This is a genomic window from Ligilactobacillus sp. MP3 (genome assembly GCF_024436335.1).
Classification (GTDB): Bacteria; Bacillota; Bacilli; order Lactobacillales; family Lactobacillaceae; genus Ligilactobacillus; species Ligilactobacillus salivarius.
The window spans coordinates 57,672-115,342 of sequence record NZ_JANFQI010000006.1; the positions used below are offsets into that span (position 1 = coordinate 57,672).

The window sequence follows — 57,671 nt, forward strand, 5'->3', positions numbered from 1 at the left end:
TGAACATCTATATCAAGTGCACCATAAGTTTGAACTGAATCTGTATGGAACCAAGCATTAGTTGGAGCAACAATTTCACCTATTTCCTTAATAGGAAGATGACTTCCAACTTCGTTATTCCCCATCATAATAGATACTAAAATTGTGTCTGGCCTGATAGCTTGTCTTAGATCATCTAAATTAATTTGACCATACTCATCAACTGGAAGATAAGTAACTTCAAAGCCTTCTTGTTCTAAATATGCCATTGGTTTTAGAACTGCTTCATGTTCAATTGCTGTAGTAATCAAATGACGACCTTCATTTTTTCTAGCCACCGCTGTTTGGATAATAGCAGTATTGTCACTTTCTGTACCGCCACTAGTAAATACAATTTCATTGTCATTTTTAGCGTTAATTGACTCAGCTATTACGTGACGACTATTATCTAAGATAGCACGTGCTTGACGACCATAATAATTTACGGCAGAAGCGTTGCCGAAAGTATTGGTCATAGTTTCAGTCATCTTCTCAATAACTTTTGTAGCCATTGGAGTTGTGCCTGCATTATCTAAGTAAATATACTTCAACTTTCTCACCTTACATTATTTTTCTAAAAAGTTTAAAATCATATTTGCTGACTTTTTACCAGCTTCTATGATAAATTCATCAAAGCTTTGCCCAGCATCTTCATCGCCAACATCAGACATCGCACGAATAATTAAGAATGGTACTGAGAATTGATAAGCAACCTGAGCGATTGCTGCTCCTTCCATTTCACAAGACAAAGCTTCCGGATAAATTTCTTTAATTGCTGCAATTTTTTCGCTAGAAGATACAAATTGATCACCAGTAACAATTAAACCTTCTTTAGCCACCAAATTAGATTCTTTGGCTGCTTTAGATATTGCTTCTAATAAATCTTTATCTGCAGTATAAATTTGAGGTTGTTGTGGTAATTGTCCTGGTTTATAACCAAAAGCAGTTGCATCTGCATCATGATAAGCAGCACCTGTAGAAAGAACTACATCACCAACATGTAATCCTTCGCCAATACCACCAGCAGAACCAGAATTGATAACAGCATCTACTTTATAATTAGCAATTAACAAACCAGTTGTCACACCAGCTTGAACTTTACCAATTCCGGAGCGAGTAAGTACTACTTCTTTTCCGTTGATCGTACCACTATAAAAATCAATTCTACCAATTGTATCTTGTTTTTTATCTTCTAATTGTGCCACTAAAGATTTTATTTCTTCTTCCATTGCACAAATTATTCCATACTTCATTAAAAAAATTCATTCCTTTACTAAAAATTAACGAAAAACATTATCAAGTATACTATAATAATTGCCAAAATTAACCCCGCAATTATCATATTTAGTCTTGCTTTTAATCGGTTTTTCTTATAATTTTCTTCATTTGATTCGCGTAGTTTCCTAGAACCTGTTCGACTTAGACCTTCTAATTCAGAATCTTCCCGAACATCATCTACTTTATTACTACGCCTTAATTGTGGCTTTTCGTCCATTTTCCACCTCTATTGCATTAATTTCCAGTACATAACTGCAATTAATGTTTTACTGTCACAGATTAAGCCTTTCGCAATTGCTTGTTCTACTTCAGGTAGTGATAATTCTACTAATTCAAGAAATTCATCACTATCTTGTGGTAGTTCATCCTTAACTGGTTTTAGATTTACAGCATGATACATGTACATCTTTTCATCTGCAAAACCTGGCGATGTATAGAAAGTATTGATAAATTCTAGTTTATCAGCTTCAAAGCGGGTTTCTTCATTTAATTCTCTAACTGCCGTTACATTTGGATCCTCACCAGGTTCTATTTTACCAGCAGGTACTTCCAGAGTTACCTGGCCTAAAGGTGCTCGCCATTGTTTGATGAATACCATTTTATTTTCGTCAGTAATTGCAATAATAGCAACCGCACCTTGATGACGGATAATTTCTCGTTTGGCTTCTTTACCATTTGGAAGTTCTATCGTTTCAATATCTAAATCAATTATTTTACCATCAAAAACATGTTCTACTTTTTTTACTTTTTCTTCAAATTCCATAATTTTTCCTTCTATCTGTGAAGTTGAGCAATAAATGCTTCATAAGCTGCTTGCTCACCAGTTTCATTCCATGTGAAATTATCAAAGTTACCATTGATTGCATCTGCTTGAGAAATATTAACCTTAGCCACTTCTGTCGCATTACCAATCAATGACATCCAATAGTCACCATTTTCACGTTTGTGAACCATTGTTCTTACCATACCACCAGGATTAATAACTGTAATCAACTTTTCAAAGTCAATTTGGTCAGAATGTAGTAGGACGTACATCAAACTTGAAGCTGACATCGCCGTACCACACGCATTTGTGAAACCTACCCCACGTTCGAATGTACGAACAAAGATCTTGCCTGGTTCTAGAATTTCAACAAAACTTACATTTACGCCATCAGGGAAAATTGGATTATTTCCGTTATTTAAATAACTAGCAATTCTTCCTAATTCTTCACCCATCAATGTTTCATGATCAACAAATGCAATCAAATGTGGATTAGGAACTGCTACTGCAGAAAATTTAATTGTTTCTGATAACTCTGGAATATAATCATCTATTAATTTTTCTTTACCTACATGCATTAGTAAATCTTGTGCATCGAAACTAACTGGGGAAATTTCCGCATCAAATGCTGGAACCTTTTCTGCAAGTTTATCAGCTTTTTTTACTTCAAGATCAGCATGCATCGTTTGAATTTTAAATTCTGCTAAATTTTTCTTTTCGCTTAAGTAGCGAGCAACAGTTCTAATACCATTTCCACACATACTTGCTTCACTACCATCAGCATTTATAACACGCATTCTACCATCTGTGCCTTCATGACCAGCTTGGACATATAAGACACCGTCAGCACCACCATGTAACCCTGTATCGCGATCACAAACCTTTTGTGCTAACTGGATAAGTTCTTCTTCTGTTAAAGGCTCTTCAAGATTATCTTCATCAAGAATGAAAAAATCATTACCAGAACCATGTACTTTAAGCATTTCCATTCTACTTTCCTCCATAAAATGTGCATTTTAAGTTTATCATACCAAACTTTACGTTAATTTGCGAAAGAAAAACCATCTATTATTAGTTTGAAACTAACTATAGACGGCTATCAGAATTATATATTATATAAAATTAATTTTCTTTCTTCATCTTTAAACCAATTCCAGTATATCCACTAATTACTGAAAGAATTGGTGATAGTAATGCAAATAAAGTAAATGGTAAGAATTCTAGTACTGGAACACCTAAGGTTGAGGCTGCAAAAGATCCTGCAACACCCCAAGGAATGAGGTAGTTGATTACACTTCCACCATCTTCCAAGACACGTCCAAGTGCTAATGGAGCTAAACCTACTCTATCAAATGCATCCTTGAAAGCTCTACCTGGAAGAATAACAGATAGGTATTGTTCACCAACAAAAAGATTTATTCCAATTCCTGCAAGGATAGTACTTAGAACTAATTTCCCTGGTCTATTTAATCTTTGAATTAGTGGTTCCATCGCAGTTTGAATAATTCCTAATTCCATTAGTAAACCACCAAGTGCTAATGTTGTTATAATCAAAGAAACAGTTCCCATCATGTTAGAGATTCCACCTCTAGTCAGTAATGCATTTACTGCTTCATTCTTAGTATGAGCTACATATCCTGTTTCCATTAAAGCAGCTAATCCTTTTAGTGAAATATGAGGATCATTTACTAAAATAATTCCGGTTGAAACAGCAATATTTATAAATAAAGTTGGAATTGCTGGGATTTTAAACCATGCACATAAAAACATTAAGATTACAGGAATAGCAGCAACCCATGAAATTGAGAAGTTTTGACTAAGAATTTTCATAGTTGCATCTATTTTAGCAAAGTCAGGTTCTTTTTTCCCTTGACCAATAAATACAAAAACTACTAAAGAAATTAATAAAGCTGGGATCGTAGTCCACATTAAATTTTTGATATGAGCAAATAAATCTGTTCCAGAAATTGCTGAAGCTAAGTTAGTTGAGTCAGATAATGGCGATGTCTTATCACCGAATATCGCACCAGATAAAATTGCTCCTGTAACTAATGCTGGGTTCATGTTCATTGTGATTCCCATTCCAAAAAGAGCAATTCCAATTGTAGAAATCGTTGTAAACCCACTCCCGATTGAAGCACCAACTAAAGCACATACAAGAAAAACAGAAGGCACAAAGAACTTAACGCTTATTAATTTAAAACCAACAACCATTAATGCTGGGATAATTCCTGCTTTAATCCACACAGCTATTAGGATCCCAATTAGTATAAAGATAAAGATTGGGATTAATGCAGTACTGATACCTTCTTTAATTCCTTTGTGAATTTTTTCCCAGTCAGCACCATGTAGTTTAGCGATTAAAATTAAAATTGCAATAACTGTTAATACAGGAGTTTCTGGAGATAGGCCTTGATTTACTCCACCTGCTAAAATAATTAGTAATAATAGTAAAATTCCTACTGACTCTTTTAAACTAAATTTTTTCATTTTACATTCCTCCATTAGTAACTAAATTAAATTATTAATCTAGCTTCCAATATCGGATAATGCCTCCGCAATTTTTGTTGCCCATTTCGATCAATCCTTCCATAAAAAAATCCCAGTCATACAATAATGTATAACTGGGACGATCTAAATAACCGTGGTACCACCCACATTAAACTGTTAAAGTTCCACTCCATGTAGGCAATAACGGTCCTACTAACCGAACTTATATGTATTTCGAACATTTAATCCTGACTAATTCGCATCAACCATTAGCTTTCTGACACCCAGATTAAAGTCTAATTAAATCATTAATAAGATAAAGTTAGTTTAACATAGATAAATTTCTTGTCAAATATTTTTTAAATAAAATCATTCTTTTTCAAGTAGAGATATAATCCACCCATCAATAAAAAGTTAACGAAAACTACTAAAATCCAGTCAAATCCGTTGTTTAAAATTGGTAATTTAACGTTCATTCCAAAGAAACCTGTAATAATGGTTGGAATAGTTAAAATCAAGGACCACACTGTTAAGAACTTCATTGTATCGTTCAAGTTATTATTCAAGATATTATTTGATGTCTTAGAAATTTTTTCTGTCACTTCATTAGAAATCTCAACCGTTCTTGAAGCCTGCTCAGCTTCAATCAAAACATCATCTAGTCTTTCTTGAGCTGACTTAGTAATTTGCCAAGACATCGGTGTGTCCTTCAAATCTTCTAACATCATCAAATTAGTTCTAGCACTACTTGAAACAAAAACTAAACTTCTTTCCATTTGTGCTAATTCCAATAAATCTTTATTTTTAATTTTAGTATTCAATCTTCTATCTAACTCATTTAATTGATGATTTAATTGTGTTAGAGCTCGTTGGAAATATTGAGTTACATGAAGTAAGAATAGCATGATAAATTCCGTAGCATCTTGTGCTTCATGAGCGCGTTCTTCTTTAAACTCTTCAAATATATCCTCAGTAGCATTAGTGTGAAAAGTATATACTGTAGTTCCTTGTAATAGAAAAATTAGAGGACGAGTCGTAAAATGATCAGATTTTTTTTCTGGCCAAACAGGAACATCGTATACTATTAATTCACTATGAGTTAAGCTATCGTGATCATAGTGAGGACGTTCGTTTCTATCGGCAACATATGAAATAATAGTCGGCGTAAAATGAAACCTTTTTTTCAATTTTACAATATCATTATCATCAATATTTTTAATATCGTACCAACTATAATTTAATGGTGACTTTCCATTTATTTCTTGACGCGTTATCATTCTCTCACCTCATCTTTTTATATATCTAAATACCATACTTGATAATATTACCTTACTATTATGTTTACTACAAGTAATTATTGAAAAAAGAGTATGAATCTGAAAATCGTCAAATTCATACTCTTAATTAATTATTCATCTTCTTCAGGAACATCTGTTTTCAAGTATAGTTCATCCAATTGTTTTGGAGCTACAGTACTTGGGGCATGTGTCAATGGTTCAGAAGCCTTGGAATTCTTAGGGAATGCGATAACTTCACGAATATTATCTTTACCTGCAAGTAACATCGCAAATCTATCTAAACCTAAAGCTAAACCACCATGTGGAGGGAAACCAAAGTCTAATGCATCCATGAACCAACCAAATTGTTCTTCTGCTTTTTCTTTTGTGAATCCTAAAGCCTTAAACATCGCTTCTTGAATATCACGTCTGTGGATACGGATTGATCCACCACCCAATTCATAACCATTAAGTACAATATCATAACTTTGAGCATGGCATTTGTGAGGATCAGTTTCTAATAAATCTAAATCTTCTTCATTAGGCATTGTAAATGGATGGTGTGCAGCGATATATCTATCAAACTCTTCACTATATTCAAATAATGGCCAGTCTACAACCCAGATAAATGCAAATTCATCTTTATTAATCATATCCATTTCTTTAGCAATTGCTACACGCAAGTAACCTAAAGAATCTGCTACTACTTTACGGTTAGATGCTACGAATAAAATCAAGTCTCCACTCTTAGCTTCTGCTGCTGCTTTAATGTCTTCAGCTCTTTCAGTAAAGAATTTAGCAATTGGTCCAGTTAATCCATCATCAGTAACTTTTACCCAAGCTAATCCTTTAGCTCCAAAACGCTTAATGTATTCTTGCTTTTCTTCAATTTGTTTACGTGAATACTTGTCAGCACCACCTGGAACAGTGATAGCTTTTACTTGACCACCATTTTCAAGTGTCATATCAAAGACTTTGAAACCAGCATTTTGAACTGCATCAGACATATCTTTTAATTCCATACCAAATCTAATATCTGGCTTGTCAGAACCAAATCTGTCCATTGCTTCATTCCAAGTAATTCTTTGAATTGGTGTCTTGATATCAACATCTAAAGTTTCCTTCATAACACGCTTCAATAATCCTTCTGTCATTTCTTGAATTTCTTCAGCAGACATAAAGGAAGTTTCAATATCAATTTGTGTAAATTCAGGTTGACGGTCACCACGTAAATCTTCATCGCGGAAGCAACGTGCAATTTGGTAATAACGATCATAACCTGCACCCATTAATAATTGCTTGAACAATTGTGGTGATTGTGGTAAAGCATAGAAATGACCTGGATATACACGTGAAGGTACAAGGTAATCACGTGCACCTTCTGGAGTTGAACGTGTCAAATATGGTGTTTCAATATCTAAAAAGTGATTTTCATCCAAGTAGCTATGAACAGTTTGAGTAATACGATTACGTATCATCAAAGCTTTTTGCATTTCTGGACGACGTAAATCAAGATAACGATATTGTAAACGTAAATCATCTGATGCATTAATATCATCTGCAATATCAAACGGAGTTGTCTTAGCCTTGTTTAAAATTTCAATATCTGAAACTTCAACTTCAACTTTACCTGTTCTCATGTTAGGGTTAATAGCTTTTTCTCCTCTAGCCACTACTTTACCCTTAACTTCAATAACATATTCACTACGTAATTGTTCAGCAACCTTTAAAGCTTCAGGATTGAATTCTTGGCTAAATACTAATTGAACAATCCCTTCAATATCACGTAAGTCAATAAAAATTAAGTTACCTAAATTTCTACGCTTTTGTACCCAACCTTTTAGGCAAACTTCTTGATCAAGATATTTTTCATCAACTAATCCTGCATAAGTTGTTCTTCTCATTCTTATTCCCCTTCTACTGCTAATTTTTCTAGACTTGCAAAATCATTTTCTACATCCGCAAGTTTTACAGAAATTTCATTACCATTTTCCATAAATTTGAGATTTGCTTCTTGTTCTTGAAGCTCAGTTTCACCGATAGTTAAAGTGAATCTTGCATTTAAACGATTTGCAGACTTAAATTGTCCTTTAGGTTTTCGATTAAGGTAATCTCTGTCTGCTGTAAATCCTTGATGGCGAAGATTTTGAACTAATTTCAAAGTTACTGCATTAGTTACATCGCCAATTCCTACTACATAAACATCTAGTGGATTTTCAATTGGTAAAGCATCTTCTTCTGCATCTAAGATTAATAGTAATCTTTCAACACCTAATCCAAAACCGACACCTGGTGTTTGTGGACCACCTAATTGTTCTACTAAGCCACTGTAATGACCACCAGCACAAACTGTAGTCCATTTACCATTGAATGCTTTGGAGTCACTCATAATTTCAAAAATAGTATGGTTGTAGTAGTCTAAACCACGTACCATGTTACTATCGATTACGTATTCAATACCTAAATCATTCAATAGACTCTTTACAGTTTCAAAATGTTTTTGTGCATCTTCTGTTAAGTAATCTAAAATAGAAGGTGCATTAGCAACAATTTCTTTATCCTTTTCATCTTTACTATCTAGTACACGTAAAGGATTCTTATGTAATCTTTCCTTAGAATCGTCTGATAATTCAGCTTCAAATGGTTCTAGATAGTCAATTAAAGCTTGACGATAGTTGTTACGAGTTTCAAGATCTCCTAATGTGTTTACAGCTACACGTAAACTATTTAAGCCAAAACTCTTTAGTAAATCTACTGCCATTGCCATAACTTCAACATCTAATGTTGGATTATCAACACCAAATGCTTCTACACCGATTTGATGGAATTCACGTAAACGACCAGATTGTGGACGTTCATAACGGAACATAGGTCCCATATAATAAGTTTTGAATGGTTTTTGAACTTCTGGACCATATAATTTATTTTCTACAAAACTTCTTACAACCCCAGCTGTTCCTTCTGGACGTAGAGTTATATGACGATCACCTTTATCGTAGAAATCATACATTTCTTTAGTAACGATATCTGAAGTTTCACCAGATGTGCGTGAAAAAACTTCGAAGCTTTCGAAAATTGGTGTTCTCATTTCTTCATAGCGATATTTTTTAAACAATTCTCGAGCTTTTTCTTCTACATATTGCCATTTTGCAGATTCACTTGGCAAAATATCAGCTGTTCCTTTAGGACGTTGATACTTCATTAAAATTTCCTCCCTTATTAAACCGAAAAGCACCCCTGTTATCTACCTAGTTTGATAGACAACAAGGGTGCTAGTTGCACGGTACCACCTTGATTTTATGCTCTCTAGCGTTAACGCGGCTAACGATATACATTACATATATACCTAAAAAGTGTCTTTCTCTAAAAATCATAGCTGGAATTTTCACCAATCATCCATTCTCTGTCAACGATTGTTTAGATACTCTTCTTTCATTCGGCTTTAAATCTAAATTAGAGAATACTGACAAAAATTAATTTTGTCAATATCTATAGTCATAATTATTAATTAATACCGGTATATTATAACATAGAAACAATGACTTTTATATCCTAAAATCATAATCGTTAGTACAAAACTTTACCTAATATAACAGTTCATCTTGTAATTCTAACATTTCACTATCATTAGGTTGACTTGCTAGATATTCATCAACGAACATCTTAGCTTTTTGTCTATCGCCAGCATTACGATAAAAAATAGCAGCATCTTTTAAGAATTCTAACGATGAAATTTGTTCAGAAGCCGCATCATAATACTTAATAGCATCATCATAGTTATCTAAATTAGCATATGAACGACCTAAGTTCCAATATAGTTGAGGGTCGATTTCATCTTGATCTAGATAATCTGTTAGTAATTCAATATTTTGTTCGAATTTTCCGTACTCAATGAGCAAATTACTCAACATAATTACGATTGTCAAATTATCAGGTTCTTGATCTAAAGCTATTAGTAAATAACGCTCAGCTTCATCACGTTGACCTAATTTAGCAGCTAACTCACTAGCCTTTTGATACAACTTAATATTGTATTCATCTACTGCAATTCCTTCTTGTAAGGTTGTTAATGCCTTTTGAAATTGTCCTTCTTTTTCATAAGCCACTGCTAAATATGAGTAAGTTGTAGCATAATCTGGAGAAGTATCCCTTAACTTTTCAAAACTACTGATTGCATCTTCAATATGTCCCAATTCATATTGAGTAATTCCTAATTGGAACTGTGTATCATCGTCTCTTTCTTCACTATGAATTTGTTCCAAGTATGCCAAAGCTTTTTCAAATTGTCCTGATAAAGCATATGACATTCCCAATCTTTGTACCAGATTTACTTGCGAAATTGAGAAATTACCTTGTTTGATAAGATCTAGGTAAATAGGAATTGCTTGTTTATATTGTTTGATATTGTAGTACAATTCTGCTAAGGCAAAACGTATAATTTCTTCATCTGGAGCTAGATCTAATGCTTGCAATAATTTTTGTTCACTTACTTCAAACATTCCTTGTGTTTGATATAAATCTGCTGAAACTAATAAAGCTTGAAGATATGCTTCAGAGTCTGGTGTAATACTGCTTAGATATTCTAAAGCTTCATCATCTTCACCTTCACTAATGGCAATGTCTGCCAAAGCTGTTTTCAAACTATCTTCGTCAGGATAACGTTCCAATAAGGTTTGATAGGCACGTTTGGCCATATTAGAAAATCCCAAAGAATATAATTCTTCTGCCAAACTATATATCATATCATCTGAATCTTTTCTTAAAGACCAGCCAAAATGTTTACGTGCTTCTTCATAATTTCCTTTTTCAATTTCATCTAATACCTTTTCAGCATAAGTCATTAATACACGTACCCCTTTCAAAATTGTCGAATAAAATTATAGCATAAATCCTATAAAAAAAGTGTAGATTTACTCTACACTTTAAAATTCATCTTCACGATAATTGATTTTTTCCATATTTCGACGGCCACGTTGCAAAATATAAATCGCAACAATTACCAAGATAATACCTACTATTTCTACCCAGTTCATGTCTAATCCTAAGAAAATCACACTCAATATTGAAGTTGTTACTGGTTGTAAGGCATCCATAATACTAATAACATCAGAAGGAGCAAATCTAGAACTATATAAAAGTAATCCAAATGGAATGATTGTTCCTACTAAAATAACAGTGGAAATAGATAAGACCACAGTTGATGTAATGTGTGGTGTGTTTATCCAAACTGGATGGTATATATTGAATAACACTCCAGCGATGAATGTACCCCAGCCCAATACTACCAATGGTGGATTGTCTTGAGCAATTGGTCTAGGTAAAACAACATAGAAAGCAGCAGTAATGCCTGAACCTAGTCCCCATAAAAATGAATTCATTGGGATAGACATTTGGGTTAAATCACCCTTTGTAATTGCCAGTAAAACACCTAACAGTGAAATAATAAATGCTATCAAGTCTGTTGATAAAGGTCTTTGATGTTTAATAAAAATACCACCTAGAACTATGAAAAGTGGACTTAAATATTGTAAGATTGTTGCTGCAGAAGCATTACCACTTTGAATTGCTAAGTAGAATGTCAATAAGTTTGCCATTAATCCTAAAGTTGCATAAGCAAACAAGTGACCAAAACTTTTCCATGTTGAAAATACATTAAATGTTTTCTTACCATATAAAATAAAACTAATTATTAGAAGAATGGTTCCTGAACCTAATGTACGTGTCGAAAGAAACCAATCTGTCGGAATATGTTGATTCTGTGAGATAAATTGGATTGTGGTCCCTGAAATACCCCATGTTGCTGAAGCGACAGCTGACCAGAAGATACCCTTCATAACTTTTGATGAAGACTTCATAAAATAATCACCTCATAAATTGTTATAACTAATTAATTATATAGTAAGAAACTTATATTTTTCAATTATATTTCTCTAATTGTATTAACTTTTTTATCATTCATTTAAGGTATTTACTAGCTTCTCTAATGCTTAAAGTACTTAATCCTGACTTATGTTTAGTAATGAAATTCTTAACCCAATCCGTATTTGTCTTAGAATAATCTCTTAATGCCCAACCTATTGATTTATTAATAAAAAACTCATTATTATTTAAGTTATTAATTAATATCTTCTCTAGAAGTACAGTATCGGTTTTATCTTTTCTACCTCGTTGATGATTAATTGCAATTCTTCTAAACCAAATATCATCGCTCACAGACCATTTAAGCATTAAGTCATTAACCCTTGAATCATTAATATTGCCGATAACAGTATCTAAACTATCTATCGTGTCCCACCACTGTTTAGTTTCAATAAAAGGTCTAATTTTATCGATATCATCAAAAACTAAAAACTTTTGCAACGCTTTAAGGTAATCACACACAAAATATTGGAATTCTCGATAATCATTATTCCAGCATTCATTTAACAATTGCCAATCTATACTTTCAGCTTTCTTTGCTTCTCTTATAATATCCTTATATATACTCCTACGCTCAGGTGTTTTTATCCCATAAAAATCAAATTGGTTGCGCATGTATTTTGCCATATGTAAAGCATTATCTAGATTTCTATGTTTTTCAAATTCATTTTCAACCCATTGAACACTTGCCATGATTTTTCTCCTTAAAAAAATCTACCAGACCGAAATCTGATAGATTCATACTCAATTATTTTGCTAACAACTTAACGATTTCTAAAATTACATCTGTAGCTTTTTCCATTACTTGTGTAGATACATATTCATAACGTCCATGCATATTTTCGCCACCAGCAAAAAGATTTGGTGTTGGCAATCCCATGAATGAAATCTTGGAACCATCTGTACCACCACGAACTGGATAAATTTCAGGAGTTATTCCTAAATCTTCCATAGCTTCCTTAGCAATGTCAACTGCTGTCATGTCTTTTTCTAATACTTCACGCATATTGTAGTATTGGTCTTGTAAATCAATAACTACACGTTCTTCACCTAGTTCAGTATTCATTCTTTCGGCGATGTCTAACATCAATTGCTTACGTTCTTCAAAATGCTTTCTATCATGATCACGAATGATGTAAGTTGTATGTGCTTCTTCAACAGATCCATCAAATTTAAATAAATGGAAGAATCCTTCTCTACCTTCAGTCTTTTCTGGAACTTCATCTGCTGGAAGTGAGTTTTGGTAATTAATTGCTAATTGAATAGCATTTACCATTACATTCTTAGCAGTACCTGTGTGCACATCTTTTCCTTTGAATGTCAACTTAGCTTGAGCAGCATTGAAAGTTTCATATTCTAATTCACCCAAAGGACCACCGTCTACTGTGTAGGCAATATCAGCACCGAAGTCTTCAACATTGAAATTATCAGCACCTGTACCAATTTCTTCATCAGGACCAAAACCAACTTTAATTTCGCCGTGTTTAATTTCTGGATGTGCTTGCAAATATTCCATTGCAGACATAATTTCGGCTACACCAGATTTATCGTCAGCACCCAATAAAGTTGAACCATCTGTTGTTATCAAATCATGACCTTTATAATTCTTTAGGTTAGGAAATTCTGCTGTTGTTAGCACAAAATTACCTGCTTCATCTAACTTAATATCAGATTCTCCATCGTAATTTTCTACTATTTGAGGTTGAACATTATGTGCATTAAAGTCTGCTGTATCAACGTGAGAAATGAAACCTACTACTTTAGTATTAGCATCATCTTCTAGATTACTTGGTAAAGTAGCAAATACATATCCACTTTCATCAGAAATATGAACATTTTGTAGTCCTAATCCTTTAAGCTCATTAGCAAGTTCCTTAATAAATTCAACTTGTGTTTGAGTTGAAGGGATTGTTGTTGAATCCTCATTTGAACGAGTTTCTGTTTTTACATATTTCAAAAATCTAGTAACTAAATTTTCATATTTTGCCATTTTCGACACACCTTTCGCTTAAATGAACTGAAATGGATCAGTATTTAATTTGGATTGATAAATATCGATTTTCCAATCATTCTCATTATTCCACTTTTTGAATTTATCTGTCAACTTCGGTTTGCAAATAGACTCAATGTGATGTCCTGCATCAACCACTGTTAAGCCTGCAGCAATCATATCATGACCGGTATGGTATGAGATATCACCTGTGACATATGCATCTGCCTTATGTAGTAAAGCAGCGTTAAAGAACCGACCACCACTACCACCAAGGACTGCTACACGTTTAACTGGCTTTTGGTTGTCTGCTGCTATTAAACGTAAGCCACGTAAATTTAATACTTTCTTGCAATATTCTGCAAATTCCATATCTGTTAAACTATCTTTTAACTCTCCTACGCGGCCCATAGAATATTTTTCGTTTGAAACAGGATCTACCTTAGTAGGTAGTAAGAATTCTGTATTTTCTAATCCTAATTGTTCAGCTAACCAATCATTCATTCCACCATTAGCATTATCCAAGTTTGTATGCGCACCATACACTGTAATATCATGTTTGATTAACTTAGCATATATCGCGTTTTGTGGAACATCTAAATCAAACTTCTTAACTGGAACGAACATTGCAGGATGATGTGCAAAAATAAAATCAACATTATTTTCAATAGCTTCATCGACAGTTTCAGGTCTTACATCTAAAGTCACCATCATTTTATGTACATCATTATGTAAAGAACCTAATTGCAAGCCAATTGGATCGCCATCTTCAGCGATTCTTTTAGGTGCAAATTCTTCAAATTTATTTACAATATCTATAACTTTAGTCATTTAATACACCTTCTATTAGTTTTACTTGTTTGTCTAGATATTCTAACTTAGCAACTGGCTTTTCCTTGGCTTTTTCCAGCTGAACTCTAACTGTTTCAATCTTATCCAATTCTTTTTGCCATTTATGCTTAAAGACTTCGTTCTTTTCTTTCATTAAGTAAGGCCCAAATTCTAATTCTTTAGCTGTCAACTCGGCCTTTGCATCAACAAATTCCGCTACGATAATTTCATAGATATGTCTGTCTTCTTCTAAAACATCTTCGGCAATTATTTGATAGTTGTTAGCTATTAACCATTCTCTGACATTTTTCTCACCTACATTAGGTTGTAAAACTAAACGAGGATGATTAACTAACTTAGCCTTTCCTTCTTCTAGAATCTGACAAATTAACGGACCACCCATACCACAGATTGTAACTACGTTAATCTCATCTGAAAGTTCAACTGCAGCTAATCCGTCAGCCAAACGAACATCTACTATCTCTTGTAAGTTTTCTTTTTTAATTTCATTTTGAGCATTTTGAAAAGGTCCCTTAACAACTTCACCAGCAATTCCAAAGTTAATTTTACCTTTTAATGCTAGATATGCTGGTAAATAAGCATGATCAGAACCGATGTCCGCTAATCTACTATCTGCAGGGACATATTCTGCCACTTTTTGTAAACGATATGATAATTTATTTCCGTCCATACGATACCCCTTAATCTAAATTCTATATATTAAGTATACCGGCTTTAAAAAGATATATCTATACTTACTGATATTTTCTTGCTTTTTACAACAAAAAAAGACTTGGCAGTTGAATTGCCAAATCTTCTGAATTTATTCTGTTACTTCATTTTCAAGAATTTCATTCTTTTTCATAAACTTAGGTGATGTTTCTGGTGCCCATACTAAACAAATCATACTTCCTATAAATAGGACTAGAGCACATACTAACATCGCTAATTGAGAGCCACCCATATCAGTTAAAATAGGTAATAAGAATGTACCACATGCAGCTCCAATTCGACTGATAGCTATACAGATACCCATCCCTGTTGCACGAACCTTAACGTCAAATAACTCTGAAGGATATGGGTAATCCAATACCAGTGATGAAGATAAGATCACAGAAAATAGAGAAAAGATACCTAGTTTAGCCCACATTGATATATCTAAGAATACCATTGCAGCTAAAGCAATCGCTGAACTTAAAAAGCTGACAACTAAAAATGAGCGACGACTAATTTTGTTAAAAATCCAAATCCCAATAACTACACCAATTAACATACTTCCGTTATAAAGAATACCTGACATATTGGCATTAGTAACTCCCATATTCTTTAGCAAGATTGGTAAGAAAATACTTATACCAAAAAATGAGAATGCCTGACTAGCATAGAATAATCCACCAACTAATGTTTGACGACGATATTTCTTACTAAAAAGATATAGCCATGAAATGTTTTTAACTTTAATGGATAGAAGTCTTTCTGATAATCCCCATTTACTTCCTAAATTACGTTGAATTACTTTTTGAGCTTTAGCATTTTTACCACGACTTGCTAACCAACTTGGAGAAGCTGGAATCTTTGCAAATGAGCGGAATACAGCAGCTATTAATCCAAAAATAAATGATGAGGCAAAACTATACTTCCAACCTTGAGAAAATCCACCTAAATAAGAACCTATCAAGTACGCTAAAATGAAACCTATTGACCAGTAAATTAATAATCTACTTTGCTTTTTACCACTTTCACCAGTTGGTAACCATTCAATTAACAACGCATTACCCACTGTATAATCAATAGCCATCATTAATCCTAAACCTAATCGCAAAAGAAAAATTAAAAATAAATTTGTTACAAATAGGTGTGCTAACGATAGGATTGTAAAAATGTACATGTTCAACATCAAAAGCCCTTTTCTTCCGACTTTATCAGCTAAACGTCCCATAAAAATACTACCGAATAACCCAATAAGACCACCAGCACCGATCAAACCAGTCCAAAAGTTAGTCAATGGTAAATATGATCCTGCTTGATCTAAAGCAATACCACTTATTCCAAGTGCATATCCACAAGCAATCTGTCCTAACAAGATTGAAATGTAGACACGCCAGTGAACATCTGAAAATGGTGCCTTCTTGTAATCCTTTTTACTTTGTAATTCTTTTTTGATATATTTCATAAATTAAATATAAGACATAGTGTACGAGTATGTCTTTCCGATTCCTCCTTATTTCTTTAGATGTAAATTTAACATCTAAAGTTACAGCTGTTTTCATTTTACTCGAGCAATTCTGTATATCTACCGTATCATGATTTCTAAAACTATTGCAAATTTCTAGCATTATTTTTAATTTTATAAAATAAGTTTCTATATACAATATTGTCTTTACATAAGATAAATTACGTAATTATTAAGAAAATATTAAGATATATAGTTAGGTTTTACTTAAATAAAAATTATTCATATCTAATGTATATTATTGGATAACTTGTAAGCGTGTAATTTATATAAAAAAGAGAAGCACTTTTACATACATATTTCTCTTGAAAAATTATTTAAAGTACTTTTCAAAATATTTTTTAAAGAATCGACTATTACTCATTAAATGGGAGTTTATAGTACATAGTAAAGATAAGATAAAAATCCCTAGCAAATGCTCCCTAATAGTTAATATGACAAAATCTCCACCAAATATCAGTACCATTATCCCACCTATCAGAATAATTGCGATAAAACATGACAATTCATTGAGTAGGATGATCGAAATTATTGAATAAGGAGTCAATCCATTCTCTTCTTTAGATTTTTCTACAAGGTCTTTGTAGCATAAATAAAATGAAAGGCCCAACAATTCAGCTATAAGTAAAGCCACAATACATGCTTTTATTATTATAAAATTCACTACTATCATCCTGACTTTTTTACTCAATCATAGCATACCTTGATAAAAATTTCTCACAATCGTTTTATCCATCTATTTTTTATCAATAAAAAAGGCAAGACTTCATAAAAATCCTGCCTAAATCATTATTTCATTAATCTTCTTTACGCTTACCTAAAGCACCTAAACCTAACAAGGAGCCTAGTCCAACTAAGATAGCACCAACAGTCGTGTTGTTGTTTTGCTTGTCTCCAGTTTGTGGTAAAACCTTAGTATTTTCTTGCTTAACTGTATTTGCCATTCTACGTGTAGTTGGAGTTTGAGCTAACGTTCCAACTAACTTGCTTTGAGCATCAAATACTTGGTTTCCTTTAACGGTGTAGCCAACCATGATATGACCTTTTTCATCAACAACTTTACCGTTTGCTGTTTGAGCAAAGTATGTTTGTTCAGCTTTAGCTTGTGCTTGTGCCTTAGCTTTTTCTTCGGTATCTTTTACAGCTTGTTCTGCTTTCAAGTAGTCGTTGTAAGCTTTCACTGCTTTATCGTATGCACTTTGTGCTTGAGTTTGTTTTTCCTTAATTTGAGCTAATTTCCCTTTACATTTATATCAATATTTTTCCATATTTTAATTATTCTTTGACCAAATAAAAAATCCTCTTAGTTCTCTAACTAACAGGATTATTAACTATTCTTCTTTACTAATTTCATAATAGATTTTCTCTTTTTAGCTATAGCTTTTTCTACTTCATCTGCTGGCAGTTCCATCACCGGTTCAAATTCATATTTAACCACTAAGTTTCTTCCTTCAAAGTGATAGCCTAATATTGCTTTAATTTGAACCCAAATTCCAGTCTCTTGATCGTAGATATATTCACCAACAACTGATATTTTTCTAAATTCTTCTGGTTCATAGGTTATTTCAGCTTGTGTTGTTATATAATCAGCAGACAAATCAGGTGTCCGATATTGCTGCCCTAAACAATCACTCATCGTCATTAGTTCCCCATTTTCACGATTGATCATCACGCGAACAGCCAAAACATTCAAAATAATAAACATTGATCCACGATAGTTAACAACATCCCCAACCTTAACCACTTCGTTTTTCTTTTTTCTTAATCTAATTTTTTCAATCAATTTAACTCCACCTTTGTAAATGAAAAGCTCTGGTGATGTACCAACCAGAGCCTTTACGTAGTTGAGGTATATGGGATGACTTGGTGCACCAATTATCTTCCCAGTTTCTATTATATCACATAAAAAAAGAGCTGAGAACGAACATCTAGCTCTTTTATAAATTATTTTTTAAATTTATTCGAATGATTGATTAGTATAAACCACTAATTTTTCCATTTTCATCAACATCCATGCCATCTGCAGCCGGAACTTTAGGTAAACCTGGCATAGTTAAGATATTTCCTGTTAATGCTACAAGGAATTGTGCACCTAATTTTGGTACAAATTCACGTACATGAATCTTGAATCCTTTTGGAGCACCTAAAACTTTAGCATTGTCAGACAATGAATATTGTGTCTTAGCCATACATACAGGTAGGTGGTTCCAACCTAATTTTTCAAATTGTCTTAATTGACGCTTAGCTTTAGCACTGAATTCAACACCATCGCCACCGTAAATTTCAGTAACAATCTTGTTGATCTTTTCTTCAACAGAATCATCGCTATTGTAAAGTCTTGTAAATTCTTGATCATTATCACAAGATTCAATAACAGCTTTAGCTAATTCTGTAGCACCTTCTCCACCTTTAGCCCAAACATCAGCAACAATTGCTTTAGTATCATTTTGTTCACAAAGTTCAACAATCTTAGCTAATTCAGCATCAGTATCTTGAGTGAATTTATTAATTGCCACTACAACAGGAACATTGTAACGTTTCATACTTTGGATATGTTTCTTCAAGTTTGCAAAACCTTGTTCAACCGCAGCAACATTTTCTTCATCTAAATTATCCTTAGCTACTCCGCCATTCATCTTCAAAGCACGAGCAGTTGCCACAATTACGATTGTATCAGGTGTTTTTCCTAACACTGGAGTTTTAATATCAAGGAATTTTTCAGCACCTAAGTCAGCACCGAATCCTGCTTCTGTAATTGTGTAATCAGCTAAATTCAAAGCTGTTTGAGTAGCAAGAACACTGTTACATCCATGAGCAATATTAGCAAATGGTCCACCATGCACAATTGCAGGAGTATGTGCTAGTGTTTGAACCAAGTTTGGCTTGCAAGCATCCTTTAATAACAATGTAATAGCACCTGTAACTCCGAGTTGATCTACAGTTACTGGTTCTTTATCAAAATTGTATCCTATAACAATTTGACCGATACGTTTCTTTAAATCAGAAATATCTTTAGAAAGACATAGAATAGCCATTAACTCTGAAGCTACAGTGATATCGAATCCATCTTCTCTTGGAATACCTTGAGTAGCTCCACCTAAGCCGATTACTACATGGCGTAATGCACGATCATTAATATCTAATACACGTTTCCAAATAACACGTCTTTGATCGATATTTAATTTATTTCCTTGGTAAATATGATTGTCAATCAAAGCTGCTAAAGTATTATTAGCAGTTGTTAATGCATGCATATCCCCTGTAAAATGAAGGTTTATATCTTCCATTGGAACAACTTGAGAATATCCACCACCAGTAGCTCCGCCTTTCATTCCCATAACAGGTCCTAATGATGGTTCACGTAAAGCAATCATTACCTTTTTGTTTAATAAACTAAATGCATCGCCCAAACCAACTGTTACAGTAGATTTACCTTCACCCGCTGGAGTAGGATTAATTGCAGTAACTAAAACCAACTTTCTTTTTGTTTGTTCACGTGCAGAAAGAGGTAAGCTGATTTTTGCTTTATACTTACCGTATTGTTCTATTTCATCAGCAGTTAATCCCACCTTTTGAGCAACTTCAGTTATTGGTAACATTTCACTTTTTTGTGCTATTTCAATATCTTTCAATTTCTGATTCCTCCTTCAAATAATAATTAAAGTATATACTATAATTAAGATTTTGTCATTGGTTTTTGCTAAAATATATTTTTTAACAAATAAAAATAGGTATATAACGAATTATATACCTATTTAGTTATATTATTATACGCGTTTTCTGCAACCTCCTTTGAAACTATTAATCTGTAATCTCGATACTTGGTTTTGATAAACAAGCCATATTTTCTTATTTCAATCTCTTTAATATCTACTTTCTTTATTTTAAAGTTATTAAAAGGTATCACTGCCCTAAAGCTGAGCTCTGTATCACTTAATTCTACCTTTCGTAAAATCACTTGTATTAACGCTACTAGTACAAATATAATAAAAGTAATAACAGTCCAAATTTGAAAGACTGTAATTTCTAACCATAGTAATAAAGAAAATAACAAAATCATTAATGTAAATGACCAACAAGATATTGATACAGGAATATCTGGTTGATAAAAATATTTCTTATTCATAAAACACACCTCGAGGATTGATAATAATGTTAAAAATATATACAGACGCTGCTACAAACCAAAAGAATCATACTTTCGCTGCAGGAATCTTAATCGTTAAGAACCAGCAACAAACTCAATTAAAATATGAAATTTCTGCCACTGATAACCACGAAGCAGAATTTATTGCCGCTATTCATGGTTTTAACTATCTTATTGAAAATTTTCCAGATGAAGATCTAGTCTTTTTCTATTCTGACAGCAAGATTTTAATTGATAGTCTTGAAAAACAATATAGTAAAAGTTATTCTCAAACTCTAGCAGATCTATTAGTACTTCAAGAAAATTTTCCAATTGTCATAAATAACTGGATTTCTGATAAAGAAAACGCTGGGGCTCATACACTTGCTATTCAAGCTTTACATGAGCATTAATTTCTTATCTTCTTTCCCCAGTATTGGAAGAAATCTGTACGTAAGGAACCATTATATAATTTTCTACGTTTAGTAGCTTTTGTTCCATAAAATTGTTCAAATTGTAAGTCACTTGTCAAAATGTACTTACTCCAAGATGTTAATGGTTGGTATAGCTTACCCATTTGTTGATATAGTTGGTGTACATGTTCTTTATCACTTAAACGCTCACCATATGGCGGATTAGCTACAATAACACCATTGATCTTATCTGTTTTGAAGTCTTTTACTGCCATTTGTTTGAAGTTAACTATATCTTGGACCCCGGCTTGAACTGTATTTTCTTTAGCAATTTCAATCATACTTCCATCAATATCATATCCAGATATATCTAAATCAACATCTTTCTTGATTGCTGCTTGCGCTTGTTCTCTTGCTTGTTTAACAATGTCTTTATCAACCCAATCCCAGTTTTCAAAGGCAAAGTTACGTTTTAAACCAGGAGCAATATTACATCCAATCAAAGCAGCCTCAATTGGAATTGTTCCAGAACCACATACTGGATCTACAAATGGCATTTCAGGATACCAGCGAGCTAATAGAACTAATGCAGCTGCCATATTTTCTTTTAGAGGAGCTCCACCTTTATTTACTCTGTATCCACGTTTGAATAAACTGCTACCTGTAGTATCTAATGTAATTAAAACCTTGTCTTTATTAATAGCAACTTCAATTGGATACAATGCCCCTGTCTCAGGTAACTTAGTTCTTCTATGATAGACAGTACTCATTTTAGTAACAATTGCTTTTTTAGTTATTGCTTGAACACTTGGTACATTATGTAAAGTAGATTTTTGAGATTTACCAGCTACTGGAAATTCAGCATCTAAAGGTAGAAAATCTTCCCAGTTTAAACTTTCAACACCTTGGAATAACTCTTCAAAAGTTTTAGCTGTAAATTCACCAACTACAATCTTTATTCTATCTGCTGTTCTTAACCATAGATTTGTTTTAGCGATATCAGCTACGTCGCCATCAAATCTAACTCGACCATTTTCAACATTCACTTTATAACCTAAATGCTTTAGTTCGTTACCAACGATACTCTCTATACCTGCAGCACATGTTGCAATTAATTTAAAGTTCATAATTTATTCCTTTCAATTTACATTTATCTAAAATAAAAAAGCTAGGATAGAAGTTACCTAATATCCTAGCCACCCTGATATGTAAATCTCTATAAGCCACGTTCTGTACGTCATCTAATTCAGGAAAATTAGAATCGGTGGTAATCATCTATCTCCGAGTTAAAAAACTCGCCCCCATGATTAGTTCATTTCCGTCATGAAGCGCCCCTACCAAAGTTTGGGTTACCTGCTCGCAGGGTTTACCGCGTTCCACTAATACAGTTTCCTATATTACTTCGTCACTGTGGCACTTTTCAAGACTACTCAAGCATAGCCGAAACCTTAGCTCTTTTGTCTGCCGTCACTACTAAAAGCAGTGCCTTGCCTTATTTTTTCAGCAAGTACGATCACTACAGGCATCTCAGCCTGTGCAAGCTTGGACTTTCCTCAGCCTATATACATAGACCGCGATTACCAGAAATTTACATATATAATTTATTAATTAAAATCGATTTCCACGATTTACATCATCGTTAAGCTGTGCACCAAAAACATGTCGTTCCAAATTGGATAGACGTTTAAGAATATCCATATTTGTAGATGCATTAGAAGCAGGTCTAGCAGTTGTTCCTGTTTTACCCACCGCAACTTGCTTAGTTAACTCGTCTACCTTTTTCAATAAACGATCATTTTCCATTTGTAAACGTTGATTTTCTTTTGCATAAGTTTCATAATCTTGAATAACATCATCCAAGAACTCATCAACTTCAATTGAATCGTACCCACGCATTTTTTGTTTAAAATGTTTATTAACAATGTCTTTAGGTGTAAGATTTACATTTTCCATTAAAATGCACCTCATCTACTTATTAAACTCAACTCATAACATTTTTTATCATACCATACATTAATAAAAATGCAACCACTTTTCAGTTGATTGCACTTTATTTTACATAAATTTTAGATTTAATAACCTTTTTCAAATGTTGTATTATTTGCAACTTGGTTAATTGAATCCTTATTACCTTGTTGTTGTGCCTTTTGCATTACATCATTTGCATTAACACTGTCCCAAGGAGTATCACCAAAGCCACCAACTTTCAAGTTGTTTCCATCTGCACTATAAGCAAATAGCAACTGACCGTCAGCACCACTTACAGCGTTATAATTTCCCATATTATGAACAGTTAGTGAGTTAGCATCATTACCCATGTAGTAAGCAGCTAAAGCAGCAATTTGAGCAGGTGTTAGTTGTTGATTTACTTCTTGTACCTTTTGGCTAGATTCTGCTGCTACACTTGGAGCTACTGCATTTTCTGTAACATTATTATTACCTGTAGCAACACTACTGCTCTCTTTTGCTACAGAACTATCTGCACTTGCAACTTGATTAGTAGCAGTTTGAACATTTGAATTTGTACTTACACTATTGTTATTATTGCTATCTACAGAAGAACTTTCTGCTACTACGCTACTTTCATCAACTGCTTTAGCAGTAATCTTCTTTTCTTTTTTGCTAGTAGAACTACTCTTAACTTCTGTCTTTACATTGCTCGAATGACTAGTTGTGTTAGGAGCACTACTTGTATTACTGCATCCCACTAATACCATTGCACTTAACATTGTGATACCTAAATAAATTACTTTTTTCATAGCTCATCCCTCGATTCTGTATATTACGATTGTTAATAATTGGATAAATTCTAATAAATATCTTACAAGTATATTGTAACTCATTTATCTACATAATGAAACCTTTTTGTAATATTTATTTTATAAAAGTAATGTAAACCCTTTAATGTTACAGTAATTAAAAGATCGATTAGCGTTAATTATATTAATTACACTAATCGATCTTTATTTTACAAGTTAAATAGTTTCTGACTAAGTTCTAATTCTTCCTTAGTATTTCTGGAATTTTCAAACTTCACAGAACCCTTTTCTGTCTTATCACTTAGTAAGTTACTCTTTTCCAATAAATGCTTAGTTTCTCTAGCTGCACCTTCTCCACCATCAACAATAAACGTATCATCGCCCATAATCTTTTGAATTACCTTTTTGGCAAATGGAAAATGTGTGCAGCCAAGCACAATGGAATCTGAATCTTTATAAGGACTTAATAATTTTTGTAAATATGTTTCTAATTCAGGAGAATCCACATCACCTGATTCAATAAACTCTACTAAATCTGGTGCAGGAATTTTTCGAATATCTGCCTTTGTAACATATTTATTCATCAAGTCATTAAATTTCTTTTCTTTTAATGTTAGTGGTGTTGCCATAACACCTACTTTAGAATCTTTTTTATGTTCTACTGCTGGCTTTAGAGCTGGCTCTAGCCCAACGATAATTAAATCCGGATATGCTGCTCTCAATTCCTTAATTGCCGCACTCGTAGCAGTATTACATGCCACAACAATTGCTTTACAATTATATGATAGCAAATGCTCTACTTTCTCAAATGATAATTTTTGGACTTCTTCTACCGTCTTAATACCATAAGGTGCATTAGCAGAATCACCAAAGAATATATAATCTTCATTCGGCATTATTTTAACTAATTCACGTAATACCGAAATTCCTCCCATACCAGAGTCAAAAACTCCAATAGGGGCATCTTTTTTATTAGTCATTATTAACTACCTTCCTAGAAAAAAGTTCTAGTTAATTTTAGCACACTCTGGTTAAATTACATAGATGTATTACTTTCTAGCTTGAACGTAATCTTTTATTCTTTTAACGGCTTCTACTAAGTTTTCCATACTTGCAGCATAGCTCATTCTTACATATCCTTCTCCACCTGGTCCAAAAGATACACCTGGAATAAGTGCTACTTTAGCTTCTTTAGCCAAATCTCTAACAAAATCCCATGAGTTTTGAGGACAGTTAGCTGGAATTTTAGCAAAAATATAAAATGCTCCATCTGGGCTTGCAATTTCAAAGCCTACTTCTTGTAATTCTTCTATAATGAAATCTCTACGTTTCAAATATTCTTCCTTCATAGGCACTGCATCATCATAACCATTTGTAACAGCTTCTAATGCTGCATATTGTGCATTAGTAGTAGGTGCTGTTACCATATATTGATGAGATTTTACTACTTGATCAATAAAATCTTGAGGTCCCAAGATGAAACCAATTCTCCAGCCTGTCATCGCATGAGACTTGGATAATCCACTAATTAAAATTACATTATCAGGGATTATTTCAGCTAAAGAAACGTGTTTGCCTGTATATGTTAATTCAGCATAAATTTCATCGCTTAATACCCAAATATCATTTTCTTTAATTACTTCTGCTAGTTCTTCTAATTGTTCTCTATTATATGTAACACCTGTTGGATTAGAAGGATAGTTCAAAACAAGGCATTTAATATTTTTGTCCTTATTATCTGCAATAACCTTGCGTAATTTATCAGCAGTCAAGACGAAATTATCTTCACTTGTATCCATTAAAATATAATTACCATGATTTAAATTACTAATTGGTAAATATAGTGGAAAAATAGGTGTTGGTACTAACACAGTATCATCTGGATTTAAAATAGCTTGTAAACTTGCATTAATAGCTTCAGTTGCGCCAACTGTAGTAACAACTTGTGTCCCACTGTAATTCAAATTATATTTTTTATTAAAATACTTAGCTGTTTCTTCTCTTAATTCCATAAAACCAGCATTAGGAGTATAGTGAGATTTATTATCCTCAATTGCCTTAATTGCAGCTTTTTTTACATGTTCAGGCGTATTAAAATCTGGTTCTCCTAATGTTAACTTAATAATTCCCGGAATTCCACTTACATCTGAGTCAAATTGGCGGATATCTGATACAGCAATTTTCTCAACTTCTCTATTAAAACTTCTTGACAATTAAATCACCTAACTTTATAGAATTATTAGAAAAATTATACCATAATTACAAACTATTTTTAATTAGCAACTATGATTTCTGTTTTATCTGTAAACATTGCTCTTTGTTCTGGAGTAAGAGCCTTATCTGTAATAAACATTGAAATCTTGTCTAGTGGGCAAATTCTGTAATAAGACTTATTTACAAATTTTTGATGTTCAGCAACTAAAATTACTTTTCTAGCTCTACTTACTGCCAAACCAACAATCTCTGCATCGCCTTGATCTAACAAATAAGCACCATTTTCATCAATACCAGATGCTGCAATAAATGCTGTATCAAATGCAATATCATGCAATTCTTGCATTGCAAGATTAGAATAGAAATATCTATTTTCGTGATTTAAAGTACCACTCAAAACCTTAACTGTTACCTTACTGTTCTCAGCCAATGCAATACAATTGTCTAAAGAGTGAGTTACAATGGCTACTGGCATATTAATACTTTGACATGTCCTTAATAAAATAGTAGATGAATCTACAAAGTATACATGATGTGGCTTAAAATATTTTCCTGCTTCCATTGCGATTTTTGTTTTAGATTTAGTAAAACGTGATAATCTACTTTGGTAATTAGGCACACTGCGTCCAAAATCTAGAGGTAAAATTCCCCCATGAGTTCGTTTAACTTCTCCCTTTTTAGTCAGTAACACTATATCTCGTCTAGCTGTATCTTGTGAAACCCCAAATTCGGTCATGATGTCTCTAGTTGAGAGTTCTTGTCTTTCTTCTAAAAGTTGTTTTATCAACTCTATTCTTTTTTCTTGGCTCAACTTCATCGCTCCATTCAATTTATTTCAATATAATTATAACTCTATATTTAAGTAATTTAAACCCTTACAATAAGGATATATCTTTATTTGCAATTAATTTATTCTAATAAAAAATACCTTATAGCTATTAGCTCTCTAACCAATAACTACAAGGTACTTTAAAAAATATATTTTATTTAATTTAATTAAAATGCAGCTTCCAATGGAGGAACAACTTGTTTCTTACGTGAAACTACGCCTGGTAAGTCCATCTTGTCGTCTTCCAACTTCTTATCGAATGCTTTTTCAACTACATCTTTAGGTTCACCTACTACTAATAAACGTGTATTTGAATCTAAAATGTTTGTTACCATTAATAAGAATAAGTCGTAGCCTTCTTCTGCATTTTGCTTTTCAATTGCTGCACGCAAAGCAGCTTCTCTAGCAAATACTTCATCTAAGTCAACTGTATTAACTTGGTCTACACGTACTGTCTTACCACCCATTTCAAATGACTTAGCATCTGCAGAAATTAATTCTTCTTCTGTTTTGCTTGAAAGGTTTGTTCCAGCTTTTAACATTTCCAAACCATATTCTTCATAGTTTACGCCTGCAATTTCAGCTAATTCTTTCACAGCAGCAACATCTTCATCAGTTGTTGTTGGTGATTTTAATAATAATGTATCAGAAATGATAGCTGATAACATTAAACCAGCTAATTTAGCAGGAACTTCTACATTATTTGCTTTGAATTCTTTGTAAATTACAGTACTTGAGCATCCCAATGGTTCTGCATGGTAGTACAATGGTGCAGCTGTTTCAAAGTTTGCAATACGGTGATGATCTACAACATGTGTTACAGTTAATTCCTTAATGTCATCAACACTTTGTTGTGCTTCATTATGATCAACTAACATTACAGCTTCTACTTCATTTTTTGCAGTTGTAATTACACGTGGATATTCTTCCTTGAAGTAATCCAACACAAATTTTGTTTCTTCGTTAGGTGTGCCTAAAGCAACTGCTTCAGTATCAGCACCTAATTTATTTTGTAAATATGAGTATGCTTTAGCTGCTACAATAGCATCTGTATCTGGATTCTTGTGTCCAAAAACTAATTCTTTCATGAATAAAGAACTCCTTGTTACTTAATTATTTTTTGTTAATCTTTGTTAACCTACTAATATAATCTTCTTCTCGTAGATAATTGTCAATCTCTTTTAAGAAATTAGAAATTCTTGGTATTTGATCTTTTCCTTTTCTAAAGACAAATGACAAATCAAAGCTAATGCCTGGTTCCAATAATGCTTGCTTCATAATACCATCTTGATTATGTGCTACTACAAATGACATTGGCAAAGCAGTACATACACCAGTTTGAGCTGCAAAATTAAAAATTTGACCTGGTGTTGCAAAGTAAGAAACACTATTTGGTGCATCTAACATTGCATTTTTATAGGCTTCACTTATGCTTTCATTCAGATAATATTCAGGTGGATATGTAACCCATGGATGTTGTAACGTATCTTTTAGATTAATTTTCTTTTGTTTAATCTTATTATCGTTATGTAAAAAGATTAGATCTTCTTGGCAAATACGTTTAGATTCATAAGGTTTCCAATTTTTAATACTTTCATCAGGTAAATACATAACTGCCAAATCAATTGTATTATTCTCTAATCTTTCCCAAATTTCCTTACGTGTAAGCATATGTGTTGTTAACTTAATACCATTATGTTTACGGTAATAAGCTGTAGCAAACTGGCTAATAACACTATCTTCAATTGAAGCTAAAATACCTATATTAATTTCGCCTTGTGTTGCACTTGTTGACATTTGTATCTCATCAGTAGCCTGATTCAATGTTTCATAAATTTGATGTGTAGCATCCAACATTGTGTAACCCGCATCAGAGAGATGTAATTTCTTACCTACTGAGTAAAATAATGGTGCACCTACTGCTCTTTCTAACTTTTTAATTTGTTGAGTAAGTGCTGGTTGGGTAATCCCTAATATCTGAGCTGCTTGTGTGTAACTCATTGTCTCAGCAAGTTGCAAGAAATAACTCAATGTTTTAGAAGAAAAAATATTCTCTTGTTTTGTTTTCATATCATTATCCTTTCGCAAATCCATACGGGACTTATCAACATATAATTTAATACCTATTCTTATTATACATTAAAATATAAAAAAATATAGTCCTTTATTTGCGAATTTGATAATTATTTTAACCAATTTTCAGGATCTTTTCTCCATGCATGCAAGATTTCTTTTTGTTTCTCTTCAATGTAGTCATTTTCTTCTGCAACTTCAATTAGTTCTGTATAATTTGTCAATGTAGCATATGATAAATTATATGCCTTAAAGTTATCATCTAATTTACCTAATTGATAACTGAAAATACCACATACTCCCAATACATCTGCGCCTTCTTTTTTAGCTGCATCAACTGCTTTTAATACACTTCCACCTGTTGATAACAAATCATCAATCAATACAACTTTTTGACCTTCAGCCAAAACACCTTCAATTTGCTTTCCACGCCCATGATCCTTAGGTTTAGAACGTACATAAATCATTGGTAAATTCAATTCCTCAGCAATCCATGCAGCATGAGGAATACCAGCAGTTGCAGTTCCTGCAATAACTTCTGTTTCTGGGTATTTTTCTCTAATAATATCAGCAATTCCTTTAGCAATTCTCTTTCTTACTTCTGGATAGCTAATTGTTAATCTATTATCACAATAAATTGGAGATTTGATTCCACTTGCCCATGTAAAAGGTTCTTCTGGCGATAAAGTTACAGCCTTAATACTTAATAAATCTTTTGCTACTTGTTTCATTATTTTTCCCTCCATAATTTTGTAACTAATCTATAACTATCTAAAGGATTTTCAACTTTAGTAATTGCACGCCCTACAACAATACCACTTGAATGATTACGTGCAGCAGCATCTGGTGTCATTACACGCTTTTGATCACCAACATCGCCACCTGCCAATCTAATTCCTGGAGTTATTCTCAAGAAATCATCGCCTGTTAACTTATAGATCATATCAGATTCTTCTGCTGAACAAACAACTCCATCTAGGCCAGATTTTTGAGCAATCTTAGCATAGTTTTTTACACTTTCTTTAAGTGAGATTGATAATTTTTGTTCATTCTTTACCATTTCTTCATCAGTAGAAGTTAATTGTGTAATACCTAATATCTTAGTATTAGTATCACCGTTAGCTCCATCTAACAATCCTTCTTTAGCAGCAATTAACATTTCACTACCACCAGAAATATGAACTGTTGTAAGTTTGACACCAAGTTTTCCGATAACTTTCATTGCTTGCTTAACAGTATTTGGAATATCATGTAATTTCAAATCCAAAAATACATCATGTCCTTTACTGATTAATTCTTTAACCATATCAGAACCTTCACTATAGAAAAGTTCCATCCCCACTTTTACAAATAACTTTTCGTCTTCAGGAAACTTTTTCAAAAATTCAAAAGTTTTCTCTTTATCCGGAAAATCCAAAGCTATTATTGGTCTATCATATTTCATAATTTTCCTCCTGTATAATTCCATTCTGTTATTTTTATATTCAAATTGTTTAATTCAGATTTTAAGTCCTCAGATAATTCTTCTGGTTTTTTCAGACATAGAGTTTCAGGATTACATTTTCTTGTAATTTCAGCTATAACTTCATATGACAACGGTTCAAAGAAAGTTGTAATTGGCAAAGATAGACTAAAAGTCAATGTATCTGGAGAATTTGAAATTAAACTTACGTCTAATCCAGAATTTGCTAATATCAATAGTTGCTGATTATTGGCAAAACTTCGATTGGATAAGCTTTCAATTCCATCAATTAGTAAAATATCTACTTTACTTTTCTCCAACTCATCCTCTTCTTCGTATGTTGCATAAAAGTATGACACATTAGCATCTAGCGTACCTGCGACTCCATCTATCTTCTTATATGTTGGTCTTATCGCCAAATCATTGCGTATTTGTTCTACTTTATCTACCTGAATATTCCATAATTTAGCTAACATTTTATCACTGATTCCAAGTTCCTTTGCTTGTCGAATGCTTTTCTCACTTGGTTCAGCATTTTTTATATTTTCTATGAAATCAATTAATTTGTATATTGTATATAAGAACTGTGCATCAATCTTGGTTAACTCACTAATTTCATCAATTGTATATCCACGTCTAAAAGCTTCTGCAATTATGAATAAACGATTTGCTTGAGGGTGAACTAAGTTTTCTTCTAATTGAAAATCATCAATATTCAAAAACTGGGTTAGCATACTATCAATTTTTTCGTTAGTCATTGACTCAATAGCTTTCATTAGTGCACTTTCCAATGATCTACCGAAAGCAACTATTTGTCCCTTTGCTTGTCTTCTAGTCCCTAATCTCTTAGCTTGACCTTTGGACCAATTTGGAACCTTAACGGCTAAATAATCCATTATTGGTTCACTAGCAGCTGTAAGATTTGAAAATCCAGTTCTTCTAATTGCATCTAAGCGTATTCCAAGTGAGATTTTAGTAATAATATCAGCTAATGGATATGCTGTAATCGCTGAGATCAAAACTGAAGATCTGTTAAAAGATGGGTTCATTTCTAATATGTAATATGTATCTCTCAATGAATCAAACGCTATTCGAATATTGCAACTTCCAACTATATTAAACATTCTTGCTAATCGCAATGAAACAGTTCGAAGCTTCTGAAATTCCTGATCATCTAATGTTTGGATTGGTGCTACTACCATTGAGTCAGCTGAATGTATCCCAACAGCGTCAATATTTTCAAATGCCCCAACCAAGATACAGTTATCATAACTGTCCCTGACAACCTCTAATTCTAATTCCTTATACCCAGTTACACTTGCTTCTATCAAACAATTACTTATTGGTGATTCTTCAAATGCACGGTTTACATTAACTATTAGTTCTCTTCTATTGTTACACAAATCTCCACCAGGTTTATTAGTCGTTGCCGAGGCTCTGACAATTACTGGATAATTATATTCACTAGCAAAGTCGATTGCTTCTTCTATGTTTGTTATTTTCTTAGAGATTGGCGTTGGAATTTTTTCCTCATTAAGTAAATTACTAAATTTTTCTCTATCAAACATGCTACTTAATGACGCTAAATCTGTTCCTAAAATTTTCACATTTAAGGCACTCAGCAAACCACCCTTTGCTAGCTTTATACATGCATTTATTCCTGTTTGCCCACCAAAAATCGGAATAATAGCATCTGGTCTAGTTTTAGTAACTATATCTGCTAAATTATCAGCTGTCATTTTCATACTATAGAATTCATCTAATAGTTCTGACATCTGACTTTCATTAATTCTAGGAGCAACCAGAATCGGTTTGTATCCTTGTTTGCTTAGTGTATAAATTGCACTTAAAGCTCCACTATTATATGAGCCTAAGACAATAATTTTTTTATTTTGACTCTCTAATAGCATTTATCTTATCCTTCCTTATGTCAATTAAATGCATAAAATCATAGAATACATCTGTTCCATCACTAGGACCTGGAGCTCCTTCTGGTTCAAATTGAACAGAAAAAGTTGGATATTTTCGATGCTTAATACCTTCAATCCACCCACTATTTAAATCTTTGTGAGTTACAATTAAGTTATCCTTAGGTAAGGAACTTTCATCGACTATGTAACTATGATTTTGTGCAACTGTTATAATTCTACCAGTTGCAATTTCAATAACTGGAAAATTCAATCCTCGATGTGCACGTGGTAATTCCTTTACTTTAGCTCCATTTGCAATAGCCAATAATTGATGTCCCAATCCTATTGCAAATGTCGGATAATTAGCCTGAATTTGTCTAATTGTTTCAAATGAATCTTCTAAAGTATATGGGTTCCCAGGTCCATTGGATAATAGCACACCATCCGGACAAAGATTTTTAATTTCTTGAAATGTCGCAGTGTATGGAACAATAATTGTATTGCAATTCATACGTGATAATTGACGCAATACACTATGTTTTACTCCATAATCAACTAAGACTATATTTCTTCCGGTATCAGGATTAGGATATGGTTTACTGGTAGAAACCATATCTACTAATTGGTCAGTTAATACAGTTGCATGTAATTGATCAAAAGCATGTTCTAGATCGTTTTCAGCGTCAATAATACTTCCTTTCATTATTCCATTATGTTTTGATAAAATTCTTACTAATTTTCGTGTATCAATGCCATAAATTCCAGGAATATCTTGATTCTTTAAGTAATCTGAAAATGACTGCGGACTCGACACATTCATGCTATCAGTATATGTATGACAAACGACACCTTTACAGACTGGTTGCAATGATTCTAAATCATCAATGTTTGTCCCATATGTTCCCAGTACAGGTGTCGTAAAAACAATTATTTGATTTGCATACGTTGGGGATGTGACAACCTTTTGATAACCAGTCATTGCAGTGGTTAATACCACCTCACCAGTTGAATTTATTTGTGAACCAAAACCTTCTCCTAAAAATGTACTACCATCTTCTAGAATAAGTAATCGTTTCAAAAGCCTCACTCCCAACATGATATTATTCACAACTATTATTATAGCGTATCGATAAAAAAGGTTAAATATCCATTCTTATCTTTTTCTCATGTTCAGCTTCACTAGCTGCTTTCTTTGGTAAAATTAAGTTTAAAACAATTCCAAAGATTGTTGATAAAGCAATACTTGTAAGTTGGAAATTACCTAACTTCAAATAAGTACCACCAATTCCGACAACCAAGATAACAGCTGTAATAATCAAATTTCTTTTTGCTTCAAAGTTTATTTTATTATCAACTAAAATTCGTAATCCATTTGCAGCAATCATACCGAATAATAGGAATGAAATACCACCAATTACAGGAGTTGGAATAGATTGAATCAAAGCAGCAATTTTACCACAGAAACTGAATAAAATAGCGAAGAAAGCAGCTCCTGCAAGCACCCAAACACTATGAATCTTTGTCATAGCTAACACACCAATGTTTTCGCCGTAAGATGTTGTTGGAGGACCACCAACAAAACCAGCAATTACACTAGATAAACCGTCACCTAACAATGTACGGTGTAATCCTGGATTCTTGAAGAAATTACGCTTAGTTAATTTATTCAAAACCATAACGTGTCCCATGTGCTCAGTCATAGTAACAAAGGCAATTGGTGCCATTCCAATGATTGCTCCTGGATACCACTTAAAGTCATAATTAACAAACATTACGTCAAATGCAGGTAGAGAGAACCATTTTGCTGCTGCCACACCAGATAAATCAACAATTCCCATGAAAACAGCGAAAATGTAACCTACAATTATACCTAAAAGTACCGGAATCATACTTGAAAATCCACGTAAGAACATGTTAAAGATAATTGTTGCAACTAAAGTGAAAATTGCTACTCCAAAGTATTTAAGATCATAATGGTTATTATTGAACATTGCATCGTTAGCTGCAGTTGTAGCTAATGATAATCCAATAACTATAACGATAGGACCTACAACAACTGGTGGTAAAACCTTATCTACCCATTGTGAACCAAACTTTCCTATAATCAAGGAAACAATAACATAAACTAAACCTGCTGCAATTGCGCCTTGACCTACTGCAGGATATCCTTCAGATTTCATCAAAGCCTGCATTGTCATAATAAAGGCAAAACTTGATCCTAAGTATGCCGGAATCTTAGCTCTTGTACAAAGAATATATACCAAAGTACCTACCCCTGAACTAAACAAAGCGATACTTGGATTCATACCAATTAATAAAGGTACTAAAACAGTTGAACCAAACATTGTAAACAAATGTTGGACTGATAGAAGTAACCACTGAGGAAAAGTTGGTTTATCTTGAACGTCAAGAATTGCCTCAGGGTTTCTGAATTTCTCGTTTTTCATGATTAAATTAGCCTCATATCTTTATTTTATAGTTTCTTTAATTCGATTCCATCTTTTCCATCAACTTCGTCTACATAAACTGCTACTTGTTCATCCATAGCAGTTGGAATATTCTTACCAACAAAATCTGCTCTAATTGGTAATTCACGATGTCCTCTATCTACTAATACAGCTAAATTGATCTTCTTAGGTCTACCAATATCCATTAAAGCATCTAAAGCAGCTCTAATTGTTCTTCCTGTAAATAACACATCATCGACCAAAATTACATGTTTATCTTTAATATCAAAACCTAAGTCTGCTTCATTTACTACTGGATCTTGTGCTAGTGATGCATCATGTCTGTCATCACGGTAAAGTGTAATATCTAATTGTCCAACAGGAACTTCAGCATTTTCCAATTGTTTCAATCTATCAGCTATTCTTTGTGCTAGATAAACACCTCTTGTCTTGATCCCTACTAGAACTAAATCATCAATTCCTTTATTTTTTTCAATGATTTCATAAGTCATTCTAGTTAGCGCACGCTTCATCGCCATTGAATCATAAATTTGTTTTGCCATTAAAATCATCCTCCTTAAATATTCGAGCCATTAACTATTGCTTAGCTGAAAAAATAAAAGGACTAGAACAAATTAGTCCTAGTCCGCGTATTAATTTCATTTTTATATTAATATACACTATAAGCTTAAATAAGCATTATACCTTTTCAGCCTCACGGGACTAGTTTAAAGGACTCTATTCTTCTTAAATTAAGATACTGTAAAAGCTACCGTTTGTCAAGCGATTCTAATAGCTTTTTGAAGTTTTCTGGTAGTGGTGCTGTGAATTCTAAGTATTCATTTGTTCTTGGATGAATAAAGCCTAGTTTCTCAGCATGTAAAAATTGGCCACTATTTCCTAATGTCTTTCTTGGACCATACAATTGATCTCCAACTAAAGGATGCCCTATATATTTCATATGAACTCTAATCTGATGTGTTCGTCCAGTTTCTAAGACACATTTAACTAAAGTATAATCTCCATAACGTTTCAAAACTTCAAAGTGGGTTACTGCATTTCTTCCATCCTTAACTACTGCTTGTTTCTTACGATCAACTTTACTTCTTCCTAACGGTGCATCAATAGTACCACTATCTTCTTTGATATTTCCGTGAACTAAAGCTACATACTCACGTGTATTAGTCTTATCTTTTAATTGCTTCGCTAAGCTTTGATGTGCCATATCATTTTTAGCGACCATCAATAATCCTGAAGTATCCTTATCTATTCTATGAACAATACCTGGACGATAAGTACCGTTAATAGTAGATAATGGTGAATGGTATAGTAATGCATTTACTAGAGTATGTTCAAAATGTCCAGGAGATGGATGCACAACCATTCCTTGAGGCTTATTTACAACAATTACATCATCATCTTCATAAACAATATCTAACGGAATATTTTCAGGTTCTAAAGATAATTTCTTTACTTCTGGCTTATCAAAAGTTATTTCATCGCCTAAATTGACTTTATAATTAGCTTTTTTCACATCTCCATTTACCTTGATATTTCCATCGTCAATCATCTTTTTTAATTGAGATCGAGTATAATCTGTAAAAATATTAGTAACAACTTTATCTAATCTACCAGTCTTATCTGCTAATACTTTATAATCACTCATCTTTTTCATCCTTTATTAATGCTATTATTACTATAATTACACCAAACGTTAGACACATATCTGCTACATTAAAAATTGGAAAATTCATAAATAATGTTTCAAACATATCAACAACGTAACCTAAACGAATTCTATCAATAAAATTGCCCAACGTACCAGCAATTAATAATGAAATTGCCAACATATATAAATTATCATTTTTCAATTTCCAGAAGAAATATCCCATCAAACCTAGAGCAACTATTGTAATGACTGTAAAGAACCATTGTTGTCCACTTAGAACACTCCAAGCAGCTCCATTATTTCTAACATTTGTTAAAGCTAAAACATTAGGTAAAATTACTTGGCTGGTTCCTAATTTAATATTTGCGGAAATCCAGAACTTTAGACCCTGGTCTGCAATAATCAAAATAATAATCATCGGTATATATAACCACATTGTAGATTACACCTTTCCTATCAAAAATGAGTCATATAACCTCTAAGTAATATGACTCAAGTTAATTTACTTCAATATATCCGATAAACTGTATACCAATCTATCTGCATTATAATCTTGATGAAGTAGCTTATCCGGATCAAATAGAATTCCCGACATTCCAGCATTATGGCCTGCTGCGATATCAAGTTCTCTATCTCCAATCATCACTGATTCTTCAACTTTTAAATTATACTTACTAACCAAGTATAACAAAGATTCTGGATCTGGCTTACGAGCAAAATCATTATCTGCAGTTACAAAATCATCAAAATAAGACCAAAGATTATCTCTTTTTAAAATATTCAAGGCACTACTGTCACGATGTGTTAATAGAAAGTTTCTACCACCATTTTCTTTTATCTTACGACAAACATCTGCAGCACCATCAAAGAGACGCATTTTATCTTGATATTGTTCTTCAAAAGAATGATACATTTGACGTAGCTTTGGTATGTCTAGATTTTCGCCATATAACTTAAAAGCTTTTCTAACAGAAGCTTCGCGCATAATTTTATAGACTTCTTTACTATCTAACTCTATTTCTTGAGTTTTCAAAGTTTCTACAAATGCTCGAACCATACCAGGATAGCTGTTGTATAAAGTTCCATCAAAATCCCAAAAATAATTCTTATACTCCATACTCTTATTCCTCATCAGTATCATACATAATTGTCACAGGTCCATCATTAACTAATGATACCTGCATATCAGCTCCAAAAATTCCAGTTTCAACTTGTACACCTGATTCGCGTAACTTTTCGTTAAACTTATCATAATTCTTGCTAGCTATATCTGGATTTTGGGCTCTTGTAAAGCTAGGTCGGTTTCCTTTACGAGTTTGTGCATATAAAGTAAATTGCGAAATAGACAAAATACTACCTGATACTTGCTGTAAGTTTAAATTCATCTTATCATCAGCATCACTAAATATTCTAGCGTTTAAAACTTTTCTTGCTAAATATTCAATTTCCTTATCGCCATCATTTTCAGTAAAACCTACTAATAACAATAATCCTTGTCCGATTTCACCATTTACGTTTCCATCTATTTCAACCGATGCTTGCTTTACTCTTTGCAATAATACTCTCATTTAAACAACACCCTCTAATGTATTGGACGTTTAACCATATAAACATCCGGAATATTCTTTATTCTATCAATAATTCTTTGGAGATGTTCCTTATCTTTAACACCAATCGTAGCAGAAATATTTGCCATCTTATTATGATCAATTCGTCCATTTACAGAATTCAGACTCTTAGTGTTATTGTTGATTGCTTGAAGTATATCATTTAACAAGCCATCTCTATTATATCCTTGAACTTCTAAATCAGCATTATAGTAAGCTCTATCGTCAGGTAAGATATTCCAAGAAACATCTATTAATCTAGTTCCTTGGCTTTCGGCCGCTTTCACATTAGGACATTCAACTCGATGAACAGAAACTCCACGACCCTTAGTAATATATCCAACAATATCATCACCTGGAACTGGATTACAACAATGACTTAATCTAACAAGTAAATTATCAATACCTTCAATTAAGATACCACTTTCTTGCTTAGACTTCTTATTTTCCTTTGTATCATTATTAATTTCTTGATGATTTTCCAATAATGCCTTTTCTTCTTGGCGTTTTCTATCATCGTCGGCTTTCTTTCTAAGATCTGCTGTTAAAATATTAACAATTCCAACTGGTGCAGTATCACCAGAACCAATGGAAGCATACAAATCGTCGGCTTTCTTAAATTGCTTTTTCTCTAAACATTTAGCCATATTATCATTTAAAACATCTTTAGCATTATATCCTGCATTGGTTAATTCTTGAATTAGTATTTCTCTACCTTTTTCAATATTTTCTTCACGATCGCGTTTCTTGAAAAAGTGTTTAATTTTATTTCTAGCCTTGCTTGTGTGTACTAAATCTAACCAGTCTTGACTAGGACCTGCAGAATTTTGTGAAGTTAAAATGTCTACAATATCCCCGTTCTTCAATTGATAGTCAAGAGGTCGAATCTTACCATTGACCTTTGCTCCAGTTGTATGAGCACCAATTTCAGTATGGATACTATATGCCATATCCAATGGGCCTGAGCCTTTTGGTAATTCAAACACATCACCTTTAGGAGTAAAGACATAAACTCGATCACTAAACAAGTCACCTTTAACACTTTCCATAAATTCGGAAGCATCGTTTGACTCTTTTTGTAATTCTAGAATTTCTTTAAACAAGTTCAACTTCGTTCCAGTAGTTGTTTGAGGAACTGCATCTTTACGTCCTTCTTTATATGCCCAATGTGCAGCAATACCATATTCAGCCACGCGATGCATTTCTTCAGTTCTTATTTGAACTTCAAAAGGTCTACCATTAGGGCCGATAACTGTTGTATGTAAAGATTGATACATATTAGCTTTAGGCATAGCAATATAGTCTTTAAAACGACCTGGCATTGGTTTCCAACGAGTATGGATAGCTCCTAAAACTGCATAACAATCTTTAATGCTCTTTACAATTACACGTACTGCAGAAAGATCATATATTTGACTGAATTGCTTATGTTGATCTCTCATCTTTCGGTAAATTGAATATATGTGCTTAGGTCTACCATATATATCATATTCAATATTCAATTCTGCGATTGCTTTCTTAATTTCAACAATCACTTCATCAATATAATGAACTCTTTCTTCACGTTTAGAGTTCATCAAATGTACAATACGATAATATTGTTGAGGATTTAGATAACGCAAAGACATATCTTGTAATTCCCATTTAATTGTACTAATACCTAATCTATCAGCTAATGGAGCATAAATTTCAAGGGTTTCATTTGCTATTCTTCTTTGCTTATCTGGTCTTAAATGACTCAAAGTTCGCATATTATGTAACCTGTCAGCTAGTTTGACAATAATTACACGTAAATCTTTAGACATCGCCAACAATAATTTACGATGATTTTCAGCTAACTGTTCTTGATGAGATTTATATCTTATTTTACTTAACTTTGTTACACCATCTACAATAACTTCTACATCTTTTCCAAATAATTCACCAATATCTCCTAGTGTAACCTTTGTGTCTTCAACAACATCGTGTAAGAAACCAGCACTAACAGTTTCTGGATCCATTTTTAAGTTTGCTAAAATTCCGGCAACTTGAATTGGATGGATTATATAAGGTTCACCAGATTTTCTAACTTGCTCACTATGAACATAAGTGGCAAATTCACACGCTTTTTCAACAAATTTAACATGATTTTCATTCATGTACCCTTTGCACATATCAATTACATCTTGAGCTGACCAAATTGTTTCTTTTTTCATAAATCTCACCTCAACACCCAATAATTTTTTCAACTAATCTCAACTTAACTCCAAAGCAAATGATAAACTTGCTAAAAAATATAATGGTGCAGTTTCTGCTCGCATAATTCTTGGACCTAAACCAGCTAAAATAAAACTATTTGCTTCTAAAAATTCTATCTCTTTTGGAGAAATTCCACCTTCAGGACCAAAAATAGCAATGATATTGCTAGGTTTCTTATTTAAAATCTTAAACAAGTTTCCACTTTCACCTTTTTTAGCTGATTCTTCATATGCAACAATTCTAGCATCATTTTTTTCAAAATCTATATCTTTCAACTTTTCTACAAAAGTTACTTCAGGAATTTTCGTCCTATGAGACTGTTCAGCTGCACTTCTTGCAATTTTTTGTAACCTTTGTACTTTCTTGCTACTTCTTTTTTTATCCCATTTTGCAACAGAATAATCACCTACAAAAAAGATAAATTTAGTAGCACCCATTTCAGTACCCTTTTGTACTATCCAATCAGCTTTATCATTTTTAGATATTCCACAAGCGATAGTAACATCTGCTGGAAGTTCTACATCTGACGGAATAACCTCGACTGAAGTTGCTTTTGCTTTTCCATCTTCAATTTTTGTAATTTCCATCTTATGAACAACTTCGACATCATCAACTAATTCAAAAACATCTCCAACTTTCATTCTCAAAACCTTAATTGCATGTTTATAAATTTCCGGTGTGAGTTGATATTCAGTTGTAATCTTAGAATCAGCAAAATATCGTTGCATTAAATATCCCCCTTAACTGGTTTATGTGCAATAATTGAGTACCAATCTTTTTTATTCAAAATTTCATCTACAACAAAACCATTTTGTTCTAATTCTGTTAAGATTAATTCTTTCTTATCATTTATAATACCAGATGTAATGAAGATACCACCATCTTTAAGATTTGACTTAGCTTGAGGAATTAATGGAACTATAATTTCTGCTAGAATATTAGCTACTATTAAATCTACATTCTTATGTACACCTTCTAATAAATTATTAGGTTTAACTTCAATATTATTGCTAATTGGATTTAGTACAAAATTTTCTTTAGCAGCTGTGACAGCATTATCATCAATATCATAAGCATATACCTTATCAACACCAAAATGTCTTGCTGCTATACTTAAGACACCAGATCCTGTTCCTACATCAATCATACTCTCATTACCTCGTACAGATGTTTCCAATGCCTGTAAAGCCAGTTGAGTAGTAGGATGTGTACCTGTTCCAAATGCTCTACCTGGATCTAGTCTTATTAAGATCTCATCTTCTTGTTCTTTTTGATATTCTTCCCAGCTCGGTACAATTGTTAGATACTTAGTCAATCTAACCGGATGATAATATTTCTTCCATAAATCTACCCAAGCATCATCTTGTAAATTAGTCAATGACACTTTGGCTTCTCCTGGATTCAGACCAAAGTTATTTAATTTCTTTATCTTTTCTTCTAATCCTGGAATTAATTCAACTAAGCCTAATTTACTAGGAAAATAAGTAATTACCTTTACTTTTTCTAAGCCTTCACTATCATCAATTTGAACGCCACCAGCACCATTTTCCATTAATATGTTAACTACTGCGTCAATTGCTTCATTAGTTGTAGTTACACTTAACTCGTTCCATTCCAACGTCAGCTCATCCTTTCTAAAACTTAGGGTATTTAATCCTATTATTTGGATTAGGTAAACTTAGCATATTTGAATCAATAATCTTTTTATACTCATCTTCAGACCAGACCAATTCAAAAATTTCTTTTTCATCATCTGTTAGGAAATCTAATAAATCTGACTCACCATTATCCAATACTATTTGTAAATATGATACAAAGGCTTTTGCTTCTGCTAAAGACCAACCATTCTTACCATCATAAGGCAAACATACCAAATAGTCATCTGCATCAAAATTTTTCTCACGATTTTTATCATAGATTAATATTTCATCTACAAAAGTAACTACTGGCTCAGTTGACTCCACACCTAAAGTATCAGTTAATAAAGTTGCCTCTTTATTTTCAGCATAAAAAGTTAGTTCTATTTCAAATTGTCTATCTTTCTTATTCCAATTAACGAATATATCACCGTCAAAATCTAGTGTTTTCACTGTTTCTTTTAAGAAAGAATTTAAATCCGCTGCTTCTACCAATTTTACTTCCCCCATACCCTATTTATATTTACTTTCTATAATACATTATAATATTATCATTATCCAACTTTTATTGTATTATTCGTATTTTACTAAGCTTTATCTCTATATTTTTCTTATTTTTACTATTAATTTTCGTTTTTAAATTTTAATTTCCCTTATTTTCCTTACAAAACATGTAATTAAGCATAGTATTATGAAGTATAAAAATGATATAATATAACAATAAAACGAATATTAACATAATAAATATTTAAGGAGTCTTATTTATGGCTGAATATAAAATGATTTTAGATTTAGATACCGGTATTGATGATGCACTAGCAATCGCATATGCTTTAGCAACACCTGAAAGTGACTTAATTGGTATTGTTGGATCATACGGAAATATCTTAGTTGAACAAGGTGTACAAAATAGTTTAGATTTACTTGAAATGTTGGGACATACTGAAGTTCCTGTTTATCAAGGACTATCTCATTCATCAACTACTGATCATTTCGATGTTATGCCAATTAGTGCTCAAATCCACGGTAAAAATGGTATTGGAGAAGTTGAAATTCCTACTGCTAAAAGAAAAGTTGAAACTATGAATGGTCCTGACTTCTTTATTGAAGCAGCTCACAAATATGGCAAAAAACTTTTAATTGTTCCAACTGGTCCATTAACTAATCTAGCAGCAGCTATCAAAAAGGATCCTGAAATTATTAATTTAGTTGGTCGCGTAACACTCATGGGTGGTGCTTTAACAGTTCCTGGTAATGTTAACCCTGTTACTGAAGCTAACATTAATCAAGATCCTGAAGCAGCAGATTTTGTATTTAGAAGTGGTATTCCTCTTACTATGGTTGGTTTAGACGTTACAACTCGTACCTTGTTAACTACAAAAGAAACTCAAAAATGGCGTGACTTAGGTACATTTGCTGGTCAAAAATATGCTGATATCGTCGACTACTACATTGACGCATATAAAGTAACAAGTCCACACCTTGGTGGTTGTGCTCTTCATGATCCTTTAGCTGTAGGTGTAGCCGTCGAACCATCCTTAGTTACAACACTTGCTTTAGATATGAAGGTTGATACTGAAGGCCCTTATGCAGGAAGAACAATTGGGGATGAAACTAAAGTAAACAACCCAAATCCTATAAGTAAAGCCGCAATTGGCGTTAACAAAGATAAGTTTTTAGATGAATTCATGGAAAAATTAACTAAATTATTTGTAGAAGCTAATTAATAAACTTATTAAGGAGGGCTAGACTTGGTATTTCTCGGCTTAGCTTTATACATTTTTTGGCTCTTAATAACACTGCTAAAAATTAATAGTTTGGCTCAGACTCCTACATTTTCATATCAGGTAGCTTTTTTTGGAAGTTTGTCTTGGTATAAAAATGCTAGAAACATTATTTTATTAGTATCATTTTGTATATTAATTTATTTTGCTTCTTTACAATTTATTTATTTTTTATTTCTATTTTCTAGTTTATTCTTTTTAGTACTATTCATACATAACATTCAAAGAAGTATCGGTACTGTAAAAGAAAATTTAATTCTAATGTCACTTAGTATTTTGGTCAGTGTTATTTCTTGCTGGATACTTTCCTTACTATAAGAAAAGTGATAAAGCCCAGAGTATATTAATTAAGATATACTTGGGCTTTATTTTTTTCTATATAAAATGAAAATCATAACCATCTATTAAAAATTGATAGAGGCTATGATTTTCATAATTCTTTACTTGTTATTATTTAACATCAATAATTTTTACTTGCATAGTTCCACCTGGTGTGTCGATGGATACTACATCGCCTAACTTATGTCCAATTAATCCACTTGCAATTGGAGATTCGTTTGAGATTTTACCTTCAAATGGATCTGCTTCTGCAGCACCTACGATTTGATATGTTTCTGGTTCATCATCATCTTCTTGGAATGTAACTGTCTTACCTACTGCAACTTCATTTTCATCAATTGACTTATTGTCGATAATTTCTGCATGGTTTAGCATATTTTGAATTTCTTTAATTCTAGCTTCCATAAATGCTTGTTCATCTTTTGCAGATTCATATTCTGAGTTTTCAGATAAGTCACCGAATGAACGAGCTATCTTAATACGTTCAATAATTTCTGCACGTTTAGTAGTACGTAATTCTTCTAATTCTTGTTCTAATTTTTCTTTACCTTCTAAAGTCATAGGAAATGTTTTTTCTGCCATTTTATTCACCTCAAAATTATTTTTCTCGTTTTCTTAAAATATCTCTAACTTTAGTAACTAACAAGTCAATAGCAACTTGGTTTTCTCCACCTTCAGGGACAATAATATCAGCATAACGCTTAGTTGGTTCGATAAATTGATGGTACATTGGTTTTACAGTTGATTTATATTGATCAATAACTGATTGCAATGAGCGACCACGTTCTTCGATATCTCTTTGAATACGTCTGATAATACGGATATCATCGTCAGTATCTACAAAAATTTTAATATCCATCAAGTCTCTCAAAGCCGGATCATTCAATACTAGAATACCTTCTAGAATGATTACTTCCTTAGGCTCAACCTTTTCAACCTCTGAACTTCTAGTATGCTCTGTATAATCATAAATAGGTTTTTCAATGGTTTTCCAATCTAATAAATCTTTTAATTGCTTAACCAACAACTCAGTATCAAATGCATTAGGATGATCGTAGTTTGTCTTTATGCGTTCTTCAAAAGGCATGTCACTTTGATCATTATAGTAAGAATCTTCTTGTAACATCAATAATGAGTGACCATGTAGTTGTTCAAAAATTGCTCGACTAACAGTTGTCTTACCAGAACCTGATCCACCTGTTACACCTATTATTACTGGTTTATTTTCCCTATTTGCCATTATTGTTCTCTCCCTCTACTAATTAATTTTCATATCCATTTGCTTTTTGCAACTTTTTAACATTCTTTTGATGTTCAGCATATGTCTTAGAGAAATATACTTTCTTTGTCTTAATATTCGCTACGAAATATAAATATCCTTTGTCTTTATCAACAGGGTTTAAAACAGCCTTTACAGAATCAATACTTGGATTATTAAATGGTCCTGGGCCTAATCCCTTATTTTTATAGAGATTATATGGAGAATCAACTTCTAAATCATCATATGATACAGTTGATTTACTGTTATTTAAAGCATAATGGATAGCTACATCAGATTGTAACGGCATATCTTGTTCTAAACGATTTTCAAATACTCCGGCAATTTTACCTCTATCATCAGCACTACCATATTCTTTTTCTACTAGCGATGCCAATGTTAAAACTTGTTGAACTGAATATTTTGATTTTGAAATTTTATCAAAATATGGTTTCATTTCCATATTAGTCTTAGCTACCATTTGTTCAACTACTGCTTTCAAATTATCATGCTTTCCAACTGTATATGTTGCGGGATACAAATATCCTTCCAACTTATATTTTGTATCTTTAGCATCAACAGCAGAAGATAGCAATTGCGGATATTTGTTCTTTAACTCATTCAAAAAGTTTGCATCATTCATTAGCTTTAGAAAATCTTGCTTTTTAAACTTAGTATTCTTTTGAACTACATCAGCAACTTGATCTATGCTAGCACCTTCTTTAATTAGAATTGTGCCATTAGAATGGGGATTACTTTGACCACCTTGTTGTAATTTCTTTGCAATTTCATCCAAAGTCATTGACGGACTTAATTGATAATATCCAGCTTTGAAATTACCTACTTTGTTAGTCTTTACATAATAATCAAAAACAATACCACTCTTAATAATATTATTTTTCTCTAAAATATCTCCAATTTGCTTATTGGAACTTCCTATTGGAATTTTCACTTCTACTTTTTTAGTACTATTGGCGTTCAATGGTTGTAAAGAAGAATGAATATACTTATATCCCATCACTCCCATCAAAACTACTAATACCACTAAAATTCCAACAATCCATGAAACAATTTTACCAGCTATTCCACGTTGCTTTTTCAATTTTTCAGAACGGCTTGGATAATTCGTATTATCATTTTTCAAGGTTTTTCCTCCTTAGACTATACAGTCTTACTTAATGATTATACTAAAATTAATACGTTTTTTCATCTATATTTAGAATTTTGTCTTATTATTAAACTCTCAAAAAATGTCGTCAAATCTATTCTTGATTCAACGACACTCTGTACTTAATCTTAACGAATTACAGCTTTATAATTTTCTTGTAATTTATTAACTACTTTATCAAATGCTTTATTTACTTCATCATCCGTTAATGTACGTTCTTTATTTTCGAAAGTTAAAGTATAAGCTAAAGACTTGAATCCTAAGTCAATCTTTTCACCAGCATAAACATCAAAGATATTTACAGATGCTAAGTTAGCCCCGCCATTTTCTTTGATTGTTTTAATGATATCACTGTTTTGAATATCTTCAGCAACTAGTAAAGCAATATCACGCTTAATTGCAGGGAATTTAGATACTGGTTCATAAACTTCAAGATCTTTAGAAAGTTCCATAACTTTTTGTAAGTCTAATTCAAATACATAAACTCTATCTAAATTGTATTCTTTAGCTAAAGTTGGATGAACTTCACCAACAAATCCAATAAATTCACCATCAATATAAATATTTGCTGTACGTCCTGGATGCATTTCCTCATGTTCTGCCGTAGCTGTATAAACAACTCTAGAACCTACTCCTACTTTATCCAATAGATTTTGAACAATTCCTTTAATTACATAGAAGTCAACTGGACGTTTCTTATCATGCCAAGTTGCATCTTCAATTAATCCAGTCATAGCTGCAGCAACATGTTCCACTTCTCTTGGTCGTTCTGAATCTTCATCTCTGAAGAATACTCTTCCTTGTTCGTAGAGAGCTACATTTTCAACTTTTCTAGCCTTATTGTATGAAACATCATCTAATAATCCAGAAATTAGGTTCATTCGAACTGTTGTATGATCAGAACTCATTGGAAAATCTAATTCTGTTGACTTCATTGCTGGTTCAAAAGCAAATCTTTCAGCTTTAACTTTAGTTGTGAGCCCATAAGAAATAGCTTGTGTTAATCCAGAAGCCTCAAGAATTGCACGTGTGTTACGAATTACTTGTTGTTCGTAAGTATAGTGTCCTGGAGTAGTTGGACCTACTGGTAAAGTAGCTGGAATATTGTCATAACCATAAATACGTGCTACTTCTTCTATTAAATCTGCAGGAATGCTAATATCCCATCTAAACGGAGGCACATTTACAACAAACTCGCCAGCATTTTCTTCAACCTTAAATCCTAAACGTTCAAAAATATCTGTCACATCAGCAACTGATAAATCTGTTCCTAAGACATTATTTATTTTTTCTAAGGAAATTTCTACTGTAGTATCTTGAACATCTATATCTTGTTCTTGCGCAATTCCAGTAGCTACCTTACCATCGCCTAATTCCGCAATCAAATTAGCAGCATAATCTAATGCTTCTTCGATTGTTCCACGATTAATTCCTCTTTCAAAACGCATTGATGCTTCGGAATGAAGATTTTCACGACGAGAAGTTTTTCTGATGCTTGATGAATCAAACATTGCAGATTCAAGTACTACGGTTGTAGTATTGTCATCAACTTCTGTATTAGCTCCACCCATCACACCAGCTAAAGCAATTGGATCCTTACCGTTAGTAATAACAATATCTCCAGATTGTAATTCACGTTCTTGATCGTCTAGAGTTGTGATTTTTTCTCCTTGTTCAGCTAATCTTACTACTAATTCTTTTGAATTAATCTTATTGTAGTCAAAAGCATGAAGTGGTTGACCATAATCCATCAAAATGTAGTTAGTAACATCAACAACATTATTAATAGGTCTTACACCAGCATTCCATAAGCGTTTTTGTAACCACATAGGACTAGGTTTAACAGTAACATTATCAATAACTCGTAGTTTATAAGCTGGAGCTAATTCTTTATCTGCCTTTACTGACAAATAGTCTTCAATATGTAATCCATCATCTTCGTTAACAGTTCCCATTGGTAAAGTTAATTCTCTACCATAAACAGCAGCTACATCTCGTGCAACTCCACGCATACTTAACATATCACCACGGTTAGGTGTTACGTCAACGTCAATTATATCTTCGTCCATTCCTAGATAATTATATACAGGTTCTCCAGGAACAGCAGATTCTGGTAATACATAAATTCCGTCAGCATATTCTTTAGGAACAACACTTTCTGAAAAGCCAATTTCTTGTAAAGCACAAATCATACCATTAGATACTTGACCTCTCATTTTACCGCGCTTAATTTTAACATTCCCGGCAATTCTTGCACCTGAAAGTGCTACGATAACTTTTTGATTAGCAGCAATATTAGGAGCTCCACATATGATTTGAATTGGTTCATCGTCACCTACATCAACTTGACAAATATTTAAGTGATCGGAATCTGGATGCTTTACAACTTCTAAAGTTTTACCGACAACAATCTTTTTTAATCCTTCTTCAAGTCTGTATGTTTCATCCACTTCAACTGCTGTTCTTTCAATTTTTTCAGCTAATTCTTCAACAGCTAAATCATCTACTTTTACATAATCGTTTAACCATTTTGTAGAAACTTTCATTTTATACTATCCCTTCTGTGAAAATTGACTTAAGAAACGAACATCATTTAGATAGAACTCTCTGATATCGTCTACACCATATTTCAACATTGCAAATCTATCTGGTCCTAAACCGAATGCAAATCCGCCATAAACATTGGAATCTACTCCTGCCATTTCCAATACGTTAGGATGTACCATTCCAGCACCTAGAACTTCGATCCATCCAGTGTATTTACATACAGAACAACCTTTACCATTACACTTAAAACATGAAACATCAATTTCAGCAGATGGTTCTGTAAATGGGAAATAACTTGGACGCATTCTGATTTCTCTATCTTCACCGAAAATAGTACGTGCAATTAATTGCAAAGTACCCTTTAAATCAGCCATAGTAATATGCTTATCTATAACAAGTCCTTCTACTTGATGGAATTGATGAGAATGAGTTGCATCGTCAGTATCTCTACGGTAAACCTTACCTGGAGAAATCATTTTAAGTGGCCCCTTGCTAAAGTCATGTTTTTCCATTGTACGAGCTTGTACAGGAGATGTTTGAGTTCTCATTAAAATCTTTTCAGTAATATAGAAAGTATCTTGCATATCACGTGCTGGGTGATCTTGAGGTAAGTTAAGCATTTCAAAGTTATAATGATCTTCTTCTACTTCAGGACCATCAACAACTTGGAATCCCATTCCCAAGAATAATTTTTCTATTTGATCAATTATTTGTGTAATAATATGTGTATTACCTGTAGTTACTGGCACACCTGGTAAAGTTACATCAATTGTTTCTTTTTCCAGCTTTTTAGCCATTTTTATAACTTCAATTTCATCTTTCTTATCGGCCAATGCTTGAGTCAATTCATCTCTAATTGCATTAGCAAATTGTCCCACTTTTGGACGTTCCTCCGCACTCAAATCACGCATTCCACGTAAAACTTCAGTGATTGGACCTTTCTTACCTAACAAACTTACACGAATATCGTTAATTTTCTTTAAGTCTTTTGCTTCTTTTATTTCCGCTAATCCTTGTTCTTTTAGCTCAGCAAGCTTTTCTTTAAGATTCATTGCTATGTTCCTTTCTTTGATTTTTTCAAATAAAAAAGCCTCATCCCTACCAAAAGGGACGAGGCTCGCGGTACCACCCTTGTTTTGTTATACAAAATTGTACAACAACACTCTAATATGCCTTTAACGTAGCATCAACGTTCTATCTTTCAACTTAAATCGTATTCCGATAGCGATTCCGGAAGTGAACTTCAGATAAAAAATATTGAAATTATCTCACCAAAACTAATTTCTCTCTTAAAATATTACTTTATCTTACTCTTTTCCATCTACATCTTTAATATTATGCCTTTTAGTTTAAACTATATTACTGATTTTAGTCAAGGGCTTATCAATGAAATAAAATTAACTATTAGCACAATCTTCGACAGAATACCATTTATCAGACCATTTATGAATATCAGACATGATTTCTTTCAAGTCTTCACCTTGAGGAGTTAATTTGTATAAGACACGTGTACTACCTGGTTGTGCCATTCTTTCTACTAAACCTTCATCTTCAAGTTCTTTTAGTCTTTCTACCATCACTCTGTCACTACATTTATCAACGCTATCAGCTAAATTTCTGAATCTTTGAGGGCCTTTTTCCAATAAAACTTCAATAATCAAACCGTTCCATTTTCTTCCCAAGATTCCAAAAGTCTTTGTAAATTTAGGACAAAGTGTGTAATTATTTTCAGTATCCACTGGCATAAAGCTCACTCCTTTCAAATATATTTTTGGATCAATACTTTACTAGTCAAATCTAATTTGTTACTAGAAGTAAATAAATCTAACAAAATAACCTTTGCATTATAGCAAAGGCCACTAATACTGCCCTAAGGACATTTTACACTATTTACTTACTTTTTCAAAGTCAAACGCTGTACTATTTTTTCTTCCTCTAAATAGTTTCTCAACTTTTTGTACTAAGTGCTCTGAATATTCCGCTGTAGCAGAGTACTTATCTACAATAGTTACAATATAACCTTCTTTATACTTTGGAGGGCACAATGTAGCTCCCCACATGTGTTTAATAATAATATCTTTTTCTAAATCACTTAATTTTGTTAATTTTTCTGCATTTCTAACTGCTATTCTAGGATGAATCCAAGCATGTGTACCACGATCAAATTTTGTAGTTCTCCAATCATAATAGAACAAATCATGTAATAACCCTGCACGAGCTACAGCTTTAGCATTCCAACCTAATGTCTTAGCAATTCGATAACTTACATAAGAAACAGTTATCACATGCTCTAAACGAGTAGAAAAATGATGTTGGGTATAATTAGCAAGTTTTTGAACTTCTTTAGTTTCCAACAAGCTCCCGACATAACTCATATATTCTTCATCATTACGCCAAATATTATCTTTCATATAGTATCGTTACCTCACTAATTATCTATTCGTACTCTACTAGATAATAATACAGATTTTTTATGAAAAATCAATAATTCCTAGCACACCTTAACACTTTTTTATTTATTTCTTCAAAGCAAACATCAATATACCTGCAGCCACCGCTACATTTAGTGATTCAGCATTAGTTATTGGAATATACAAATTAATTGAAGTCATCTCTAGAATTTCTTTGCTCATTCCATTTCCTTCGTTTCCCATAACTAAAGCAAAATCAGTATGTTGTCCAACGTTAGTATACTCTCTAGCATGTTCGTTAAGTTCACTTCCAAAAACAGGAACCTTCATATCTTTAAAATGTCTAATCCAACCAGAGAGATTATCATTAATAACTTTAATATGAAATTGACTCCCTTGCATTGCTCTTACGACTTTAGGATTATACAAATCTGCCGACCCTTCTCCTAAGATTACTCCAGAGAAACCAGCAGCATCTGCAGTACGTACCATTGTTCCAATATTTCCTGGATCCTGAACACCATCTAACATTAACCAAGCACCTACATCCTTTTGAGGATATGTGATCTTTTCTTCTTCAATAGATACAATTCCAAAAATTCCTTGTGGCGTTTGAGTTTCTGAAATACTTTTCGAAACTTCCTCAGAAATCATAATCACTTTAGTTTCATCTGGGATTTCTATTTCATTTAGATGCTCAAATTTAGAAGTTATTAACAATTCTTCAACTTTCTTATTTGCTTTTAGTGCTTCTTTCACTAAATGTAAACCATCAAGAATATACTTATTTTGTTTTTTTCTTCCCTTTTTAGTATTTAATTTCTTCCATTCTTTTACTCTACTATTACTTGTTGATGTTATTTCCAATTATTTACACATCCTCTAATATATTTGTCTATTAAATTATAGAATGAATCAATATTGTCGACAAGGTTGTTAAGTTGAAATATTCTAAAAATTATCGTATTATTATCACAATTAATTAATACTAAGGAGTTTTGATGATGCAATTATACAGATTAGTTATTGATGGAGCTTTAGTATCTGACGAAAGCGACGAATACATTTATATAATTCATATTTCGTATCCATCATATGCATACTTACCTGATCAAAACATGCCTTCGATTCCTGCAAAGTCACCAGCATTACAAACTATCATTAGTCCTGTTCAGTTTAAAATTGAAAATGGTGATTTTTCAGAATTTTTCGTTTACTTAAATATCATTCCTAACAGTTTAATACCTAGACCTCGTTTTAAATTAGACCTATTAAAAAATTCGGATAGTTATTCAATCACTAAACATGAAATGAAATTTTATAACAATCCTGATTTCGTTGAGAAGTACGGTCGTCCTCGTTATGATGTCAATCCAATTCCTGTCAATTACGACGTTTCATTGGCAGAAATTTTACCTGAACTAGAACATGGCGACTTTTTAGGAAATTATATTAGTATTCGTTGGGAATTAGTTTCTCATAGAAATTAGCTTTTGGCCAGAGAGTATATTCCACCGATAGCTGCAATAAAAATAAGCCCAAGTAACCATATATGTGAAACTAGCCATACGAAAAGTGCAATACAGAATATCCAATAAAATAATTTCCCTGCAACTTTTAAAATCTTCCATGCTATCCATATACCAAATATTAAAAATAGAATTCCCATGTATAAACACCTCTTTGAGAAGATTATATCATTTTATTTTTGACTTTAATGATAATTTTTCTTAAAATTGATAAGTATTGCTTAAATAATAATTTTTTGCTATACTATTCTTGCTGTGGAGAGTTGGCAGAGTGGTAATGCACCGGACTCGAAATCCGGCGAGCCAGTTTATACTGGTGCGCAGGTTCAAATCCTGTACTCTCCTTTTTATGAACAATATGTTATATTTCGAATAACAGTAAAACAGTCTATAAATGTTGATATTACAATGTTTATAGACTGTTTATTTGTATTTGATTTTTCATATATTTTAGTATGTTTTAAAAAAGTCTGCACACATTTTACACACATATTATTCATTTTATAAGATAAAAGAGCCTGCCAATAAGGCAGACCCTACATTCTTTATAAGATATTAGATACTTTCATTACATCATATTATAATACAATGTGTTTGCAGCATTAAATAATTGACTAAAAAGTCTCAAAACTTAAAAATTGTTAGAAACTACGTCACTAACCTCGCTAATTTCTAGCAGTTTTTGGTGCTACTATTTTCTAAAACTCATCTGAAAATCTAGGCTTTTAGCATTTCGAACAATATTTATTATCTCATAAAATCATAAGGTGTTATATCATCCATACCTATCATTGCATCAACTTTGTTATTAACAATAATATCCATGGTCAATATACCATCATTATAAATGAAAAGTTTATCCTGTTCTTCAACAATGGGATCTTGTTCTTTGTCATTATTTACGGCAACTTCTTCATTATCATTTTTTTCTACTGGTTTTCCTTCTACTCCGAATTCCATTCTTATACGTTTCAATAATCCAGTCTTTCTATTGAGAGAGACAATCTCTGCACTTTGTCTAAATGAAGAAACATTCCCTAAAAGAACTAATTTTTGCTTAGCTCTAGTTATGCCTGTATATAACAAATTTCTAGCAAACATCCTTTGATATTGTGGTAACATTGCTAATACTACAATTGGAAACTCACTACCTTGAGATTTATGAATGGACATACAATAAGCTAACGTCAAATTAATCCAATCTTTTTTATCAAAAGTTACCTCATTTCCATCGAAGTCTGCTATTATCTGTTCACCATTTTTATCTTTTTTAGTTTTAGGTATATTTATTCCCACAATCTTTCCAATATCCCCATTGAAGACATTATTTTCAGGATCATTCACTAAATGAAGAACTCTATCTCCAATTCTAAATATTTGCTCATTGAAAGTAACTTCTTTTTGTCGAGGTTTAGCTGGATTCAATAATTCTTGTAAAATAGTATTTAACCTATTAATTCCTGCATTACCACGATACATTGGAGCTAATACTTGAATATCATCTTTACTATTTCCCTTATTCAAGGCAGCTTTTACCACTTGCTCAACAGCAGAAGTTAATTGGCTAGCTTCACATGGAATAAATGCTCTGTCAGATTGTGCTTTAGTGAAGTCTACCGGCAGTTCTCCATTCTTTATTGAATGTGCCAAATTAATTATTGAAGAGCCTTCACCTTGTCTATAGATTTTTGTTAATTCTTTTTTAGGTAAAATATCACTAACTAATAAATCAGAAAATACTTGCCCTGGTTGTACTGACGGAAGCTGATTTCTATCCCCCACAAAAATAACTTGCATATGACTAGGAATACTATTTAACAATAAATCCATGATAAGTGTGTCTACCATAGATGTTTCATCGACAATTAACAATGCACCTTCAAGTTCTTGAATATCTTCAGGCAACTTATCATCATGCGCATTTATTCCTAACATTCTATGAATTGTAGAAGCTGGTAATCCCGTCGATTCTGCCATTCTTTTAGCAGCTCGTCCTGTTGGTGCAGCTAGCAATATTGGAAATGGATTATCTTTATCGTACTTACCAACATCTAAATCTATGTCGTTTAATAAGGCATAGATTGCAACAATCCCATTAATAATTGTTGTCTTACCAGTACCTGGACCACCTGTTAACAGAAAAACTGGCGATTTAATTGCATCTTTTATCGCTCTTTTTTGTCCACTATCATAATCTATTCCTAATTGATCCTCAGCTTTTATTAAGAGTTTATCTAATAATGCATCATTATTTGGCAAATTACTGTTACCCGATTTCAATAGTCGGTATAAATTCTCTGCTATATTCCACTCAGCATTGAAAAAAGTTCTACTATATACTTTATTATCATCAGATTTAATTTTATCTTCTTCAGCAAGCTTAATTAACTGGTCTGCAACTAATTGTGGATCGATTGCTTCATTGCGATTACTTTCAAGAAGCTTTAATGTTTCAGTTACTAAGGGTTTTAACTCAACATAAGTATCTCCTGTAGCATAAGTTAAATCATACAATGATTGGAAAATAGCTCCTCGAATTCTACCAGGCGAATCACTAGCAAAGCCAAATTGTTGTGCTATTTGATCTGCTTTAGTAAAGCTAATTCCGTCAATATCTACGGATAACCTGTATGGATCTTCATGGATTATTTTCAAGGTACTATTTGTATAGTTATTATAAATCCTTCCAGCCATTGTACTAGTAAAACCTAAACTATTAAGTTCAATTATGATTTTATCAATTCCATAATTTTCCTTTAAAACTTTTTTTATACTATCCTTTTGCTTTTCAGATAATCCAAGTTCTTCCAATTTATCCATATCATTGTTTAAAACGTCAATAGCATCTACGCCTAATTTTTTTACTATTTTTTCAGCTGTCTTTTTACCTATACCAACAAACTCATCACTCGAAAGATATGCAATTACACCATCTTTTGTAGAAGGTAATTCTATTTGGTAACTTTCAGCTTGGAATTGTTTTCCATAACGTTGATGCTCTACAACATTTCCCTCAAATCGATATAAAGAATCTGTTTGGATATTAGCAAAACTTCCAGTAACGGTTATTCTCTGATCATCCCAGTCGAAATTAGTTTCTTTAATCAAGATTTGTAAAACTTTATAAAAACTATCAGAAGCCTCGAAGTAGACAGCATTTACTGTTCCTATAAGATACTTACCATTACTTTCTTGGTCAAAAAGATCTAATTCCTCACTCATCAGATTTTCCTTTCTTTTGCGTCATTAAGAAACGTTGAACATCTGCCAAACGTTGTTGCATTTTTTTGTAATATTCATTATTCAAATTCTTAACTCGATTAAAATACTTATCTGCTTCTCCTGACAAACTAAGTTCTATTACTCCTAATTGGAATAATACTTCTACATTATCTTTGTCATATTCTAAAGCTTTTAAATAGTATTTTCTTGCATTAATCAAATCACCTGTAGCCATAAAACATGATGCTAATAAAGAAATCGCATCTACATTATGTTTTGTATTTTCAGAAACTGTTAATGCATACATCATAGCTTGAGGATAATTTTCTTGAGCGTAATATGCCTGTGCCATCATTAACATTGAATCTTGTTTTAACTTTTCAGATTGAACTTTCTTAAACTCCACTATAGCTTTATCATACATCGAATTAGTATAATATACATTTCCCAATCCATAATGCATAAGTGATGATTTTTCTTTGCTGTTAACAAATATATTCAATGCTTTCTTAAATAGTTCTTCTGCTTGTTCAGAAGAATGAGCATCATTAAGAGCTACTCCTAAATTATAATACGCTTGCGCATCATAAGGATTATTATCTATTTTCTGTATAAGATCTTTAATTAATTCTTCAGCCTTATTTTTAATGTTTTTATCCACTATTTCACCACCACTTTATACTACATCAGTTGCATCTAAATCTCTCTTTAGATAATCAGTTTTATTCCACACTATGCATTTAAATTTTTGGTTGTCATCTATAGTTTGTAAAATCGTTGTACTTGTATTAGCCAATCCACCCTTTGCACGAATCTTTTCTAACGGTATTCCCTGGAGATAACGAATTTCAGCACACAAGGCGGCACCATGACTAACAATTAAAATATCATCATTAGGATATCTTTTAACTATATCTTTAATTTTCGGAGTCATTCTTGCAAATAATTCAGGAAACGATTCACCCTCTATTGTTGTTGGGTCATACTTATCAGGATGATTTCTAAAAGCATCTAATTCAGCTGGATATTTTTCTGCTACTTCAGTAAATTTCATACCTTCCATTTTACCTAAGTTAAACTCAGAAAATGCAGCGTCTGCTTCTAAGCGTACGTTATAAGGTAGATTTTCTTTTATTTTTTGAGCAGTTACTAATGCTCTTTTTATTGGACTAGAATATATCTTTGCAAAATGATATGTTTTTAAATACTCAGATAATTGTTTTATTTCTT

General features: G+C 32.6%; 57 protein-coding genes, 1 tRNA gene, 1 other RNA gene and 1 other annotated feature (2 of these 60 cut by a window edge). Of the genes, 4 read left to right on the forward strand and 55 right to left on the reverse strand.

The genetic code is table 11. The features are described 5' to 3' along the window. The 20 genes from NOU10_RS05810 to NOU10_RS05905 form a co-directional block, all read right to left on the reverse strand. Positions 1-569: the beginning of a cysteine desulfurase family protein gene (locus NOU10_RS05810; protein ID WP_255906283.1), read on the reverse strand. Its footprint begins 574 nt before the window's first position; the window shows 569 of its 1,143 coding nt (coding positions 1-569); its start codon is at positions 567-569; the stop codon falls past the left edge of the window. A gap of 15 nt (positions 570-584) precedes the next feature. Continuing rightward, positions 585-1,271, reverse strand: a complete 687-nt coding sequence (locus NOU10_RS05815) for a 5'-methylthioadenosine/adenosylhomocysteine nucleosidase (RefSeq protein ID WP_255906284.1) — start codon at positions 1,269-1,271, stop codon at positions 585-587. A 20-nt stretch (positions 1,272-1,291) separates the two neighbouring features. Next, positions 1,292-1,513, reverse strand: a complete 222-nt coding sequence (locus NOU10_RS05820; RefSeq protein ID WP_003700198.1) for a hypothetical protein — start codon at positions 1,511-1,513, stop codon at positions 1,292-1,294. Between the two features lie 9 nt (positions 1,514-1,522). Continuing rightward, a complete protein-coding gene (locus NOU10_RS05825) occupies positions 1,523-2,059 on the reverse strand; it encodes an NUDIX hydrolase (RefSeq protein WP_003700197.1) in 537 nt (178 codons plus the stop codon). Positions 2,060-2,070: 11 nt separating this feature from the next. Further along, complete coding sequence (gene dapF, locus NOU10_RS05830; protein WP_003706268.1) at positions 2,071-3,048, reverse strand: diaminopimelate epimerase; 978 nt, start codon at positions 3,046-3,048, stop codon at positions 2,071-2,073. Between the two features lie 133 nt (positions 3,049-3,181). Then, complete coding sequence (locus tag NOU10_RS05835; protein ID WP_160944458.1) at positions 3,182-4,549, reverse strand: Na+/H+ antiporter NhaC family protein; 1,368 nt, start codon at positions 4,547-4,549, stop codon at positions 3,182-3,184. A 359-nt stretch (positions 4,550-4,908) separates the two neighbouring features. After that, the gene (locus NOU10_RS05840; RefSeq protein ID WP_255820549.1) at positions 4,909-5,826 is read right to left on the reverse strand and encodes a magnesium transporter CorA family protein; all 918 of its coding nucleotides are present in this window, start codon (positions 5,824-5,826) and stop codon (positions 4,909-4,911) included. A gap of 131 nt (positions 5,827-5,957) precedes the next feature. Further along, positions 5,958-7,730 (reverse strand): aspartate--tRNA ligase, encoded by a 1,773-nt coding sequence (gene aspS / locus NOU10_RS05845; RefSeq protein ID WP_250201058.1) that lies wholly within the window; start codon positions 7,728-7,730, stop codon positions 5,958-5,960. A 2-nt stretch (positions 7,731-7,732) separates the two neighbouring features. Then, positions 7,733-9,028, reverse strand: a complete 1,296-nt coding sequence (hisS, locus tag NOU10_RS05850; RefSeq protein ID WP_003707806.1) for a histidine--tRNA ligase — start codon at positions 9,026-9,028, stop codon at positions 7,733-7,735. A 382-nt stretch (positions 9,029-9,410) separates the two neighbouring features. Further along, positions 9,411-10,667, reverse strand: coding sequence for a lipopolysaccharide assembly protein LapB (locus NOU10_RS05855; protein ID WP_081559512.1), 1,257 nt, complete (start codon positions 10,665-10,667; stop codon positions 9,411-9,413). 81 nt (positions 10,668-10,748) lie between these two features. Continuing rightward, entirely contained in the window at positions 10,749-11,681 is a 933-nt protein-coding gene (locus tag NOU10_RS05860) for a DMT family transporter (protein ID WP_255906285.1), read from the reverse strand. 100 nt (positions 11,682-11,781) lie between these two features. Further along, positions 11,782-12,438 carry a DNA alkylation repair protein gene (locus NOU10_RS05865; RefSeq protein WP_003707812.1) on the reverse strand — a complete coding sequence of 219 codons (657 nt, stop codon included), beginning with the start codon at positions 12,436-12,438 and terminating at the stop codon, positions 11,782-11,784. A 55-nt stretch (positions 12,439-12,493) separates the two neighbouring features. After that, entirely contained in the window at positions 12,494-13,735 is a 1,242-nt protein-coding gene (gene pepT, locus NOU10_RS05870; RefSeq protein ID WP_003700187.1) for a peptidase T, read from the reverse strand. Between the two features lie 18 nt (positions 13,736-13,753). Beyond that, on the reverse strand, positions 13,754-14,566 hold the full coding sequence (locus NOU10_RS05875) for a Nif3-like dinuclear metal center hexameric protein (protein ID WP_255906286.1): 813 nt from the start codon (positions 14,564-14,566) through the stop codon (positions 13,754-13,756). Next, positions 14,559-15,257 carry a tRNA (adenine(22)-N(1))-methyltransferase TrmK gene (locus NOU10_RS05880; protein ID WP_255906287.1) on the reverse strand — a complete coding sequence of 233 codons (699 nt, stop codon included), beginning with the start codon at positions 15,255-15,257 and terminating at the stop codon, positions 14,559-14,561. The genes NOU10_RS05875 and NOU10_RS05880 overlap by 8 nt, the downstream gene beginning before the upstream one ends. Before the next feature lie 132 nt (positions 15,258-15,389). Next, positions 15,390-16,739, reverse strand: coding sequence for an MFS transporter (locus NOU10_RS05885; protein ID WP_255906288.1), 1,350 nt, complete (start codon positions 16,737-16,739; stop codon positions 15,390-15,392). 857 nt (positions 16,740-17,596) lie between these two features. Continuing rightward, the gene (locus tag NOU10_RS09480; RefSeq protein ID WP_255906289.1) at positions 17,597-17,980 is read right to left on the reverse strand and encodes an LPXTG cell wall anchor domain-containing protein; all 384 of its coding nucleotides are present in this window, start codon (positions 17,978-17,980) and stop codon (positions 17,597-17,599) included. Positions 17,981-18,126: 146 nt separating this feature from the next. Continuing rightward, the gene (locus NOU10_RS05895) at positions 18,127-18,582 is read right to left on the reverse strand and encodes a hypothetical protein (protein WP_069469303.1); all 456 of its coding nucleotides are present in this window, start codon (positions 18,580-18,582) and stop codon (positions 18,127-18,129) included. Between the two features lie 190 nt (positions 18,583-18,772). After that, positions 18,773-20,431: a formate--tetrahydrofolate ligase gene (locus tag NOU10_RS05900; RefSeq protein ID WP_047035616.1), complete on the reverse strand. Its 1,659-nt coding sequence runs from the start codon at positions 20,429-20,431 to the stop codon at positions 18,773-18,775. A gap of 119 nt (positions 20,432-20,550) precedes the next feature. Further along, positions 20,551-20,925 carry an EbsA family protein gene (locus NOU10_RS05905; RefSeq protein ID WP_255906290.1) on the reverse strand — a complete coding sequence of 125 codons (375 nt, stop codon included), beginning with the start codon at positions 20,923-20,925 and terminating at the stop codon, positions 20,551-20,553. A 26-nt stretch (positions 20,926-20,951) separates the two neighbouring features. Between NOU10_RS05905 and NOU10_RS05910 the strand changes: the two genes are divergently transcribed. Next, positions 20,952-21,338, forward strand: a complete 387-nt coding sequence (locus NOU10_RS05910) for an RNase H family protein (protein WP_255906291.1) — start codon at positions 20,952-20,954, stop codon at positions 21,336-21,338. Here NOU10_RS05910 and NOU10_RS05915 read toward each other — a convergent pair. The 23 genes from NOU10_RS05915 to NOU10_RS06025 all read right to left on the reverse strand — a co-directional run bounded on the left by NOU10_RS05915 (position 21,335) and on the right by NOU10_RS06025 (position 42,693). Continuing rightward, positions 21,335-22,465, reverse strand: a complete 1,131-nt coding sequence (locus NOU10_RS05915) for a class I SAM-dependent RNA methyltransferase (protein ID WP_255906292.1) — start codon at positions 22,463-22,465, stop codon at positions 21,335-21,337. The two genes, NOU10_RS05910 and NOU10_RS05915, sit on opposite strands and share 4 nt — an antisense overlap. Positions 22,466-22,552: 87 nt before the next feature. Beyond that, an RNA gene (gene rnpB / locus NOU10_RS05920) (RNase P RNA component class B) lies at positions 22,553-22,927 on the reverse strand. A 19-nt stretch (positions 22,928-22,946) separates the two neighbouring features. Continuing rightward, positions 22,947-23,291 carry a cell division regulator GpsB gene (gpsB, locus tag NOU10_RS05925; protein ID WP_003700172.1) on the reverse strand — a complete coding sequence of 115 codons (345 nt, stop codon included), beginning with the start codon at positions 23,289-23,291 and terminating at the stop codon, positions 22,947-22,949. Positions 23,292-23,410: 119 nt separating this feature from the next. Continuing rightward, positions 23,411-24,097 (reverse strand): hypothetical protein, encoded by a 687-nt coding sequence (locus NOU10_RS05930; RefSeq protein ID WP_255906293.1) that lies wholly within the window; start codon positions 24,095-24,097, stop codon positions 23,411-23,413. Between the two features lie 209 nt (positions 24,098-24,306). Next, the gene (gene murI / locus NOU10_RS05935; RefSeq protein ID WP_003706235.1) at positions 24,307-25,077 is read right to left on the reverse strand and encodes a glutamate racemase; all 771 of its coding nucleotides are present in this window, start codon (positions 25,075-25,077) and stop codon (positions 24,307-24,309) included. Between the two features lie 69 nt (positions 25,078-25,146). Further along, positions 25,147-26,310 (reverse strand): pyridoxal phosphate-dependent aminotransferase, encoded by a 1,164-nt coding sequence (locus NOU10_RS05940; RefSeq protein WP_003707840.1) that lies wholly within the window; start codon positions 26,308-26,310, stop codon positions 25,147-25,149. Positions 26,311-26,369: 59 nt separating this feature from the next. Then, entirely contained in the window at positions 26,370-27,122 is a 753-nt protein-coding gene (locus NOU10_RS05945; protein WP_003704416.1) for a DeoR/GlpR family DNA-binding transcription regulator, read from the reverse strand. 185 nt (positions 27,123-27,307) lie between these two features. Continuing rightward, a complete protein-coding gene (locus NOU10_RS05950; protein ID WP_003700164.1) occupies positions 27,308-28,228 on the reverse strand; it encodes a manganese-dependent inorganic pyrophosphatase in 921 nt (306 codons plus the stop codon). A 25-nt stretch (positions 28,229-28,253) separates the two neighbouring features. Continuing rightward, on the reverse strand, positions 28,254-29,210 hold the full coding sequence (locus NOU10_RS05955; RefSeq protein WP_034998076.1) for a LysR family transcriptional regulator: 957 nt from the start codon (positions 29,208-29,210) through the stop codon (positions 28,254-28,256). Between the two features lie 113 nt (positions 29,211-29,323). After that, positions 29,324-29,944 (reverse strand): orotate phosphoribosyltransferase, encoded by a 621-nt coding sequence (gene pyrE / locus NOU10_RS05960; RefSeq protein WP_034998078.1) that lies wholly within the window; start codon positions 29,942-29,944, stop codon positions 29,324-29,326. After that, positions 29,944-30,657, reverse strand: coding sequence for an orotidine-5'-phosphate decarboxylase (gene pyrF / locus NOU10_RS05965; RefSeq protein WP_255906294.1), 714 nt, complete (start codon positions 30,655-30,657; stop codon positions 29,944-29,946). The genes pyrE and pyrF overlap by 1 nt, the downstream gene beginning before the upstream one ends. Further along, the gene (locus tag NOU10_RS05970; RefSeq protein WP_255906295.1) at positions 30,654-32,585 is read right to left on the reverse strand and encodes a carbamoyl phosphate synthase large subunit; all 1,932 of its coding nucleotides are present in this window, start codon (positions 32,583-32,585) and stop codon (positions 30,654-30,656) included. The genes pyrF and NOU10_RS05970 overlap by 4 nt, the downstream gene beginning before the upstream one ends. Next, on the reverse strand, positions 32,563-33,663 hold the full coding sequence (locus tag NOU10_RS05975; protein WP_003704386.1) for a carbamoyl phosphate synthase small subunit: 1,101 nt from the start codon (positions 33,661-33,663) through the stop codon (positions 32,563-32,565). Before NOU10_RS05975 ends, NOU10_RS05970 begins: the two co-directional genes overlap by 23 nt. Positions 33,664-33,724: 61 nt before the next feature. After that, positions 33,725-35,032 carry a uracil-xanthine permease family protein gene (locus tag NOU10_RS05980; protein ID WP_003700158.1) on the reverse strand — a complete coding sequence of 436 codons (1,308 nt, stop codon included), beginning with the start codon at positions 35,030-35,032 and terminating at the stop codon, positions 33,725-33,727. 26 nt (positions 35,033-35,058) lie between these two features. After that, positions 35,059-35,595, reverse strand: coding sequence for a bifunctional pyr operon transcriptional regulator/uracil phosphoribosyltransferase PyrR (gene pyrR / locus NOU10_RS05985; RefSeq protein WP_003704375.1), 537 nt, complete (start codon positions 35,593-35,595; stop codon positions 35,059-35,061). A gap of 206 nt (positions 35,596-35,801) precedes the next feature. Then, entirely contained in the window at positions 35,802-36,698 is an 897-nt protein-coding gene (locus tag NOU10_RS05990; protein ID WP_003710062.1) for an RluA family pseudouridine synthase, read from the reverse strand. Next, positions 36,691-37,137 (reverse strand): signal peptidase II, encoded by a 447-nt coding sequence (gene lspA / locus NOU10_RS05995; protein WP_081537982.1) that lies wholly within the window; start codon positions 37,135-37,137, stop codon positions 36,691-36,693. Before lspA ends, NOU10_RS05990 begins: the two co-directional genes overlap by 8 nt. Before the next feature lie 66 nt (positions 37,138-37,203). After that, on the reverse strand, positions 37,204-37,818 hold the full coding sequence (locus NOU10_RS06000) for an HAD family hydrolase (RefSeq protein ID WP_081537981.1): 615 nt from the start codon (positions 37,816-37,818) through the stop codon (positions 37,204-37,206). Positions 37,819-37,822: 4 nt separating this feature from the next. Next, positions 37,823-38,269, reverse strand: coding sequence for a D-aminoacyl-tRNA deacylase (gene dtd, locus NOU10_RS06005; RefSeq protein WP_003700152.1), 447 nt, complete (start codon positions 38,267-38,269; stop codon positions 37,823-37,825). A 14-nt stretch (positions 38,270-38,283) separates the two neighbouring features. Beyond that, complete coding sequence (locus NOU10_RS06010; protein WP_034998082.1) at positions 38,284-40,503, reverse strand: bifunctional (p)ppGpp synthetase/guanosine-3',5'-bis(diphosphate) 3'-pyrophosphohydrolase; 2,220 nt, start codon at positions 40,501-40,503, stop codon at positions 38,284-38,286. Positions 40,504-40,542: 39 nt separating this feature from the next. Then, complete coding sequence (locus tag NOU10_RS06015; RefSeq protein WP_255906296.1) at positions 40,543-41,274, reverse strand: 16S rRNA (uracil(1498)-N(3))-methyltransferase; 732 nt, start codon at positions 41,272-41,274, stop codon at positions 40,543-40,545. After that, positions 41,274-42,164, reverse strand: a complete 891-nt coding sequence (gene prmA / locus NOU10_RS06020; RefSeq protein WP_255906297.1) for a 50S ribosomal protein L11 methyltransferase — start codon at positions 42,162-42,164, stop codon at positions 41,274-41,276. The genes NOU10_RS06015 and prmA overlap by 1 nt, the downstream gene beginning before the upstream one ends. 16 nt (positions 42,165-42,180) lie before the next feature. After that, on the reverse strand, positions 42,181-42,693 hold the full coding sequence (locus NOU10_RS06025; RefSeq protein ID WP_160996154.1) for a DUF3013 family protein: 513 nt from the start codon (positions 42,691-42,693) through the stop codon (positions 42,181-42,183). A 254-nt stretch (positions 42,694-42,947) separates the two neighbouring features. On the opposite strand from NOU10_RS06025, the gene NOU10_RS06030 reads away from it, so the two are divergent. Then, positions 42,948-43,910: a nucleoside hydrolase gene (locus NOU10_RS06030; protein ID WP_003706211.1), complete on the forward strand. Its 963-nt coding sequence runs from the start codon at positions 42,948-42,950 to the stop codon at positions 43,908-43,910. Between the two features lie 507 nt (positions 43,911-44,417). Here NOU10_RS06030 and greA read toward each other — a convergent pair. From greA to NOU10_RS06070, 8 genes are all read right to left on the reverse strand, one after another. Then, positions 44,418-44,888: a transcription elongation factor GreA gene (gene greA / locus NOU10_RS06035; protein WP_003700144.1), complete on the reverse strand. Its 471-nt coding sequence runs from the start codon at positions 44,886-44,888 to the stop codon at positions 44,418-44,420. Between the two features lie 16 nt (positions 44,889-44,904). Then, positions 44,905-45,546, reverse strand: coding sequence for a uridine kinase (gene udk / locus NOU10_RS06040; RefSeq protein WP_003700143.1), 642 nt, complete (start codon positions 45,544-45,546; stop codon positions 44,905-44,907). A gap of 22 nt (positions 45,547-45,568) precedes the next feature. Continuing rightward, a complete protein-coding gene (gene mltG, locus NOU10_RS06045; RefSeq protein ID WP_003707868.1) occupies positions 45,569-46,708 on the reverse strand; it encodes an endolytic transglycosylase MltG in 1,140 nt (379 codons plus the stop codon). A gap of 152 nt (positions 46,709-46,860) precedes the next feature. Beyond that, on the reverse strand, positions 46,861-49,278 hold the full coding sequence (gene pheT / locus NOU10_RS06050; RefSeq protein WP_255906298.1) for a phenylalanine--tRNA ligase subunit beta: 2,418 nt from the start codon (positions 49,276-49,278) through the stop codon (positions 46,861-46,863). Between the two features lie 6 nt (positions 49,279-49,284). Next, positions 49,285-50,331: a phenylalanine--tRNA ligase subunit alpha gene (pheS, locus tag NOU10_RS06055; protein WP_003700137.1), complete on the reverse strand. Its 1,047-nt coding sequence runs from the start codon at positions 50,329-50,331 to the stop codon at positions 49,285-49,287. Between the two features lie 51 nt (positions 50,332-50,382). Further along, positions 50,383-50,612, reverse strand: a binding site (T-box leader). A 64-nt stretch (positions 50,613-50,676) separates the two neighbouring features. Beyond that, the gene (locus NOU10_RS06060) at positions 50,677-51,024 is read right to left on the reverse strand and encodes a helix-turn-helix domain-containing protein (RefSeq protein ID WP_255906299.1); all 348 of its coding nucleotides are present in this window, start codon (positions 51,022-51,024) and stop codon (positions 50,677-50,679) included. A 141-nt stretch (positions 51,025-51,165) separates the two neighbouring features. Further along, positions 51,166-51,690: an HD domain-containing protein gene (locus NOU10_RS06065; RefSeq protein WP_003700135.1), complete on the reverse strand. Its 525-nt coding sequence runs from the start codon at positions 51,688-51,690 to the stop codon at positions 51,166-51,168. Positions 51,691-51,795: 105 nt separating this feature from the next. Beyond that, positions 51,796-52,557 carry an RNA methyltransferase gene (locus NOU10_RS06070; RefSeq protein ID WP_081512026.1) on the reverse strand — a complete coding sequence of 254 codons (762 nt, stop codon included), beginning with the start codon at positions 52,555-52,557 and terminating at the stop codon, positions 51,796-51,798. A 137-nt stretch (positions 52,558-52,694) separates the two neighbouring features. Between NOU10_RS06070 and NOU10_RS06075 the strand changes: the two genes are divergently transcribed. Beyond that, entirely contained in the window at positions 52,695-53,180 is a 486-nt protein-coding gene (locus NOU10_RS06075) for a hypothetical protein (protein WP_080563888.1), read from the forward strand. Here the strand turns inward: NOU10_RS06075 and NOU10_RS06080 are convergent. Continuing rightward, positions 53,177-53,359 (reverse strand): hypothetical protein, encoded by a 183-nt coding sequence (locus tag NOU10_RS06080; protein ID WP_034984149.1) that lies wholly within the window; start codon positions 53,357-53,359, stop codon positions 53,177-53,179. The two genes, NOU10_RS06075 and NOU10_RS06080, sit on opposite strands and share 4 nt — an antisense overlap. Before the next feature lie 117 nt (positions 53,360-53,476). Between NOU10_RS06080 and NOU10_RS06085 the strand changes: the two genes are divergently transcribed. Further along, positions 53,477-53,564 (forward strand) — tRNA-Ser (locus NOU10_RS06085). Positions 53,565-53,966: 402 nt separating this feature from the next. On the opposite strand, the gene NOU10_RS06090 is transcribed toward NOU10_RS06085, so the two are convergent. The 3 genes in view from NOU10_RS06090 to NOU10_RS06100 are tightly spaced (at most 15 nt apart) and all read right to left on the reverse strand, a layout consistent with a single transcriptional unit that may run on beyond the window. Beyond that, positions 53,967-56,441 carry an ATP-dependent RecD-like DNA helicase gene (locus tag NOU10_RS06090; protein ID WP_255906301.1) on the reverse strand — a complete coding sequence of 825 codons (2,475 nt, stop codon included), beginning with the start codon at positions 56,439-56,441 and terminating at the stop codon, positions 53,967-53,969. Beyond that, the gene (locus NOU10_RS09485) at positions 56,434-57,102 is read right to left on the reverse strand and encodes a tetratricopeptide repeat protein (RefSeq protein ID WP_255906302.1); all 669 of its coding nucleotides are present in this window, start codon (positions 57,100-57,102) and stop codon (positions 56,434-56,436) included. Before NOU10_RS09485 ends, NOU10_RS06090 begins: the two co-directional genes overlap by 8 nt. 15 nt (positions 57,103-57,117) lie before the next feature. Beyond that, positions 57,118-57,671, reverse strand: partial view of a histidine phosphatase family protein gene (locus NOU10_RS06100; protein WP_255906303.1) — the 3' portion only. 103 nt of this gene lie beyond the right edge of the window; only the last 554 of its 657 coding nucleotides appear in the window; the start codon falls outside the window, past its right edge — the gene reads right to left on this strand; its stop codon occupies positions 57,118-57,120.

Bases quoted from the DNA above. Each gene is read 5' to 3' on its own strand.
- NOU10_RS05915 (WP_255906292.1), bottom strand. From the start codon at position 22,465: ATGAACTTTAAATTAATTGCAACATGTGCTGCAGGTATAGAGAGTATC.
- NOU10_RS06025 (WP_160996154.1), bottom strand. From the start codon at position 42,693: ATGGGGGAAGTAAAATTGGTAGAAGCAGCGGATTTAAATTCTTTCTTA.
- NOU10_RS05955 (WP_034998076.1), bottom strand. From the start codon at position 29,210: ATGAAAACAAAACAAGAGAATATTTTTTCTTCTAAAACATTGAGTTAT.
- NOU10_RS05905 (WP_255906290.1), bottom strand. From the start codon at position 20,925: ATGAATAAGAAATATTTTTATCAACCAGATATTCCTGTATCAATATCT.
- dapF (WP_003706268.1), bottom strand. From the start codon at position 3,048: ATGGAAATGCTTAAAGTACATGGTTCTGGTAATGATTTTTTCATTCTT.
- NOU10_RS05860 (WP_255906285.1), bottom strand. From the start codon at position 11,681: ATGAAGTCTTCATCAAAAGTTATGAAGGGTATCTTCTGGTCAGCTGTC.
- gpsB (WP_003700172.1), bottom strand. From the start codon at position 23,291: ATGGAAAATGTAAATCTTACACCTAAAGACATTGTTAATAAACATTTT.
- murI (WP_003706235.1), bottom strand. From the start codon at position 25,077: ATGACTAATAAAAAAGATGCCCCTATTGGAGTTTTTGACTCTGGTATG.
- NOU10_RS05865 (WP_003707812.1), bottom strand. From the start codon at position 12,438: ATGGCAAGTGTTCAATGGGTTGAAAATGAATTTGAAAAACATAGAAAT.
- NOU10_RS05875 (WP_255906286.1), bottom strand. From the start codon at position 14,566: ATGACTAAAGTTATAGATATTGTAAATAAATTTGAAGAATTTGCACCT.
- pheT (WP_255906298.1), bottom strand. From the start codon at position 49,278: ATGAAAGTTTCTACAAAATGGTTAAACGATTATGTAAAAGTAGATGAT.
- udk (WP_003700143.1), bottom strand. From the start codon at position 45,546: ATGGCAAATAGGGAAAATAAACCAGTAATAATAGGTGTAACAGGTGGA.
- NOU10_RS05815 (WP_255906284.1), bottom strand. From the start codon at position 1,271: ATGAAGTATGGAATAATTTGTGCAATGGAAGAAGAAATAAAATCTTTA.
- NOU10_RS06060 (WP_255906299.1), bottom strand. From the start codon at position 51,024: ATGCCAGTGGATACTGAAAATAATTACACACTTTGTCCTAAATTTACA.
- dtd (WP_003700152.1), bottom strand. From the start codon at position 38,269: ATGAGAGTATTATTGCAAAGAGTAAAGCAAGCATCGGTTGAAATAGAT.
- NOU10_RS05930 (WP_255906293.1), bottom strand. From the start codon at position 24,097: ATGAAAAAAGTAATTTATTTAGGTATCACAATGTTAAGTGCAATGGTA.
- NOU10_RS05990 (WP_003710062.1), bottom strand. From the start codon at position 36,698: ATGAGTGATTATAAAGTATTAGCAGATAAGACTGGTAGATTAGATAAA.
- greA (WP_003700144.1), bottom strand. From the start codon at position 44,888: ATGGCAGAAAAAACATTTCCTATGACTTTAGAAGGTAAAGAAAAATTA.
- NOU10_RS05825 (WP_003700197.1), bottom strand. From the start codon at position 2,059: ATGGAATTTGAAGAAAAAGTAAAAAAAGTAGAACATGTTTTTGATGGT.
- pheS (WP_003700137.1), bottom strand. From the start codon at position 50,331: ATGAATCTTAAAGAAAAGCTTGCTGAGCTAAAAGAACAAGGATTAGCG.
- NOU10_RS05855 (WP_081559512.1), bottom strand. From the start codon at position 10,667: ATGACTTATGCTGAAAAGGTATTAGATGAAATTGAAAAAGGAAATTAT.
- NOU10_RS06000 (WP_081537981.1), bottom strand. From the start codon at position 37,818: ATGGAGTATAAGAATTATTTTTGGGATTTTGATGGAACTTTATACAAC.
- NOU10_RS06015 (WP_255906296.1), bottom strand. From the start codon at position 41,274: ATGCAACGATATTTTGCTGATTCTAAGATTACAACTGAATATCAACTC.
- NOU10_RS05835 (WP_160944458.1), bottom strand. From the start codon at position 4,549: ATGAAAAAATTTAGTTTAAAAGAGTCAGTAGGAATTTTACTATTATTA.
- NOU10_RS05970 (WP_255906295.1), bottom strand. From the start codon at position 32,585: ATGCTATTAGAGAGTCAAAATAAAAAAATTATTGTCTTAGGCTCATAT.
- hisS (WP_003707806.1), bottom strand. From the start codon at position 9,028: ATGAAGTATCAACGTCCTAAAGGAACAGCTGATATTTTGCCAAGTGAA.
- NOU10_RS05950 (WP_003700164.1), bottom strand. From the start codon at position 28,228: ATGAAAGAATTAGTTTTTGGACACAAGAATCCAGATACAGATGCTATT.
- NOU10_RS05820 (WP_003700198.1), bottom strand. From the start codon at position 1,513: ATGGACGAAAAGCCACAATTAAGGCGTAGTAATAAAGTAGATGATGTT.
- pyrR (WP_003704375.1), bottom strand. From the start codon at position 35,595: ATGGCAAAACAAATTTATGATTCAATGGCGATGAAGCGTGCGCTAACT.
- NOU10_RS06075 (WP_080563888.1), top strand. From the start codon at position 52,695: ATGCAATTATACAGATTAGTTATTGATGGAGCTTTAGTATCTGACGAA.
- aspS (WP_250201058.1), bottom strand. From the start codon at position 7,730: ATGAGAAGAACAACTTATGCAGGATTAGTTGATGAAAAATATCTTGAT.
- pyrF (WP_255906294.1), bottom strand. From the start codon at position 30,657: ATGAAATATGATAGACCAATAATAGCTTTGGATTTTCCGGATAAAGAG.
- NOU10_RS06065 (WP_003700135.1), bottom strand. From the start codon at position 51,690: ATGAAAGATAATATTTGGCGTAATGATGAAGAATATATGAGTTATGTC.
- pyrE (WP_034998078.1), bottom strand. From the start codon at position 29,944: ATGAAACAAGTAGCAAAAGATTTATTAAGTATTAAGGCTGTAACTTTA.
- NOU10_RS06010 (WP_034998082.1), bottom strand. From the start codon at position 40,503: ATGAAAAAAGAAACAATTTGGTCAGCTCAAGATGTAATTGATATGTGC.
- NOU10_RS06090 (WP_255906301.1), bottom strand. From the start codon at position 56,441: ATGAGTGAGGAATTAGATCTTTTTGACCAAGAAAGTAATGGTAAGTAT.
- NOU10_RS05910 (WP_255906291.1), top strand. From the start codon at position 20,952: ATGTTAAAAATATATACAGACGCTGCTACAAACCAAAAGAATCATACT.
- NOU10_RS05840 (WP_255820549.1), bottom strand. From the start codon at position 5,826: ATGATAACGCGTCAAGAAATAAATGGAAAGTCACCATTAAATTATAGT.
- NOU10_RS05980 (WP_003700158.1), bottom strand. From the start codon at position 35,032: ATGAAAAACGAGAAATTCAGAAACCCTGAGGCAATTCTTGACGTTCAA.
- NOU10_RS06030 (WP_003706211.1), top strand. From the start codon at position 42,948: ATGGCTGAATATAAAATGATTTTAGATTTAGATACCGGTATTGATGAT.
- pepT (WP_003700187.1), bottom strand. From the start codon at position 13,735: ATGGCAAAATATGAAAATTTAGTTACTAGATTTTTGAAATATGTAAAA.
- NOU10_RS06080 (WP_034984149.1), bottom strand. From the start codon at position 53,359: ATGGGAATTCTATTTTTAATATTTGGTATATGGATAGCATGGAAGATT.
- lspA (WP_081537982.1), bottom strand. From the start codon at position 37,137: ATGTGGTTATATATACCGATGATTATTATTTTGATTATTGCAGACCAG.
- NOU10_RS05885 (WP_255906288.1), bottom strand. From the start codon at position 16,739: ATGAAATATATCAAAAAAGAATTACAAAGTAAAAAGGATTACAAGAAG.
- NOU10_RS05880 (WP_255906287.1), bottom strand. From the start codon at position 15,257: ATGGACGGAAATAAATTATCATATCGTTTACAAAAAGTGGCAGAATAT.